Source organism: Shewanella sp. WXL01 (genome assembly GCF_012263345.1).
GTDB classification, from domain to species: Bacteria; Pseudomonadota; Gammaproteobacteria; order Enterobacterales; family Shewanellaceae; genus Shewanella; species Shewanella maritima.
Genome location: NZ_JAAIKQ010000002.1, coordinates 483,952 through 541,622 on the forward strand (window position 1 = coordinate 483,952; position 57,671 = coordinate 541,622).

Consider the following 57,671-nt stretch of genomic DNA (forward strand, 5'->3'; position numbering starts at 1 on the left):
ACTAGCAATGTTATAGCTAGGCTCGTCGATGGTGGCGATATCAGAGCTGAGGTTGCCAGGCACTAAGAATTGCGTTTGTTCATCATTTGCCGCCAGTAAACCAAAGGTATGCTCGCTTTGCTGAGTCGTTAGCTTCAAACCATAATCAGGAGAACCTATATTTCGAGTATGAAGCAAGTTCATTTGCGTATCGAAATAGTCTTTGTTATCAAGGAAGAAAGCACGCTTTTCATCAAAGAACAACGCAAAGTTATTGTTGACGTTTAGCTGACCACTGTCTGCCTCAACTTGAGAAAAGTCTGGATTAATCGTGGCATTTAACAAGGTCGTTGGGCTAATGCCCCAGCGGATATCTAAGCCCGCTTCAACATTGTTCTCATCATCCCATGGTGTTTGTGGAGTTAAGCCTCGGCTTGATTCTCGGTTAGCGACTAAAGACGGCGTTAATTGAATATCCTGGCTTGGCTCTAGCCCAACAAGACCTGTGGCTGTGCCGAGCTGACATAATTGGCAGCTGTTATCTCGACTAATTTTGTGGGTCGATAAGCGATGGGTTTCATTGCGCGGGTAGAAGCGAATAAGCTCAATGCCCCAGGTTTGCGCGTCGACTTTTGGGAAGTTAAATAGCCTAAGTGGCAGCTCGACTTCAACTTGGTAACCTTTGTCGGTTACTTTACCTAGGCTGTACCAAATACCGTCCCAGGCATCACTTTCGTTGCCAGTAAGCTCATTTTCAATTGAGTCGCCTTGAGCGCCAAGCGGGTTCACAAAAAACTGGTATGCCAGTTTCGCGTTATTAAAGGTATCCAGCTTGATGCCAATTTGATCATCACCCCAAGAGCTGTCTCTATCACGCAAGTTTGCGCGAATTTTCTCAGGCTCTGGGTCGTAAGCGGTAAAGGCAAAAAATAGGCTTTCGTTAGTGGCGTAAACTTTAACTTTGGTGGTTACAGGGGCCGCAATATTCTCACCCGGTGATGTTTCATATTTCAGTTCAACTTCGGTGGCATTTGCCCATTGTGGTTCGTCAAATTCACCATCAATTGTTGCACCACTATCTAAAGTGGGAATGTCTAAATGAAAGTTATCGCTATGCCCCGCATGGGCAGATAGAAACGGTAAGCAACTTAATGACGCTAGCGCGACAAGGCGTTTTAAACGCGAGATACAATTTATGTTAGGGTGAAAATTAACCACGACACTCACTACAACTTAATAAACGTGCGCTTATTGTGGCAAAAAATGCTGAAGCAGTCGTTAATTGAATGCTAAAAAACTTGAGTGAATTTGTTACAGTGTTTGTCGTATTGTTTCTGTTGCAGCTCTAGAGCTTTAATACTAAAAAGCCATAACCCTTAATAGGTTATGGCTTAGTGGGTGCATTTACTTAACTTTTTACAGCACTCTTTATTTCATTTTCAATGTTAATGCTGTTCGCCGTTGCAACTAACCTAGTTGCAGATTAATCGCGTGCAATTTCTGGGTGTTTATACACTTCGCGGTAGCGGTCAACCCACATTGCTGTTGCTCCGCAAATCGCGATAGGCATAACAAACAAGTTTAAGATGGGGATCATGGAAAACAGGGTAACCGATGCACCAAACGAGTAACTGGTACCTTTGGTATTGCTAAGCGCACGTTTCATATCGTCAAACGGCACCTTGTGGTTATCAAACGGGTAGTCGCAATATTGAATTGCCATCATCCATGAAGTGAATAAAAACCATAAGATTGGCGCGATTGTTTGCCCAACGCCAGGCAATAAGAACAAGACTAAAAAGCCGATTGCTCTGGGTAGGTAATACTTAAACTTAGTCCACTCGCGCTTCATTATGCGTGGTAAGTCTTTGATTAAATCTACCGTATTGCCCGAGTTAAGCGATTTACCGGTGAGATGGTTTTCGACCTTTTCAGCCAGCAAACCGTTAAATGGCGCGGCTATCCAGTTCATCACTGAGCTAAAAACAAATGACATCACCACCAGTAAGCTTGATACTGCAAGTGGCCACAAGAAAAAGTCGAGCCAGGCAAGGTATTCTGGTAACTGGGCATTCATCCATTCAAATAATTCACCGAGTTTGCCAAAGGCAAAATACATGGCGCTACCAAAGAGTACAAAGTTAACCAGCAGTGGGATCACAACAAATACACGAAGCCCAGGCTGCTTAATCAATTGCAAGCCTTCAAAAAAATAATTCACGCCACTTTTTTTCACAGGCATAGATTTTAAGGTCATGAAACAATTCCTTGATTGATACTGTATGCCAGTCTGACCAGTCAAGTATCAGAAAACAAGTATAAAACTGTGTCAGATAAACAAAAAATCGTTACAAAATGCAGCTCAGTTGCTAGACTGAGTCGTTCTAAATACAGTAGCCTGCTTTGAAGCTCCATCCCCAAATTACGCTTGCATGAGATTAAAACAAATAAAATTAGCTGGATTTAAGTCGTTCGTTGATGCGACTAAAATTCCGTTTGAACATGCACTTTCCGCTGTTGTGGGCCCTAATGGCTGCGGCAAATCTAATGTGATTGATGCCGTGCGCTGGGTGTTGGGTGAAAGCTCAGCTAAGCATTTGCGTGGTGATGCCATGACAGATGTGATTTTTAATGGGTCCGCATCACGTAGACCTATCTCTGTCGCCAGCGTAGAACTTACCTTTGATAACTCCGAAGGTCGCCTTGCGGGGCAGTATGCCAATTTCCAGGATGTTTCGGTAAAGCGCCAAGTTAACCGCGACAGCGAATCGACGTATTTTCTCAACGGGCAAAAGTGTCGCCGTAAAGATATTACCGACCTATTTATGGGTACAGGTCTTGGGCCTCGAAGTTATGCAATCATCGAGCAGGGCACCATTTCCCGTCTTATTGAATCTAAACCGCAAGAATTACGCGTCTTCATCGAAGAGGCGGCAGGGATCTCGCGTTATAAAGAGCGCCGCCGCGAAACCGAAAACCGAATTCGTCATACCCGTGAGAACCTAGAGCGTTTAAACGATATTCGCCTTGAGTTAGGTGAGCAGCTTGAAAAGCTGGCTGCGCAAGCCAAGGATGCTAAAACCTATCGAGAGCTTAAAGCTAATGAGCGCAGCTATCATTCGCAACTATTAGTGCTGAAATGGCAAGACTTACAACAGCAATTCGACAAGTTAACTAAACAAATCGATAAACTAACTCTTGAGCAAGCAAGCGTAGATGACGAGCTAAGGCAATTTGATACCAGCCAATCGCTAGTGACGCAGCAGCTCGCTGAGTTAACCGCCACAGAGCAAGCCAAAGTCGAGCTTTATTATCAAGCGGGCAATCAGGTGAGCCGGATTGAGCAACAAATTGCCCATCAAACTCAGCTTGATGATAGTCAGCGCAAACAGCTTGCCGATTTGCGTGAGCAACTGCAAACGCAAAAGCAGTTGGCTGAGCAGTTAAAGCAAAGTCACTTAACGCTTGAACAAAGCCATCAGCAACTGCAACCAGACATAGAGAGTTTGCAACAAGAGCATGAAATAGCTGATGAACAAGTGCATTTGCTCGAGGATGAATATGAGCAAATTCAAACAGACACTCAACAAAGTCAGCAAAAATTAGCCAGCGCGCAAACCCAACTCGCGGTTGTGAATGCGCAGATGACCCATGAGTTAACCCAGCTTGAGCAAGCAAAGCGCGATGTAAGCCAGTATCAGGCGCAAATTGATGAGATGGCTGGGTTATGCCTTGACGATCAACTCGCAGAGCTAACCGAGCAACAACAGCAAACGATTGAGCAAATCGATGAACTGGCAATAGCGCTTAATGACAGTGAGATACACACCAGTCAGTTGCAACAGCGTCTTAGTGAGGCACAAGCAAGTTTGAGTCAGGGCAAACAGCAACAAGCTTCAGTGAATGCTCGTCTCGAGTTAATTGATGAGCTTTTGCAAAACCAAAGTGAGCAAGCCACGCTTCCGCTATGGCAAGTGTTACAAGTCAAGCCAGGTTGGCAAGCGGCTGCCGAGAGTATTTTGCAGCATTTATTACAGTTAGATGTGCTTGATGTCGATGATTTTAATCAAAACACTCAAGCCAATTTGGGTTTTGCGCGTACCAGCACGGCGCAGCAGTATCCGCAGAAAGACGCGATTGTTAGCGCAGAGGTGAACCTTTCGCCTTGGTTAAATCACGTACGTTGGGTTGAAGATGCAAACGAGGCGCATCATGCGTTAGCTGCACGGAATAACCACGATACTCACGACGCGCCCAATACGCGCGAAACTATTTGCGTGACAAAAGCCGGGGAGCTAATTGGTAGTGGTTTTCAATTTAGCGCTGCAGCGGCAACGCCAGTTATTCAGCTAAGTCATGAAAAGCAGCAGCTTAGTGATAAGCTTGATGAGCTAGATGCTGAACTGGAAGTTATGCAGCAGGGCGTGTCGGGGCTTGCGTTATCGCAAAGTGAGTCAATGCTGCATACACAAGAGCTCAAGCAGTCGGCTAAGCAAAAACAAGCACTACTGACTGATTGTGAGCAGCAGCTGCGTGCGGTTCAGTTACAGCAATCTCAGTATCAGGCAAAGTTAGACAATGCTAAAAATCAGCTATTTAAAGCTGAGCAGGCGGCAGCGCAGTATCAAGAAAAAATCGCCCACAGCGAGAGTGAGCTTGATGGTTACGAGCAGCAACAAAAACTCGCCAGCGCCAGTCATGAGCAAGTGTTAGCGTCGCAAACTCAGGCGAGTGCACAACTAAAGCAGCTTAAACAATTAAAAGTGCAGCAATCGCAGCGTTTGCAAGCATTGAATACCCAGCGTCAACAGTTAGCCACTGAGCTTGCATTAAGCGAGCAAAAGCAGCTGCAAGTTGATAATAAAACCAGTGAAATAGCCCAAGCGATAGCAAGCATAAATAGTCAACTTGCGCAAAACCAACAGCAGCAAACTCAAGGCCAGCAACAGCAACTACAGCAAGAGCTGCAACAGTATTTGCAAAAACAACAGGATTTAGATAAATCTCTGCAGCAAATTCGCACGCAACAGGCTGAGTTACAACAAACGCTAGATAGCTCACTATTAAAGCAAAAACAACAGCTTGAGCAACAACAAGGCTTGACTCAACGTTTAAGCGGGTTAAAGTTACGACGAGAGGGTGTAAAAGGGCAAATTGATGCCCAGATGCAATTGTTGAGTGAACATCAAGTCGAACTTGAGTCAGTCGCGGCTCAGTTGCCAGCTGACGCTAAAATTGCCAAGTGGCAAAAGCTGCTAGACCAGACCAGGCAAGATATTAGCGAGCTTGGCGCAATTAACCTGGCGGCAATTGAAGAGTTTGACAGTCAGAGTGAGCGTAAAGCATACCTCGATGAGCAAGATAACGATTTAAATCAAGCTTTGGCTTCACTAGAAGGCGCAATTAAAAAGATTGATAGGGAAACTCGCGCTAGGTTTAAAACCACCTATGATGCGGTTAATGCAGATTTGCAAAGCCTGTTCCCTAAGGTTTTTGGTGGCGGTAGAGCTTACCTTGCGCTAACCGATGATGACTTGCTTGAAACTGGGGTGACGATTATGGCTCAGCCCCCAGGTAAAAAGAACAGCACCATCCATCTACTAAGTGGTGGAGAAAAAGCCTTAACCGCTTTATCATTGGTGTTTGCCATATTTAGATTAAATCCAGCCCCGTTTTGTATGCTGGATGAAGTAGATGCACCTTTGGATGACGCCAATGTGGGTCGCTTTTGTCGACTGCTCGAAGAGATGTCACAGAGTGTGCAGTTTATCTATATCAGCCACAATAAAATAACAATGGAAATGGCTGAACAATTGATAGGCGTAACAATGCACGAACCAGGTGTGTCGCGCATTGTAGCTGTGGATATAGACACTGCGGTGGCCATGGCCGACGCAGTATAAGAAATGGATACAGGGTTAATAATGAAAGACTTGCAATTAGTGTTGTTTATTCTCGGTGCACTGGCCATTGTTGGCGTTTTAGTTCACGGTTTTTGGTCAATTAGACGGCAGCAACCTAAGTCAATGAAAGAAAGCCCAATGGTGGATTTTTACAAGGAACAATCCAAGCGTGACGCTGACGGTTTTGATGCCGATGGCGTAGGTGAGGTGAGAGTTCGCAAGGCTGATGACAACGAACCTCAGGATGAACTTGATGACATACCTGAGCCAGAAACGCCGCCAAAGCAAACCGCAAGCTCTGCTTCGCAGCTGCAACATGAACCTAAGCAGCAAGCTTTATTTGCAGATACTGATGCTGAAGATGAGAAGTCGCAACAAAAAGAGCCAGAGTTTAAGCAAGAGCCAAGCTTCAGCGATAAAGACCATGACTTTGCGCCAATCAATATCGAGATTGGTGACGAGCAAACCCCTGATGTTAAACTTGAGCTAAGCGACTCTGAGTCAAGTAACCTTCAAGCTGGTGACGAAAGTGCAGTAGAGCAAGGCGCAGACGTGACAGCCAAGGATGCTCCACAGCCTACGAGTGGGATTAAAGATACAGAGCAACAAACAACAGCTACGGCCGAGTCGCAAGAGCCGGTTGATGTACTGGTATTACATGTTGTCGCTAAAGAAGGTGAGCAATTACAAGGTGCAGAATTACTGCCGTGCTTGTTATCACTTAACTTCAAATTTGGCGAAATGGATATTTTCCACCGTCATATTGATAATGCCGGTAAAGGTGAAAAGCTATTCTCGCTGGCCAACATGATGAAGCCTGGGGTATTTGATCCAGACAACATGGAGCAGTTTGTGACCCAAGGTGTAGTGCTGTTTATGACGTTACCAAGCTATAACGACGCGACGATGAACTTCACCATAATGCTGAACTCAGCATTGCAAATGGTGGATGATTTAGGCGCGGAATTACTTGATGACAGACGTCAGCCTTGGAATGATGAAACGCGCCAACAGTACATTCAACGTATCCGAGATGCTGCTTAACCTTTGAAGCTCAGTTGCTAAGGCGATTGTTCACAAAGCTTAAATTAACAAAGCTTACGAAAATAAGTAGCCCAGCGTTAAACCAACAGATAGACAAAGGCCGCAACAGCGGCCTTTATTATATAAACGATTATATTTGGATTTATTATGCAAGACATTCAATCACAGATGGCGCAACTAACTGAAACCATCAACCAACATAATATTCGCTATTACGTTGATGATGCACCATCGATTCCTGATGCTGAATATGACCGTTTAATGCAACAATTGATTGGATTAGAGGCCGAGCATCCAGAATTAAAACTCGCAGACTCGCCAACCCAACGTGTTGGCGGTGCGCCGCTGGATAAGTTTGAGCAGATCACTCACTTAAAACCTATGCTCAGTCTAGATAATGCCTTTGACCAGGACGACTTTGAAGCCTTTAACAAGCGCATTACCGATAAAGTGAGCGATGTCCATTATGTGTGCGAGCCAAAACTAGATGGCCTTGCAGTAAGCATTACCTATCGCAATGGTGTACTTGAGCGCGCTGCAACTCGTGGTGATGGCACTGTCGGTGAAGATATTACCGAGAACGTGCGCACCATTCGCTCTATTCCATTAAAGCTACGCGGTGATGATTACCCTGAGTTAGTTGAAGTGCGCGGTGAAGTGTTTATGCCAAAATCAGCCTTTGATGCGCTAAACGCGCGTCAGTTGGCTAAAAACGAAAAAGTGTTCGTGAATCCACGCAACGCTGCAGCTGGCAGTTTACGCCAGCTTGATAGCAAGGTTGCCGCTGAGCGTGCTCTGGACTTTTATGCTTACGCGCTCGGTGTTGTCGAAGGTGCTAGCGAGCCAATGAGTAATGAGCACTATGGTCAGCTAATGCAGCTTAAAAAGTGGGGCCATCCTGTATCAAGCGAAGTGAAAGTATGTGAATCGCTTACGCAGGTGTTTGACTACTATGGCGACATTTTAAATCGCCGCAGTGAGCTTGAATATGAAATTGATGGCGTGGTGATCAAGGTAAACGACATCACTAAGCAAGAAAGCTTAGGCTTTGTTGCTAAAGCGCCGCGTTGGGCTATCGCCTATAAATTCCCTGCGCAAGAAGAGCTAACTGTGCTTGAAGCGGTTGATTTTCAAGTGGGGCGCACAGGTGCTATTACTCCAGTAGCACGCTTAAAGCCTGTGTTTGTTGGCGGCGTGACTGTGTCAAATGCCACGCTACATAATGCAGATGAGATTGCTCGATTAGGTGTAAAAGTAAAAGATACTGTGATTATTCGCCGTGCTGGTGACGTTATTCCACAAATTGTCGCTATCGTGCCTGAAAAGCGCCCTAAAGATGCCGTTGATGTTAGCTTCCCAAGCCAATGCCCGGTATGTGGCAGCGATGCTGAACGTGAAGAGGGAGAGGCGGTGCTTCGCTGCACTGGCGGATTATTCTGTGAAGCTCAGCGCAAAGAAGCCATTAAGCATTTTGCTTCACGTAAAGCGTTAAACGTTGATGGTCTAGGCGATAAAGTCGTTGAGCAGATGATTGATAAAGAGTTGATCAAAAGCCCTGCTGATCTATTCGCGCTTACGTCGTCTATGTTAACCATGCTTGAACGTATGGGCATGAAGTCTGCCACCAAGCTAGTTGCGGCGATAGATAGCGCGAAGCAAACCACATTAGCGCGCTTTTTATACTCACTGGGTATTCGCGAAGTGGGCGAAGCGACAGCTGCAAACCTAGCCAGTCATTTCAAATCACTTGATGCAATAAAACAGGCGAGCTTAGATCAGCTGATTGAAGTTGAAGATGTTGGCGCGATTGTCGCTAAGCACATCAGTCATTTCTTTAAGCAAGAGCATAACGTTGAAGTCGTCGACGCGCTTATTGCTGCCGGCGTTAACTGGCCAGCAATTGAAGAGGTTAACGAAGCCGACTTAAGCCTTAAAGGGCAAACCTGGGTGTTAACTGGCACCTTGACGCAACTTAATCGCAACGAAGCCAAGGCACAACTACAAGCCTTAGGCGCAAAAGTTGCTGGCAGCGTGTCTAAGAATACAGATTGTTTGGTTGCAGGTGAAGCGGCGGGCTCAAAGCTCACCAAGGCACAAGACCTCGGCATTAAAGTGATTGATGAGCAAGCTTTGCTGGATCTGCTCAACAGCGCAGGTTAATTGGTTTTGACCAGTTTGCTTGGGATTATTGGTCTTGGGTTATTGGCTTTAGGCTATTTGCGTGGAGCATTGGGAAGAGTGCACAGAGTAGTAAGCGTTAATGAATTTTAGTCATATTAAGTGGCTAGACGACAAAGGTCATGTTAAGCCACCACTAACTTTGTACTTAATGCTGGTGTTTCTGGCGCGCGCCTGGTGCGTGCTCGTTGCATCGCTGACGCAATTTAACGACCAGTCTGGCTTAGTGAGGCTTTTCTACCCACAAAAATCAGACTTTTTGTTGGCATTGCTAACGGGTATCGGTGCAGTGTTTGTGTATTTTCTGATTATCGCTGAGCGTAAACGCAAACCTGATTGGTTGAGACCCATCTTCAAGCACGGGCGAACGCTACTGCTGATGTTGGTTGCACTCGATGCTGCTGTGTTAGTGCAACGACTCATACACGACTACTTTGTGTTTAAGGTTAGTTACGGCCTAGACTCGCTATTGGTGTTCTGGTCTTTGATCTATTTATTCAACTCAAAACGACTAAAATTGTATTTTAGCGACTGGCATGCGCAAGAAACAGAGCAAAGCGATAAGAAATAGCTTTACAACATGTGACCCTAAGTCGCAGTATTTACAAGTGAAAAGTGCGAATAGGTTATTTATCGCCTAAGCTTTTTGAACTAGGCTGAAATTATTGTAACTTTGCTTAACGGGAATTCATTTGGCTAAAACGGAATTAACTCAGTTGCCAGTGTCCAAGATCGTCGTGGGAATGACGATTAAGCTGCCCCTGTCTTGGACCGAGCACCCGTTTTTTCGAAGCAAAGTAAAAATTGAGCAAAAATCTCAAATTGCCCTCATTCGCGGGCTAAACACTTCTTTTGTTTATCTATTAGATGGTCATGATTTAATCCCTGAGCAGCCGGAAGTCGTTGACGAGCCCGTCACCATCTTGCCTGCTACCGAAATGCCTGATTATAAAGTTGAGGCAAAAAAGTCCATTCGTCGTGGTCAGCAGCGCTTTATCCGCTGCGTTAATGACAGTCGCGGCGTGTTTGGTAAGGTGGTCAGCGACCCAGAAGGTGCTTATCGTGATGCGGTGACTCTGGTTGAAAGCATGATGGAACACCTAAATGAAACTGATTCACCTCATTTAACCCTAGTCAGTAGTAATGAACTTGAAGTGAGCGTAACTCAACATGGAGTGTCAGTCGCCGTGCTATCGATGATGATAGCCCATATGGCAGGTTTGCCACCAAGTGATATTCGCGATATTGCTATTGGTAGTTTGTTCCATGACATTGGTAAATTAAAGGTACCTGAGAATATCCGCCGCAAGCATGGTGAGCTGACAGATCACGAAGTGAATTTTATGCGCATGCATCCAAATTTTGGCTACGAAATGCTGGTAAAGAACAACCTTTACCCTAAAGCCATGTTACACATAGTGCGTCACCACCATGAGTTTGTGGATGGCAGTGGTTACCCAGACAAGCTGACAGCTAAAAAAATTCCCATCACCACGCAAATTGTAAGCCTAGTGAATGACTATGAGTCGCTGCTAAGACGCTATCTATCGCCACAGCTGGCGCTTGGTGTCTTGTTTAAAAGCCGCAAACAGAAGCATGATGAGAAGCTAGTATCTCAGTTGGTCAAGGTACTGGGTATTTATCCGCCTGGAACCTTAGTCAACCTTACCGATGGCAGCTTTGCAAAAGTGATGATGACGACTTCAGAAGTGAAAAAGCCTCACGTTTGGGCATGTAGCCCTCGAGGTGAAGATGCGACATTGCGTTTTTTAATGGAAGAGGAAGTGTCGGTGAGTGAAGTGGTTAAGCTAGAAAACCTCCCTGAAAGCGTGTTAAAAACCCTACAAGCAGAAAATACGATTAGTTTTTACTTTAGTGACTTTGAACACTAACCCTCTATTGTGTCTCTTGAACTGTCGCTGCGCGATAATCGTATGATAATGTGACTTTTCTCATCTAGCAGTTAATCAAATTAAAGGAATAACCTATGGCAAGTATCGCCGTTATTGGCTGTGGTTGGTTTGGGCTGCCACTGGCTCAGTCTTTAGTGAAACAAGGCCATCAAGTATTCGGCTCAAAACGCAGCGAGCAAGATGCTGTAAGTCTAAATGAGTTGGGGATTAGGGGCTTTGCGCTGGATTTAGCCAAAGAGTTGGTACAATCGAGCTTATCTGCTCAGATGCAGCAAGCGCTGCAAAGCGATATCTTGGTTGTTAATATTCCGCCAGGATTGCGCAGAGGCGAGACAAACTATTTAGAGTATGTCGCTAAGCTTGAACATTTGCTGGCAGGTAAACCCTACAAACGCTTAGTGTTTATTAGCACCACAGGTGTTTATCCGACGAGTTCAGTTTCAACTAAAGCTGATGATGCCACTGTTAATGCTAATGCGCTGTTGGGACCATTATTGGATGAAACCATGGCACAAGCGAGCTCGCCTGCCAGTAATATTTTGCTAAAAGCCGAATCAGTCATGGCAAGCTTGAACATGGAAACGCTAAATCAAGGTAATGTATCTAAGACCACCATAGTGCGCTTTGCCGGTTTAATTGGGCTTAAGCGTCATCCTGGGCGATTCTTTGCGGGTAAAACCGATGTGCCAGGCGGTAATGTTGCTGTTAACCTAGTGCATCTTGATGATTGTGTTGCCGCTGTGTCACTGATTATTCATGCCGCGTTAAATCATCCCGATTTGTTGGGAGAGGTATATAATCTGTGTGCGCCAATTCACCTGCCTAAGTCTGAATTCTACAGCGCAGCCTGTGAGCATTTAGGTGTCGATAGCGCGACTTTTAGTGAGCAACCACAACCTAGCAAGCGCATTGATGGCAGTTTAATTTGTCGCGACTTAGGCTTTCGCTATTTATATCAAGATCCCCGGCAAATGCTTGATGCTTGCTAATCTGCCATAGGTTATACTTGCGCGATAATTGATAGATGAAAGAGTAAAGATAGATGCAAGAGTTTTCTCTACTTAGCGGCGATGACTATGTTGAGCTATACAAGGTATTAAAAGTACAAGGTTTAGTGAATGCTGGTGGTGACGCTAAGCGCGTTATCGCGGAAGGTATGGTTACCGTGAATGGTGAAGTTGATACCCGTAAGCGCAAGAAGTGTGTTGTTGGTGACGTGATTGAGTTCAATGGCGTTGCAGTTAAAATTATTCCAGCTGAATAAGGATTGAAATATGCAATTTCCTGAAGATGATAACGGCCAAATGCTAGCGGCAATGGCTGAGTCAGGTATTGATTTAACTAAAGCGCTAGATGTGGACTTTTTCTTGGTATTTGACGATCAGCGTGATGCTGAATCTGCCCTAGAAACTTTGGTTCAAGACCAAGCTGAAGGCGAGTTAGAAATCCACTTTGATGAAGACACTGAAAAGTGGGAAGTTATTGTGTGTATTAACATGGTGCCAGAGTATGATGCACTGGTAGCCAAAGAAGTCGCATTGAATGAATTTGCCCAAGAGTTTGACGGCATTTCTGATGGCTGGGGCGTAATGCAGCATCAAGAAGGCGATGGCGAGTTTGCCGACGAAGCTGAGTAGGATGCACGAGTATACAAAAAAGAGTCTCAATAGAGACTCTTTTTTTAGCTAACACAGCTTAGAAAGCGTCAATCAAATTAACACTATAGCTGTTAACCTTTGCCTCAATATCCTTGAGGTTGTCATTGCTGTCGCCAACTCTTAAAACAAAATTTGTATTTAATTTGCCCGACTCAGCCCAGTTACGCAAAGTTTGTTCGCCTTTTTCAGCCTGAAACTCTGTGAAAGAGTTATAACAGGTTTTCGTATCTAGTTCGTTTTGATCACATGTTCCTAGGTTACTTTGTTTGATGACTTTTCCATCATTGATACCACCAATGAATAAGTCATATGTGTCGCCGTTTTCCAGGTAAATGTTCACATATGGAACATCCGATGAAAGTTCGCTTTCAGGAGCTGTAACATCAAAATTAATTGCAACATCTTTAACTGATATAGCGCCTTTTGGGAATTTTAGAGTCGGTACCGCAGAAATCCTAGCGTTATGTTTTCCGATAATTGTTGTGTTGCCGGTCCATAGGTCAATCTCTTTGATATCTGCACCAATTAGCTGTTTTTCAGTAATGGCTGCATCGATTGGCTCAAGTGGTTGTAGATCAACTAATTCAATTGTGAACTCGTTGATTGTGAATTCAAATGCCTCTTTATTGTCATCAGCTACACGTAAAATGAAGTTGGTTTGGCGCTTCGTACTATCTGTTTGAGACGCTAATGTATACTCTCCATATTGAATCATGAAACTTTGTAGAGCACCGTCCCCCTCAAATTTATCAAAGGTCAAGTAATCTCCATTTGTATCTTTTTTGAGAATGGTTACGTTACCAGTAGGGTATACAACTGCATTGAGAGTTTTACTATCTACATCAATTAAGTATATGTTCATGAATGTAGAAGCTGAAATAGAAGTTTCGACGTCAAAATTAAAATCAAACTGATTCAAAATGTAGGTATCTGGCTCGAATTGGATTTCTGGATATACCGAAGGTTCCGCTTTACCAAGTTTCGGTTGTGCTTCGAATGTTGCGGCACCTGTTGTTGGCTCGTAATTAACTATTGTCGCGCCTAGGACTTGATCGGGATTAATAACCTTGTCTATAGGTGTTGGTGTAATGTCAATAGGGTTACCGAAACGAGGAGGTGTGATAATAATACTACCTTCATTTGGATCTATCTCTAATACTCCAAAATCAAAGTGTTTTTGAGGTTGAAACTCGATAGATGCATAAGCCATTTCATAGTTCCGTGCGGTAAACAGCACATCAGCGTCTTGCTTGATGTAGCGATAGGCAACAACTTCCTCTGAGTTGTTCGTTTGTTGCCCAGTTAAGCCAAAATGAAACTCTTTTTCTGTTGTAATTGTCGTCTCTTGGAAGATTACGTCATCGTTATGTGATTGGAAGGTGACGTAGCTAAATTGTTCATTATCTACTTCAATTTTTACGTTTGTTTCAGAACGGTCGATGGTTTGCCCTTTACTTGGCGTTTCTACCGTATAGTATGAGTATACGTCGGTGTACTTACCTTCCAGCTCTCCGATAAAATGAACTTCGGCTACCGCTTCGCCAACAACATCAAATTCAAATTGAAAATTCGTGATATCAGCAATACTTTCGGTAAATTTAGTGCCCTGAGAGTCAGTAATTGTAATTTGATAGTCGTTTGTTCTCACATAATGAACAAACCCTCTGTTATCTTTAATGGCACAAACTGGGTGTTCGAAACCTACAGGAATTTTAACATCATCGTTTGTAGTTAAACTATCTCCAACGGGTAAACAATTAGAGCTTAATGCATTCACGTTGGAAACATTTTTTAAGTTTGTGCTGACTTCGATAGTACGAATCTCTTCGGTTGGTGTTGATTGCTCATCAGAACTACACCCGGAAGTAAGTAACGCAGTAATGACTGAAATAGTTAGCAGTGACTTTTTCATAAATTTTGTCCAATTTTACGAGGTTGTGGATTTATAGGTACCTAGTACGTATTGGTGGTATATTATTCGTACTTGGTACGCATTACAAAACATTTTGCGTACCAAGCACCTAAAAATTATTTTTTATGTGATAATTATCTATATTTAACTAGCGATGTGATCTAAAGCGATAGGAAGGGTCTTAATGGCAAGGGTTTCTAAGGAAGAAAAGGAGGCGAATTTTGAAAAATTCAACCAGATTATTATGGAGATCTTTTTCGAATCAGGTTGGGAGAGTGTCACGTACGATAATATTGCTAAGATAGCTGGGGTTAGAAAGAGCACCTTACAAGGATACTATCCGACCAAAAAAGATTTTGGCCAAACTCTAAAAGGCAAGATGCTTCCGATTATTTTAAAACAATTAGATTTTTCTTCTAAAGCTGCATTGGTAGATAGTTGGAAAGCGGGGCTGTCCGATAAGAAATTTAGGTATATTGTTTCTTTGTTGTTGTATACAGTTACCTTGGCAACTCCACCTGCTCATATCACTAGTGCTTTGAATCAGTTAATTGATATCTGCGAGTCTCATTTTCCGAATGAAGGATACGGTATTTCAGAGCGATTACTAGGGCTGACAATTATGTGGTTAGCAACGGTTAACGTCGAAAGCACTTAGACTTATGCTCTGGCTCTTTTAACACGTGATTGAAATAGTCTTTTGAGATTGTGTCTCCAATAAGTGATGTCTTAAAAGACCGAAACCGAATAGTGTCCACGCTCAATAAATGAACACTTGTTGTGTAAACGCTAATAAAAACCACCTTTATGGTGGTTTTTTTGTAGCCGTATGATTAGCATGAGCCTCAATTATGTGATCTGCATTCAAGGATTAGTATGGCAAGGCATATCAGTTTCGGCACCCCAGTTAACGACGCAGAGCGTTGGGCATTCTCATTACTTTCAGATGAATTACCTAAAGACTATATGTTGCTTACCAATGTGGAAATTCCAACCCATACTGGTCAGGCAATGGAAGTTGACGCGCTGGTAGTTGGTGAGTGGGGCGTGTATGTGGTTGACGTCAAGGGCTATATTGGTCGATTAAACGCTGGGCTGCATGCATGGTCATTAGACGGTCGCGATGTTGATAACAGCCTGTCAAAAGCCAATTATGTTGCCAGAGTGCTTGCGGGTCGCTTAAAGCACAAAATTCCTGTAGGTGTTTATGCACCATGGTGTCAGGGCATGGTGTTTGTTACTGGCCGCAAAGGTGAAGAGATTCTGGTCGAGAAAGATCAGGGTAACTTAAGTATTTATACTCCAGCAAAAATTATCCAAGCGCTAACTAAAGAATGGGGCTTAACCGCACCGCGCAAGCACCAAGTGACTGAGCAACAAAAAGAGATGGTACTTGATACCATAGGTCAGGTCGCCATTGTTGAGCAGCGTAATCAAAAAATTCAAGACTTCATCAAGCTCAAATGTTTGTTCCTGCAACAAGGTTTAGAAGTTTGGCAGTCAGAATATAACCCAGGCGGTTGGACGGCACCCTGGCTACTTAAAATCCTAGTACAGAGCCAATTTGAAAGCGCATTAGATGCTGAACAACACGAAATTAGACTGCGTGAAGAGTTTAAGCGTATGCAGTCGCTATCTGGTTGTAGTGGTGTACCTTTTTGCGCGCCACTTATACAGGACGGCGAGCAGCTGGTATTGCCTATTCGTATGCCGCGGGGCATTCCGCTGAATATCTTTGAGGTTGAGCAACAATCTACTTATCAACTGCTTGAAATTTTACGCCGCAGTATTAGTGGAATGCAGCAAATTCATCGCCGGGGTTATACCATTGGCGGCTGGGCAAGTAACTGTGTGTTCTTGTCAGATCAAGGTGATGTTGAGTTTATCGACATTAAAGACAATCTTACCATTGCCGAAGATATTGCCGAATATGCTAAGGCGTTCTTAACCCTTGCTGAGCAAACTCAGCAGCCACGTATTTACCATTGGTATCGTGACGCTGCAAAAGGCACTACTGTCGATTTAGATGCCATTCGCTGTGATTTATCGGCGCTGATCGAGCTGGGCGTATGCGATACCGTGCCGCAGCGTATTGAAATCGAGCGCGGCGCGGTAATTGACCATCACTTTAAACTTGAATCATTTATCTCATCCACTGATCATAGCCAGCTTTGGCAAGCAAGGCATATTCAGGGCAATTACCCTTGTGCAATTAGCGTGTATAACGATGTTGATGAGCAGTGGCACAAGCTAAACAATATTTATCGTAGCTTATCTAAAATCTATCACCCTCATATCGAGAAAGTGCTCAGCTTTGGCCAGCTTCCAGAGTCCAATGATCTATTTATCGCCCGAGCCTGGGCGCAAGGTGTGGCATTAGATGAAGTGAAGGGCGTAGAGATTGGCCAGCCGATCACTTGGTTTATTCAAATTCTTACCGCGCTGCAATACCTGCACAATATTGATATTTTTCATGGCGCAATATGTCCTAAAAACATCATTTGTAATCACGACACTGCGACATTAGTGAACTTTGGGATCGGTAGCGATATCGCGCAAATCCACTACGCCGCTAAATATGCTGATCCAACACTTTGGGACGTGGAGGGTGAAGCCGAGAAAGATCTTTATGGTCTCGTCGCCAGCTTTATCGACTCGTTAGTACCGAAAAAGTTGCATCAAGATGATGGCGCTGCTGGGATTGTAGAAGCGCTGGAGCAATTTGACCGTGAATGGTTTGGCGAGGCGCTTTATGATGCTTGTTTAAAGATTTTGAAGTTTGAATTTAGAATCGAGCCAAATCTTGACTATGCCGAGCAATTAGGTTTAGAAGACGAGGAAGTCGTTCAAGCTGGTATGTAGTAAAAGTTGATTGTAAGTCACTCGTAGTTTCGGCTTATTTGAGCGTTGAGCGTTGAGCGTTGTGCGTTGTGCGCTCAGTGCTCAAATAACGTCGCACAATTTGTCGTTTTTGCTGTTATTTTCCTCACCACTGAAGTTAACCTCATTGGTTCCTACTCTTAACTTGCCGCAAAACAGTGACCAAGATCGCTAATGGTTTATACCAAATGTGATCCGTATCCAACTATCTGCATTAGAATTAAAATTCATTTCGGTTGAATAGCTAGCCCATAACGGCTGGTTTGATGTCATAAAACAACATTCGTTACAGATGACTTGTTGTCTGGATCAAATCACTTGCTCATCATGTGAGCTAAATCAAATTCTTGTTAGTGAATTCGCTAACTTTATTACTACTTAGTTGTACTTTATTTGTGTTTAACAATTGAATTACATTGAAGCGGCCAAAAATCAATAATAAAGGTTGTGAATATGAGTGAGGTACCACAGTTAGGTTCAGGGACGGTTTCCGATGCGCAGCGTAAAAAGTACATAATTCTAGGGGCGAATATCCTACTTTTTGCTTTGTTATATAACTTTTTGCCGTTTGAACCGGGCGTTAACACTGGATTGTCTATTTTAGTGTTTGCCGCTATTTTGTGGCTAACAGAAGCTATCCATATTAGTGTTACGGCTATTTTAATCCCCATTCTTGCGGTGATGTTCGATGTGTTTGATACATCTAAAGCGATGGGTAATTTTGCAAACCCGATTATCTACTTATTCTTTGGTGGCTTTGTACTGGCTGCGGCGTTGAATCATCAAGGGATTGATAAACGCATTGCTGAAAAAGTACTGCTATTGTCGAAAGGTAAGCTAAGTATCGCTTGCATCATGTTGTTTGTGGTGACGGCAAGTTTATCGATGTGGATCAGTAATACTGCAACTGCGGCGATGATGTTGCCGCTAGCATTGGGTATCTTGCAGCAGCTTGATTTGAAAACCCACCGCAATACTTATCTATTTGTACTGTTAGGCATCGCATATTCCGCCAATATTGGTGGTATTGGTACTTTGGTTGGTAGCCCGCCAAATGCGATTGCTGCGGCTCAAGCTGGGTTAACCTTTAGTGAGTGGTTAGAGTTTGGCTTAGTCACGGTGACGTTAATGATGCCTGTGATGCTAATTGCGCTGTACATGTTCTTTAAGCCAGATTTATCAGCAGTCTGCCATATTGAAGCTAGCGATAAAAAAATGACCTTTAGCGCTAAGCTAACCTTGGTAATATTTGCAGCCACTGTTCTAAGCTGGATTTTCAGTAAACCTTTGTCACAGGCATTGGGTGGCGTAGCTAAGTTCGATACCATCGTCGCATTAAGTTGTGTGGTGCTGCTTGCGGGTTTACGTCTGGTTGAGTGGAAGAAGATTGAATCAACGACTGATTGGGGCGTACTTATCTTGTTCGGTGGTGGATTAACGCTAAGCGCAATCCTTAAAGCCACAGGTACCAGTGTATTTTTAGCGCATGTGGTAACAGACTTCTTTGGTGACGCCCATACAGCGCTATTCATCTTAGCGGTGATCTTCTTCGTGGTAATGCTCACAGAGTTCGCCAGTAACACTGCATCTGCGGCGCTATTAGTGCCTGTGTTTGCAGCTATCGCTGAGCCTTTAGGCTTATCACCTGTGATGCTGTCTGTGGTTATTGGTATTGCTGCATCTTGTGCATTTATGCTGCCAGTGGCGACACCGCCCAATGCAATTGTGTTTGGCTCTGGTTTTATTAAACAGTCTGAAATGATGCGTGCTGGCGCTGTGATCAACCTTATTACTATGGTTATTTTGTACATAGTGACCAATATTTTCTGGGAAGTGTAACGCTCCATTATCAGTTTAGGTGCAGCAGGGCAGCCCACGGGTTGCCCTGTTTTGTTTTGCAGCGATTAAAGTGCTTATTAGCGCCTAGATATAGTAATTCAGCCCCAAAGCGGGTTTAATACGTTTCTACTCTCATTTTCATAATTAACTTCATGTTTGAACTGACTCTACAAATCACTGTGGTGCTGTTTTTCGTTGCCGTATTAGCCGGTTTTATTGACGCCATTGCTGGCGGCGGTGGTTTGCTGACTATCCCCACATTAATGTGGGCAGGTTTGCCACCTGCAGCTGCACTGGGAACCAACAAGTTACAAGCCTGTGGCGGCAGCTTTTTTGCCAGCTTGTATTTTGTGCGTAAAGGCATGGTTAAGCTCAGTGAGTTTAAGCTTTCGATACTGTGCGCTTTTGTCGGCTCGGCGGTTGGTACTATTTTAGTGCAGATGATTGACGCTGAGTTACTGGCATTTATTCTGCCGTTTTTAATCCTAGCAATTGGCTGTTATTTCTTGTTTTCAAAGCAAATTGCAGATGATGATAAGCAGCAAATGGTCACCCCAACCGTGTTCGCTTTTACTGGTGCATTGGGCGTAGGTTTTTACGATGGTTTTTTTGGTCCGGGCACAGGTAGTTTTTTCGCATTGGCGTTTGTTACCTTAGCCGGATTTGGGTTAGCTAAAGCCACAGCGCATGCCAAGGTGCTGAACTTTGTGACCAACATAGCTTCACTTATTTTCTTTTTAATTGGCGGCCAAGTCGCTGTGGCACTGGGGCTGGTTATGCTTGTGGGGCAAGCCATTGGTGCCACATTAGGCTCGCGATTAGTGGTCACTAAAGGCACAAAAATTATTAAACCCTTGGTTGTGACTATGTCGCTCGCCATGAGTATCAAGCTGCTTTGGAGTCAATACGCTTAGGGGGTTCAATTGCTCGTTTAAGCTAGCGAGTAAATAACGCGTTCAACGCGCAGCCAACAAAGACTAATTCAACATCGAATCATATATGCGAATTTTACACACCTCAGACTGGCATCTTGGTCAGTACTTTTACGGCAAAAGCCGCGCCGCAGAGCATCAAGCTTTTATGAACTGGCTACTTGAGCAAATAAAGCAGCATCAAGTGGACTTGTTGATTGTTGCCGGTGACATTTTCGACACCACTACGCCACCAAGTTATGCCCGCGCGCTTTACAATCAGTTTATTGTTGACTTGCAACAAACCGAGTGCCAGTTATTGATATTGGGTGGCAATCATGACTCTGTGGCAACCCTTGGTGAATCGCAAGGCTTACTAGCCTACCTAAATACCCATGTTATCCCTGGTGGCTTTGACAGCCCAGAGCAACATGTTCTGAGCTTTGACAAAGATGGCGAGCCGATGGCATTGGTTTGTGCATTGCCATTTTTACGCCCACGCGAATTAGTGACTAGCCAAGCAGGTGATTCTAGTGAGTCTAAACAGCAAAAGCTCTCTAGCGCTATTGCCGACTATTACCAACAAAGCTTTGAACATGCGCAAAAGCTTAATGCTGAGTTAGCCGCGCCAGTTCCGATTATTGCCACTGGCCACTTAACCACAGTGGGTGTCACTAGCTCAGAGTCGGTGCGTGACATTTATATCGGCACGCTCGACGCCTTTAACGCCAACTTATTCCCAGCAGCCGATTATATTGCCCTTGGGCATATTCACCGCCGTCAAAAGGTCGCCAAAACTGAGCATATTCGCTATAGCGGCTCTCCGATCCCGCTCAGCTTTGATGAACTATCAGCACAGAGCGAGTCTAGCTCGGGCAAATCGGTATTACTGGTGAGTTTTGAGCAAGATAAGCTTACCGAGGTTACTGCGCTTGATGTGCCATTGTTTCAACCTATGGCAGTGCTCAAGGGCAAGCTAGCTGATATTGAAGCTAGCATCGACAAGTTAGCCCACAGCGCAGCTGAGCATGATAAGGCGCAAAACATCTGGCTAAGTATTGAAGTCGAGCAGCAAGATTTACTCAGCGATTTACAAAATCGCATCGCGCAACTCATTGCCGATAAACCCCTAGAAGTATTGCAGCTTAAACGTGCTCGTAAACCACGTAGTCAAACTATGAGCGACACCCATAATGAAACCTTAAGTGAAATTAACGTTGAAGATGTATTTGAACGTCGCTTAGCGCTAGAGGTGTTTGAAACTGAAGATGAACTAACGAGCCGTGAGCGCCTGCGCGTTAAGTTCAAGGAGTTAGTTGAACAAGTGCAGCAAGAAACAGCTGCGCCCAAGCAAGATGCTCAAGAGCCGTTGCAACCAGAATCACAAGCGCAATCACAAGTGGAGGCAAAAGCATGAAGATTCTAAGCCTTCGCTTTAAGAATATTAATTCGCTAAAAGGTGAGTGGAAGATTGATTTCACTCAGTCGCCATTTATCGACAATGGTCTGTTTGCCATCACAGGTTCAACTGGTGCGGGTAAAACCACGATTTTAGATGCGATCTGCTTAGCGCTTTATCACCGCACGCCTCGCATCGCCACAATTTCTAAAACCACTAACGAGTTAATGACTCGCGGCTGCGCAGATTGTCTTGCAGAAGTAGAATTTGAAGTAAAAGGGCAGGGCTATCGTGCATTTTGGAGTCAGCGTCGCTCACGAGGTAAGGTTGATGGTAACTTGCAAGATGCTCAGGTTGAACTTGCTACTTTGCAAGAGGGTAAAGTACTCGCCAGCCAGATTAAGCATAAATCAGAACTACTTGAATCGATTACCGGTTTAGATTTTGCCCGTTTTACCAAGTCGATGATGCTGTCTCAAGGTCAGTTTGCCGCGTTTTTGAACGCCAATGCTAACGACAGAGCTGAGCTACTTGAAGAGCTAACGGGTACTGAAATCTATGGTTTGATTTCGCAAAAAGTGCATCAAGACTTTAGTGATTCAAAGCAGCAGCTCGCCTTACTTAAAGCTAAGTCAGACAATGTTGCCGTACTCAGTGATGAGCAACTTATCGAATTTCAGCAGCAAGTGACGACTGAAACTAAACAAGTCAGCAAGTTAAGCACTGAGCGCGAGCAAACCAATCAATATTTAAACTGGGCAAAAAGCTGGCAAGAAAACCAGCAAAGCCAGCAGCAAGCGCAAATTGAGCTTAAAGCCGCCGAGCAGGCGCTAATTGAAGCTAAACCCAGCTTTGACCGCCTTGCCTTGCATCAACCGGCACTTGCTTTGACTCCAGTTTACGACAAGTTTAATCAGCTTGAGTCGCAACAAAACCAGCTTACTAAAGATACCGAGCAGGCAAAAAGCACCTTAACTCAGTGCCAAAGTGAGCTAACTGCTGAGCAGGCCGTTGTGGAGCAAGCGCAGCAAGAGTTTGACCAAGCCAAGCAAGCCCATAAAGAACTGGTTGAGTTAATCGACACTCAGGTGTTGCCGCTTGATAATCAAATCGCTCAGCAACAACAGCAACAGGCGCAGCAAGGTGATGTACTGAATAATCTTAAGCAGCAACTTAGCGAGTGTGAAAAGCTTAAGCAACAGCAGAATCGGCAACAGCAACACTTGACGCAGCAGCTTGAGCAAACTCAGCTTGCACTAAACAGCTTGCCCCAAGCAGAGCTTATCGCAACAGAGTTAACCGCATGGCAAGCACAGTTTGCTCAATTAAATCAGCTTGAAAATGCCAAAGCGCAAAATCAGCAGCAACAACACAAGCTTGTGCAGACCAATCAACAGCTTGAGCAAGCTATTGACTCTGCGCAGCCGCAAATCGACGCATTTGAGCAAAATAAACAACAGCTTATTGTTCAAGCTGAGCAGCTGCAAAGGCAGCTTGAAAATATCACGCAAAATCAGCCCGTAACTGAACTGCAAACTCGCTATCAGCAGTTAATTGCGCAGCAAAGTGTGCGCCTAGCATTAGAGTCTAATGCCAAGGCTTATATTGAAAATGCAGCGCAGGTTGCGTCATTGACCCAAGGCATTGCCAAGCAGCAAGGTGAGTTAGCGGCGGTAAAAGGGCAATTGCATCAAAGTCGCAGTGTATGGAAGGACAAGAAGCAACAACTAGAAGACTTAAAGTTGATTGTGCAGCAAGAGCAGAAAATCGCCGACCTTGCTAGTGAGCGACAAAAGCTGCAGCTTGGTCAGCCATGTGCACTATGTGGCTCTACTGAGCACCCGTTGGTCGAGCAATATCAGGCTTTAGATGTGAGCGAGCATCAAACTCGGGCGAATACACTTGAGCAAGAGCTTGAGCACATTATGCAACAAGGTAAACGTGATGGTGAGCTGCAAGCTAAATTAGATGCCAGTATTCAGGGGTTAAACCAGCAGCTTGAGGCTTTACTATCCAAGCAAACACAAATTCAAGCGTTATGGGCCGAGCACACAGCTACGCTAGGTATTAGCATTGAACTAAGCCAAATTGCAGATGGCAGTGGTGAGTTAGCACAGCTGCTTGATGGCGCGGCAAACGAGCAAGCTTCACTAGCTGCTACCATTGAGCAAGCGCAAGGGCTACAAACTCAGCTTAACAGCGTTAAAGAGCAGCAACATCAGCTTGAGCAGCAAGCAAACAGCACGCTTAATCAATTGCAGCTTAACCAGCAACAGTTACAAAGTCAGCAGCAAACGTTACAGCAATTGCAGCAAGAATTTACTCAGCTAAGCAATCAATTTGAGCAAGCTATGACTGAGCTTAAAAACAAGCTGGCGACTTGTGAGCTGACTATGCCTGAACTTACAACAGCCAAGCATTGGTTAGATGAGTTGCAAAGCCGTCTTAATAGTTGGCAGCAAGCGCAGACAAATAAACTAAAGCTTGAGCAAGAGCAGCAGTTGCTCGCACAAACGCAGCAGCAACAAGCGCAGCAGCTCGTAACATTACAACGTGAACTAACTAGTCAAACTGAGGCTTTGAGCCAATTAGACTCAGCGATTAATCAGCTCAGCATGCAGCGTAAACAATTGTTAGTAGCGGATGATGCTCTGCTTGCTAAGCAGCATAGCCTTGATGGATTAACGGATAGGGAACAAAGCCTGCAAGCTATGCAAACTAAGTTGCGAGAGCTTAACGATAACGCCCAGCAGTTAAGCTCGAAACTTAACCTGTTAACTGAGCAGCTGACGCAAGTAAGCACGGAGCAAGAGCAAGCCGCGAGTGACTGGCAGCAAGCATTAGAACAAAGTCCGTTTGTAGATATAGCCGCATTTACCGCAGCTAGACTGAGTGACAGTGAATTTGCCCAGTTAACTGAGCAAATCAAAGCCCTTGAACAAACCAAACTCAAGGCGAGCGCACAAGTCGAGCAGCTTAATGGCAAGCAGCAACAGCTTGAAACGCTGCAGCAAGAGCATAATTATCAACTAACCGAGCTTGATACCTTAACTGAGCAAGCCGCCGAGCAAGAGCAGCAACTCACCGACAGTCGTCAGCGCTTATGGCAAGCTGAGCACGCGTTAGAGCAAGACAAACAGCAGCGGGCGCAACAAGCAGACTTAATTAAGCAGTTAAGTTATGCCCAGCAAGATTATGATGATATTACCTTGCTGCACTCGCTCATTGGCTCACAAAAAGGCGATAAGTTCCGCCGCTTTGCACAAGGGTTAACTCTGGCGCATTTGGTTGAGTTAGCGAACAGGCAGCTCAATCGTCTGCATGGACGCTATCAGTTAGCGACCGTTAGCGGCGCCACGTTAGAGCTGACAGTCATTGATACCTGGCAAGGTGATGTAAGCCGCGATACGCGCACTTTGTCAGGCGGTGAGAGCTTTTTGGTGAGTTTGGCATTGGCGTTAGCGTTGTCAGATCTCGTGAGCCATAAAACCCAAATTGAGTCGCTATTTCTTGATGAAGGTTTTGGTACGCTTGATGCCACAACGCTAGATATTGCACTGGATGCGTTAGATAGCTTAAATGCCAGCGGCAAGATGATTGGTGTGATAAGCCACGTCGAAGCCATGAAAGAGCGTATTGATGTACAGATAAAAGTGCATAAAATGAACGGCCTAGGTGTCAGTAAACTACAAAGCCAATATGCAGTAGCATCTTGATGATGCCGTTGTCGATTTAGTGGCTGCTAATGTGGCTGCAAGCCTTATCAACAGGGCGATGAAGTTCATAAAAGCGTAATAAACAGTTTGTGAAATGCCGATAGTTTGATATAACTATTCGGCATTTTTTTGAATAGAAAGTGCATAATATGCACATACGCGCTGCATAATCATTTGTTGTAGGTGTTTGAGTTTTATTTTTGCTAACTCGCGCCTTGATTACGCCGCAAATACAACAATAAATTTGCCACTCAATATGCCGACTAGCTGTGCGCTACATAGGTTTAATACCATTTGGTATAAGTGTTGGGTGGTTAAGCAGCATGCTTAGGGTAACTCATTTTGCAATCAACCAAGAAAGTGGCTTGGGCGCCACTGCCATTCAATTTTTCACAACGTCAAAAAGCAGCGTTAATGAGCTGCGTACTTCTCGTTGGTGCAGCTTTGCTTATGCCAACCACCCAAGAGTTTGAAGTAAAACGTATTCCTGTCGCGTTGGATTTAGAAAAACTACTGCCCAACCTGAGTCAGCTTGATTTTATCGAAGAAGTCGAAACCACTCGCGCCCCCATCTTTAGCCGTGAGATAGCACCTGGCGACACACTTGGCTCACTATTTTCAAAAGCTGGGATTGACCATCAAACCATGTATAAGGTGCTTGAGGCGGATCTCGAAGTCCTCGCGCTTGATACGCTAATGCCAGGTAACCGCATACAGTTTTGGGACAATGATGCTGGCGAGCTGCAAAAACTTGAGCTGTACTTTAATGCCGCAAGACAAGTGGTGTTTAGCCGCTTAGATGATGGCAGCTTTGAAGTAGAGGACATCATTACTGAAGGTGTTTGGCAAAACCGTATTATCGGCGGAGAGATTAATGGCTCGTTTTATCTCTCGGCTGAAAAAGCAGGACTGAACGCCAATGAAATTCAACGTATCAATAACCTATTAAAGACCAAGTTCAACTTTGCTCGTGAGCTAAGAGCGGGGGATACTTTCCAAGTTTTGATGAACGATCAGTTTATTGAAGGTGTACCTACTGGTAATACTGAGGTGCAAGGGGTAACGATTAACGCGTATTCTCGTAACGTCAGTGCGTTTCAACATTCAGACGGTAATTTTTACGATGAAAACGGCGAAAGTTTAGCACCTGCTTTTCAGCGTATTCCGCTAAAACGTAAGTACCGTTTATCGTCACACTTTAATCCAAAGCGTAAACATCCAATCACTGGTCGCGTGCGCCCGCATAACGGTACAGACTTTGCCACACCTATTGGCACACCTGTGGTTGCGCCAGGCGATGGTGTAGTGACCATGGTGAAAAATCATGCTTTTGCAGGTAAATACGTGGTCATTGAGCATGATAATAAGGTGCGTACTCGTTATTTGCATTTATCGCAATTTAGAGTGCGCAAAGGTCAGCGCGTTAAGCGCGGGCAGGTCATCGCATTAACCGGTAATACCGGCGCGTCAACCGGGCCGCATTTACACTATGAGTTTCATGTAAATGGTCGCCCCATAGATCCTATGAAAGCTAATATTGCTGAAGCCAAAGTGTTGCCAAAGAAACAGTTACAAGAGTTCCAGCAGATTGTAAGTAGCCGCAAGATGATGATGTCATTTGGCTAAGCTCCATGTTTTAAGCTTAAAGCTCTAAAATCTAAACTCTAAGCTTTAAACTAGACTAGGCTGAAGTACTGCAATGACTTGGACTAGCTCAGTTTTATATAACAAAGCCCAGCACATAAGTGTTGGGCTTTGTTATTTGTACTAACCCCGATGTACAAGCTCAGATGTATTAGCTCAGATGAGGGTTGACACTTTTTTCGCCTTAAGGCTCATGCTTCAAGATTTAGCTAACTCTTGTAGAACCTGAGCAAATGTCTCTTGCGGATGAGCGCCATTAAGTGCGCTAGTGCGATTAAATACCACGGTTGGCACACTGCTAATGCCAAGTTGTTGCCAATGAGACTCTTGCTGACGCACGGCTTGTTGCAGCTGCTCATCGTTGAGCGCGTTGCGTGCTTGCTCTGCATCAATTCCGACAGCTGCTGCTTGTTCAATTAACACTGAACGATCAGATACGTCTTTTGCTTCAGTGAAGAAAGCGGCGAACAAACGCATTTTCAAATCCGTTTGCTTACCCAATTGTTTGGCGTAATCAAGTAGCACGTGGGCATCGAAGGTATTGACCATTTTCATATCGTCAGAATAGTTAAACTCGAAACCATATTTAGCGCCCGCAGCGGCAATATTTGCTCGCGCGCGATCACTATCTTCTCTTGATGCACCGTACTTTCTAGCGACATGGGCGCGTAACTCTTCACCTTCTGGCGGCATATCTGGATTTAACTCAAATGGGTGCCATTCAATCTCAACTTTATCTTGCATGCCAAGTTGTTCAATCGCAGCGTTCAAGTGGTTATAGCCCACAATGCACCATGGACAAACTACATCTGAAATAATGTCTAACTTGATTTTCTGGGTCACTGCTAAGCCTCTTAACTGTATAGGAGCAGCTTGCTGACTTTACCAATATAAAGAGCAAGCTACGTATAGAAATATCCGAGTTATTTAGTCCAGGCAAACTGTTCAAACATTGGGTCAACAGGTGTTTTAGCCACATGATTGACATAGTTGCTGATCACTTTTTGTGACAAACCAAGAATGATTTCGATGACTTGTTTGTGGCCGTAACCGGCTGCAAAGAATGTCTCCATTTGCTCCTCTGACACATTGCCGCGCTCACGTACCATCGCCAGAGTAAAGTCGTGCAATGCTTGTAGTTTTGCATTTGGCATTGGTTGCTGGTTGCGTAGCGCTTCAGTTAACGCTGAGTCGACCTTCATCGAGTGGGCGATGCCTGTGTGGGCCGGCACGCAGTATGTACATTCATGCTCTACGTTGATGGTTTGCCAAACCACAGTTAACTCTTCAGCATCAAATGAGGTTGAAGTAAATGCTTGGTGCAGTTGTTGATACGCTTTCAGTGTCTCTGGCGATTCAGACATAACAGCATACAAACCTGGTACCGCGCCCATTTGTTTTAGCGCACCCTCTAGCATTGGCTTACTTTTCTCTGGTGCAGTTTCTACTGTGTGAAATGTAAAATTGCTCATGTTGTAATCTCCAATTATTGAAACGGTTAACTTAGGTCGAGTGAAGCGTCATTGCTGCTTTGCCTCGGTGATGTGATGTACTATAGACATAAATGAACGATCGTTCAATGATTATTTTGAACAATCGTTCAAGATAAAGGGGTAAGACTGACTATGTACATGAATTTTCGAGAATAAACACGTATAAAAATTTTTATTTGGTAGTGGGATTAACTTTTGGGTGTAGAGGTTGCAGCTGCATAGGGTTTACCTTGAGGTAACGACAACCTATAATTGAACGTTAGTTCAAAAAGCTTCAGTTAACATAGCTCTGATCAGCGTAGCGACAATTAGTGTAGAGAACAAATAATGGCAAAAACTGCAAAATTCGATCGTGATGAAGTGATTGATAAAGCAACCAACCTTTATTGGAAGAAAGGCTTTCATGCGACATCGATGCGTAATTTACAGGATGAAATTGATATGCGGCCTGGTAGCATCTACGCTGCCTTTGGTAGTAAAGATGGCTTGTTTAAACAGGCACTAAGAAACTACACCGATATGGGGCTGGCTGAGTTACAGCTGCTTGTCGATCAATACGACTCGCCACTGGCTGCGCTTAAAGCCTTTGTGAAGTCTCAAGTAGTTGATACCCAAAACTCCGCTCCTAATGGTATGTGCATGTTAGCGAAAACCTTGGGTGAGCTTACCGAAGATAACCAGGATTTGGTTGATACCACCAAAAGTCACCTTGGTGAAATCGCCGAGGCGTTTGCCTCATTAATCGCTAAGGCGCAGGCAGCAGGCGAAGTCAACCAAGGCAAAAGCCCAGATGAGCTTGCTCAGCATCTACAAATCCAAATTTCGGGTTTACGCACCTTTGGTAAAATAACTGCTGACAAAGCACTGCTCAAAGACAAAATTGAGGATATGTTCAAGCATTATCCTTTCTGAGCTTAGGTTAATTCAATTTGAGCAAGCGTTACTCTTATGTCGACTTAGATTGTTGCAATAGCGCGTTCAATTTAAAAGCCATAGGCTTTGCTCATTAGCCGTAGACTGAGATGTGAAATACCTACTAGTTTTCAGCGATGAAATGCATCCAAGCGAGTTGGGAAATATCGGCAATTATCTTTTGACTGTCGTCGCTGCTTTCACGAGAATCGCTGACTAAAACACTGATGTAGTAGTGGCTACCGTTTGGTAAGAACACGATTCCTATGTCGTTATGTGCAGCAATCACACCCGTTTGATTATGCTTGCCAGAATAACCGGTTTTATGGGCAACTACGGTCCCTTCAGGTACACCTGCGCGGATCTTGTTTTTACCCGTTTTTGAGCTTTTCATGACATCCCACAAAAAGCGGTGGCTCGTGGCGGATAGCAATTGCTCGTTGTTGTCATATAGCTTACTTAAAGCCTGATTTGCGCCATTGGCGGTGGTCCAGTTATCAAATTGTCGCTGCCAAACCTGTTGCATCATCTCTTCGTTGTACTTTATCGCTACGTCTTTAATGCCAGCTTGGTGCAGGTACTGCTCGAGGACTTTTGGGCCGCCTAACATGCCAATTAGTACATCACAGCCAACGTTGTCGCTGACTGCAACCGTATATTTAATGATTTGGGCTAAGGTTAGTTCTGCACCCGTCGGGTATTTCTTCCTAATAGGGCTCCACAACCCATTGTCTAGATCGTCTGGTGTAATGGTTATTTTGTCTGCAAGTGACCATTTACCTTGATCTACTTGATGCAACACCGCCACAGCTAAGTGAAACTTAAATACACTTTGCATAGGGAGCTGATTATCTGCGTTTATCTCGACAATAGGGTTTGCATTTTGGTCCCAAATCGATACACCAACCGTGGCTTGTTTTGAATCTAGAAGGGATTTGATATCAGTGTTAAGTGACACAAGAGATTGGCTATAAGCGCTAAAAGACAATAACCAGAGTAGGGTGATGGACAATGATTGACGGAGCATTGGGCTAAACTTCCTGTGTTTTTGGCTAATCAATATGAGGCTGACTAGGCGTAGCTGACTAGCATGTGGCTAACTGGTACATAGCTGAGAACTTAGAGGCTCCAACATACTACAAGGGCAAGTTTGTCAGCAATATACAGGCTTCAGCGTAAAGACTTATTTTAATGACAAGTCGGCATTTTTTCTGTAAGTGTTTCCCGAGTGAATTAGCTATAGCTATTCTTGGTGGTAAACCATTTCAATATTATGCCCGTCAGGGTCAATAACATAGGCTGCGTAATATTGGCCGCTATAGTTAGGGCGTATTCCGGGAGCGCCATTATCTTTAGCACCAATCTGCAGCGCGATTTGATGAAAGGTTTGTACTTGCTCGCGGCTTTGGGCTACAAAGGCGAGGTGAAGGTGAGCTGGGTTATCTTCAGGTGTGCGGCGGATACATAAAGACGACTTGCCATCCGCGCTAAGTTCAATTCCAAGCTTATCTTCGGCAATCGTTTTGATGCCAATGGGAGCTAAAACCTTTTGGTAAAAGGTTTTGCTTTTGTCAAAGTCACGTACACCAAACACGACATGGTCGAACATAACTACTCCTTTGAGTTAAGTTTTTTAAAGTCCGCTCTCAGTAACCCATAAATCTCACTATCGGTAACATTGCCATTCACTATCCAACGCTCCTTGAGCAAACCTTCAGCCTTAAAGCCATGCTTTATTAGCAGTGCTGCTGATGCAGTATTGTTTGGGTCTATGTCAGCTTCTAGTCTGTTCAATTGTAAATGTTCAAAGCAGTAATCGAGCAGTGCACTAAATGCCTCTGACATCAGCCCTTTATGCCAATACTTCCTTGATAGGATATAACCCACTTCAGCGCGTTGTGAGTTTTGATGAATATTGAAAACACTAAGGGTGCCAATTAACTCTTTGGACTCTTTATCGACAATCCCCAGAAACAGCGATTGCCCAGCGCGAAAGCTTGCTTCACCAGCTTGTGCTAGCTCTGTTGCTTGCGACTCACTTGTAAAAGGTGAGCAGCTCCAATATTTCATGACTTCTGGGTCAGAGTAAACCTTGTATAAATCGGCGCTATCAAGCTCGGTCACTAAGCGGAGCGACAATCGCTCAGTTTCTATATCTATTGGAGCATCGTTTATCGGGGTAAAGTTCATTTATATCATCGCTCGATTGCAGTAGGTTGCTTTTTCAAAGTCGCTAACATTCATTGCGATGTTTGGTGTGTCAGGGAACAAACTTGTAAGCATTGTCACCATTTGGCGAGATAAATCGGCTTTTTGCTCTATGGTGCGCCCCTGCATGATATGAGCAAAAATATGGATAAAGCTCTCTTGCTTGTTACCAACTAAATAGGTGTTATAAGCGTTTACCCTGACCTTGATATCGCCCTCATCGAATAACCCAGTTTGGCTTGCCACCAAATGAATTTGTTTGATGATGTGCTGTTCGTCATGGTTGTTTAGGACATCCGCAGAGCAGTCCATTATAAAATGCGGCATAGGGGTTCCTTATTTTTTATTGCCAAAGTCAGATCAGTGTGCACGCCTGAGAACTATATACTTTGAATTGATACTGTTTCACATTTAGATTGTTTAATCGTAGCCATAATTTCAACAATCTTTTTATGATCTGAGTTTTTATCCACGATCAAATGTACGTTTTCGCACTGTTCCAGCGAGTTCAGTGATGCAAGTAAATCATCTGTTTCTTTGCCTTTCACTTTTATAGACGTGGAATCAAATTCGACAATAATCGACTTAGAGTATTGTGCTCCGCATGCTGTAACAAACACCAGTAAACTCGATATAATTAGAGCTTTACTCATTTATGACGTCCTCAGTGCTTAGTTCGCTAGAAGCCCAATCCTCTAGTTTCTTTTCATGGAGTGTTAACAATGATGCTAATAGACTTCTCGAAAGTACAAAAACCTGAACTAATTCGGTTCTGCGTTCGGAACGGTGATTTTGATCTTCTTCAAATTTAATATTTAGGCCTAGCCTTTGAAGCGTTGAAGTGTCGTATGAGAATAAAGGAGCGTGTCGAGTTTCCTTTAGTTTTGGGGACATACCAAGAATCGTGATAGCTTGGTTAACACCTATCAATTGGAAAAAATCTATCTCCTCATTGATCAATATTCTCATCTGTTCATGGAAGTTTTTTTCTTCGTCTTCGCTAGCCTCAAGTAAAGATGACTCAACTTCCATAGGCATGTATAAGGGTTGCGTAGCTCCACCATGCCAACCTACCAGTGCCTCTTTTTTTACTTTGACATCATGGCTGGCTGTTATTACATAATTTGCACAAGAAGAAGCGCAGATATTCTCAACTACTACTTTTAATCTGTACTTGTGTACCAAGCGACCAATTTGCATCCCACCAACTATATCTCCCCCAGGACTTTCTATAACTAGCGTACTAACTTGGTGTGAGCTTTGAGCTAGTATCTTTTCTAAATCCTCGGCATTTTTCTTCGACGTTTCTCCAATAAATTGAATCAAATCTTGGTCAAGTAAATTAATTTTAGATTCGTTTTGTGTAACGCCTTCCAAGCTTGAACAAGCGATTAAGAACAATAGAGGAAAATAGAATAGATGCCGCATCCTTGCTCCATAAGCGTACTGGTGGTAAATCAGGTTAACCCATTGAAGTTTAGCTGAAATCCTAGTTGAATACGCAAACTTTAACTAATAATTCCAATAACTTACCAGACTTAGTGCTCGGCGGCAACTGCGACTAAAACCAGAGAAAGTAAGAATCAAGATAAGCGAGAACGAGTATGTCTTTAGGTTGAGGATGACAGCGATAATTACGCAAATGTTGCACACTATTAGTAAAGTCTTAACGACAAGAATACTGTGATGAAGTCACTGGGGGAAGCTTTCGTCAGCTTACCTAGCGCTAACCAGTAAAGCATTAACTAGTAAGGCGATTGCCCAATCGACTCACAGATAAGCAGTAAGCGCATATCGAGTTCGAGCTGGTGGTAATTGTTTTGCATATTACAGCACAGCTGATAGAAGGCTTTGTTGTGGTCTTTTTCTCTTAAGTGGGCGAGCTCGTGCACTATCACCATTTTTAGTAGTGGCTCTGGGATTCGTTTAAGGCGCGATGAAATGCGAATTTCGTTTTTAGCTTTAACCTTGTTGCCCTGGCGACGATTAACATAGCTATGTAGCCCAAGTGCTTGGTGGCTGAGACTAATTTTGTCGTCGAAGATCACTTTTGACAGTGGATCGGTTTGCTTTAAAAATGCCTGCTTAATTTCCAGCGTGTAATCGTACAGCGCCTTGTCGGTACGTATATTGTGAACACGCGGGTATTTCTTGAGTAAGTGTTCGCCTAGTTCATTATTATCAAGCAAGGTTTTTGCCTGTGAAATAACGGCTTGGGGGTAGTGGCGAATAAAGCGCAGTGGGTCGCTATTGGGTTTTAAGTCTTTGCTGTTAGGCAGGCTTAGTACGTCAACTTTAGGCTTGAGTAGTTTAGCATCCGCTTTGCGCGCCATCACTGGTGGTGGGGCAAGTTTACGTTTGCGGCTTGCGGCGTTAGATGCAGCTTCTGGAGCTTTAGCGTTTGATTTTGCATCCTTTGAATTTGAAGAGTGACTAGCCATAGACGATAGTGACGTTTAGCCCAGATGTGTTAAGCCCTAATATGTTTAGCTCTGGTATTTTTAGTTACGATATTTTCAGTCAGGCTTGCCAGTAAGCATGCTCTTTACTCAACTAAAGATTATTCAATTAAGTTAATAGGCTAGCACAGCTTACCGGCAAACTTTCACGCTTATTCTGCTGCTTGCGCTTTACCAAAGATGTGGTGGTTGTGCAGCACGTAAGCAACTTCAAAGGCATTCTTTTGTACGCGCTTAAGCTCAAGCGAGTCGAACTCCACTTGTGGAGGGTTACGCTTTAACTGCTCTTTGATCGCGACTGGCGACAAAATGGTGACAGGCAGGTCGGTAATTTCGATAGCGGCTTCCATTTTAAAGCTGGTTGCACTGCCTGCCTGCTTACCTTTTTGTGGGCGCTCAATAATTGCTATTTCATCCACATGGTAGTCTTGCATCAGCTTGTGAAATGCGAAGTGAAACTCATTAATAGTGGCAGTGTTTGACGCTGCCGACAAAGTGAATGAGATTTGGCGGCAAGCAGGGACGTTAAACGTTTCGCCTTCATAACTTAGTAGGCTAATAATCGCCTCGCCACCTTTAAGTTCTACACCACAAATTTTCATGTTTACCCTTATTTATCTAACTGAAGTGCACCTCAGTGCATCTAAATTCTGTATTACGTGATTCTGCGTTATTCCGCAGAATCGTCTTGTTCAATAATCTTGCTTGGTTTGGCTTTACGGCGCATTGGCGCATCACCAATATCAACAGCAGTCATAAAGCGTTTGTCACGCTTTGGTGCTGTTTTAGGTTTGTTGGTTTTAGCCTTAATGCCTGACTTAGCCGCCACTTTTTTACCTGTTGGCTTTTTAGCAGCTTTTTTCGGCTTAGGCTTGATGCCGTTGAATTTGCCTTTTAAGCCTTCAAACTCAGTGATGGCGAACGGTTTACGCAAGAATTGCTCAACCTTTTTAAAGTTGTCCCAATCTTTAGGGCCAACGAAAGATACCGCATCACCTTTAGCGCCAGCACGTCCTGTACGACCAATGCGGTGTACATATTCTTCAGCAAACTTTGGCATATCAAAGTTGATAACCAGTGACACATTAACAAGGTCTAATCCGCGAGAGGCTACGTCTGTGGTTACAAGAATTTGCGCAGCGCCGCGGCTGAACTGATCCATGATTTGATTACGCGCAGCTTGCTTAAGCTCACCGCTTAGTGACGCGGTATTAAACCCTTGTTCGGTTAACACACCAGCTAGGCGGTCGGTGTCAGCACGTGTTGCGGTAAACACAATGATTTGTTTGTGCTCTTCAGTCGTTAACACATGCTTTAGCAGCGACTCTTTGTGAGTCAAGTTATCTGCCAGCACAATACGCTGATGAATATCTTTATGCTCTGTATGTGACTCGCCAATGGCAACATGGGCAGGCGAGTTAAGTAGCGTTTGGGCAATATCATCAATGTTGTCATGATCTAAAGTCGCTGAAAACATTAATGTTTGTCTACGTTTGTGGTCAGCGGCTTCATTGATTTGTTTTAATTGGTCAGCAAAGCCTAAATCAAGCATGCGGTCGGCTTCATCAAGAATAAGTAGCTCTAAACCGTTTAAGTAAAGGTGCTTTTGCGATAGGTGATCAGCAATACGACCTGGCGTTGCCACAATAAAGTGAGGATCGCGCGCCAATGCTTTAGCTTGGTCGTTAAAGTTCTCGCCACCTAAAATACTAACCGCTTTATATTGGGTATTGGCAACCAGCAAACGTAACTGGTTATATACCTGCTGCGCTAACTCGCGGGTAGGCAACAAGATAAGCGCTCGAGGATCGCGTTTGGTCAGGGCTTTTTTAGAAATAATGCGCTGCATAGCTGGCAGCAAGAAAGCCAGGGTTTTGCCAGATCCTGTTTTTGACGACGCCATTAGGTCTTTACCGGCTAATGCCACAGGAAGCGCTTGCTCCTGAATTGGTGTTGGACTGGTAAAGCCCATGTGTTCGACGGTTTCGAGTAGGCGTTTGTCTAAAGAAAAATCAGAAAATTGCAAAGGTTGTTCCCCTAAAAAATGCGAGCCAAGTATTATAACTGCATCCAATTACTATAGCTATGAAATAGGCGCAGAAATGGTGCGTGAGATGACAATTAGGTGAAGCTGTTATTTTTGTGGGTTAAATGTCATGTAAATTGTTGATGGAGCGCTCATAAAAAATGTGTGGTATCAGAAAATGCAGCAACAATAACGCTGTAAAAGCGCATAATATCTGTGCTTGGGTGATAGATTGTTTGAATCGGATAAATTCTGCTTTGGTAAGCTAGATCAGATAGTCGTAAAGTGAGGAAGTGTGAATGGCGCAAGGTGAGCAAATTGGCTCTTCAATGAGAATAGGTATCGCATTAGGCAGCGGTGCAGCCAAAGGTTGGGCGCATATTGGTGTATTTAAGGCGTTGGCTGAGTTGGGTATTTACCCTGACAAAGTCGCTGGATGCTCTGCCGGTGCCTTAGTTGGCGCAGCCTATTCAGCAGGTTTATTAGAGGAGCTGCAAGGCTGGGTGACCGGTTTTTCTAGCTGGGATATTGTTGGCTTAATGGATTTAAGCTGGCGCAAGGGCGGCATTATCAGCGGTGAGAAAGTGTTTGATGTGCTAGGTAGCCGAGTCGGTGATAAAAAGATTGAAGATCTTGATAAGCCTTTTGCTGCAGTTGCCACCGACCTCTACAGCGGTCAAGAAATTTGGTTTAGAGAGGGCGATTTACGTAACGCTGTTAAAGCCTCTTGTTCAATGCCCGGTTTTTTGCCGCCAGTAAAGCAGGGCAATCGTTGGCTAGTTGACGGCGCGGTAGTGAACCCAGTACCTGTATCGCTTAGCCGTGCGATGGATGTGGATTTTGTGATTGCAGTTGATTTACACGGACATCATGCTGAAACAGTTCATAATTTGCCACAACAAATGGCCAGTGAAGCAAGCTCCGTTAAGCCCGATGATTTTGAACATGAAAATGTGCAAGATAATGAGCAAACCCAAGCACAAGAGGCAGAGCACGATTGGAGTTTTGTGGATTTGTTGGGGCGTGGCAAAGAATACGTAAGTAACTTGTCTGAGAAGTTTAGTTTGAATGCGGCTGATATAGCTGGTGGGCAAGCAAAACAAGGGCGTAAATCAAACCCTGGCATGCTTGCGGTTATGACTCAATCCATGGAGATTTTAGAAGAGCGCCACAAACGAGCGCGGTTAATGGGCGACCCACCCGAGATTTGTATTATTCCTAATGTGGCGGGTATTGGCACCATGGAGTTTCACCGAGCTCAAGAAGCCATTGATGCAGGCTACCAAGCGGTTAAAGATGTTGAGCACATCCTTCGAGCAAAGTTGGGTGTTTAGCGCAGGTTTTATGTTTGTATTGCTAGTTGTTTGGTTATGTATCTGACTATTTTTTAGCATGATCTAACAATGTTAATCGCCTGTCATCTGACGGGCGATTTTCGTTTCTACGTTTGTTGGCCAATATGCGTGAACTTATACTTCTGGCAACAAATCACCTCTTGGTATGAGCAAAATCTGTTCAAATTAGACCTCCCTTAGCGTTCAATTCTGCCTTGGTCAAGTGGCAAATCTGGGTTCATTGCGTGGGTCAGCACAAATAAATTTAATCGTAATTTTACCCTTAAAAATATGATCCAGATCATAGCGTAATTTTGCATATTATCGCTTAATACACCACATCTTGTGTTCGTGATAAAAAATAAACATATATATAGTGTTGTTTAACAGCGCAGTTGAGGAGTAATTAATCTATGCTTGTTGTCATTAAAAGGGATGGTTGTCGTACTGCTTTTAACGGTGAACGTATTCGTGACGCCGTAATCGCAGCAATGGAGTCAGCAGGTCAATCTGATAACGATTACGCTCAAACGCTGGCGAGTGTGGTCGAGCAACAATTTGCTGCCGATCACGAAGTCGACATACACGAACTACAAAGCGCAGTTGAAAATGCGCTAATGTCTGGTCCATACAAAGAAGTGGCGCGTCACTATATTGAGTACCGTCATGATCGAGATGTGCGCCGTGAAGCTAAGAGTAAGCTAAACCGTGAAATTCGTGGTTTGGTTGAGCAAAGCGATAGCAGCCTACTAAACGAAAATGCTAATAAAGACGCTAAAGTGATCCCAACGCAGCGTGATTTATTAGCTGGTATTGTGGCTAAGCATTACGCTAAAACCCATTTACTACCTAAAGATGTGGTTGCTGCCCACGAGCGTGGCGATATTCACTACCACGATTTAGACTACGCACCATTTTTCCCAATGTTTAACTGTATGCTTATCGATCTTGAAGGCATGCTGACTAACGGTTTTAAAATGGGTAACGCTGAGATTGATACGCCTAAGTCAATTTCTACTGCGACAGCGGTTACTGCGCAGATCATTGCCCAAGTAGCCAGCCACATCTATGGCGGCACCACCATTAACCGCATTGATGAAGTGTTAGCCAAGTTTGTGCAAATTAGCTACCAAAAGCACCTTGCAACAGGTGAGCAGTGGAATATTGCTGATGTTGAAGCTTATGCCATGGCGCAAACCGAAAAAGAATGTCACGACGCATTCCAATCGCTTGAATATGAAGTCAATACTTTGCATACCGCGAACGGTCAAACGCCGTTTGTTACCTTTGGTTTTGGCTTAGGTACTAGCTGGGAAGCGCGCTTAATTCAAAAGTCTATTATGACTGTACGTATGGCTGGTTTAGGTAAAAACCATAAAACCGCAGTATTCCCTAAGCTAGTATTTGCCATTCGTGATGGTGTGAACCATAAAGCGGCTGATGAAAACTACGACATTAAGCAAATGGCGCTAAAATGTGCAAGCATGCGCATGTATCCAGATATTCTTAACTATGAGCAAGTTGAACGTGTCACTGGCTCATTCAAAACGCCTATGGGTTGCCGTTCATTCCTATCTGCATTTGAGCAAGATGGTGAGCTAGTGCATGAAGGTCGTAATAACCTAGGTGTTGTTAGCCTTAACCTGCCGCGCATTGCAATCGAAGCCAATGGCGATGAAGCTAAGTTCTATGAGCTGCTTGATGAGCGTTTAGCTATTTCACGCAAAGCATTAGATACCCGTATTGCTCGCCTTGTTGGTGTTAAAGCGCGTGTCGCACCAATCTTGTATATGGAAGGCGCTTGCGGCGTGCGCTTAAATGCCGACGATGATATCTCAGAAATCTTCAAAAATGGCCGTGCGTCAATTTCGCTAGGTTACATTGGTATACATGAAACCATTAATGCACTTTATGGTAATGACAAGCATGTATTTGATGATGAAGCGCTGCGTGAAAAAGCCTTAGATATCATCAAACACATGAAAAAAGCGATTCTAGCTTGGAAAGAAGAAACCGGTTACGGCTTTAGCTTATACAGCACCCCAAGTGAGAACCTATGCAGCCGTTTCTGCTCAATCGATGCTAAAGAGTTTGGCGTAGTTGAAGGTGTAACTGACAAAGGTTACTACACCAACAGCTTCCACCTAGATGTTGAAAAGAAAGTTAACCCATTCGATAAAATTGACTTTGAGCAACCATACCCAGAGTTAGCTAATGGTGGCTTTATTTGCTACGGCGAATACCCGAACATGCAGCACAACATTGAAGCGCTTGAACAGGTGTGGGACTACAGTTACTCACGCGTGCCTTACTACGGCACGAACACCCCAATTGATGAGTGTTATGACTGTGGCTTTGTGGGCGAGTTCAACTGTACTAGTAAAGGTTTTGTCTGCCCTAAATGTGGTAACCATGAGCCAAGCCGTGTGTCAGTTACCCGCCGCGTATGCGGATACTTAGGTAGCCCAGATGCACGGCCATTTAACTACGGCAAGCAAGAAGAAGTGAAACGCCGAGTGAAGCATATCTAATGCATTATCACGTTTACCATAGCGTTGATGTTGTTAACGGCAAGGGCACACGTTGCACCTTGTTCGTTAGCGGCTGCGAACACGCTTGCAAAGGTTGTTATAACCAGTCGACCTGGCGCGTGGACTCTGGTCATGAGTATACCCAAGCGTTAGAAGATAGAATCATTGCTGATTTGCAAGATACGCGCATTGCACGCAAAGGTTTGTCGCTATCGGGAGGCGATCCACTGCATCCAGCTAACGTCGATGCTGTACTTAAGCTGGTTAAGCGGGTTAAAGCTGAGTGTGCAGGTAAAGACATTTGGTTATGGACCGGGTATTTAGTTAATGAGTTAAGCGCCGAGCAGCAAGCTATTGTGGATAAGGTAGATGTATTAGTTGATGGTAAGTTCGAGCAAGCATTGTACGACCCATCGCTAAAATGGCGTGGCAGTAGCAATCAACGCATTCACTGCTTGACCGAGGGTGTTGAAATTTAACCCTGACTGTCTAATTCCCCCTTTAGTAAACGCTAAATTGTGTAACAAGTTATATTGTCCTAAAACCAGCGCATCGCCGCTGGTTTTTTGTTTCTTATGTTTTATCTTGTCAACCTATAGCGTAACGTCCACAGGCTTTGGCGAACTGTTCGCATAATGATGTTAATTTCATACATCTTTATAGGTAACCAAATTTCATTTAATCGTCTCATCATAATCGGCTTAGATACGGTACAACACCTTAATTATGAAGCCGAAAATTCTTGCTCGGAACCCTAGTGTTAAGGTACTTTTGTAGCCGATATTGAGCCAAAAGGTGACACTAATGTTATTGACGCAATGGGCGACAAAAAAACAACCAATCTACTCCTGCATAGTTAGTTTGCTGTTAGTACTGTTTTGCATTTGCTTTCAAAATCAAACACTCGCTGATTACGAGCCGACAAGTCACCACCTTACCGAGACTGAAGTTAAGCATATCGTGGTCGAACTTAAGTACCTTGATGAAGTGCTAACCTCATCGGTGCTCAGTTATGGTTTTTCAGGCGATGAGAAATGGTTACTGCGATATAACGAGTACGAACCCAAGCTCAACGCCCTTATTGGTAAATTGCTGGCTAATCAAGATCCTAGCGACCATGAATTAGTCGCGGCGCTGAACAAAATTAATAGCGATCTGGTACAGCAAGAAGAGCAAGCCATTGCCAAGGTCAAAAGTGGCGATCGCAAAGCAGCAATGGCGATTATTAATAGTGATGCTTACCACGACAGTAAGAACCATTACATGGCGTCGTTGCTCACTTTGGCAAATCGAATTGAAAAGCGCTCGCAGGCACTGGGCGATCCTGATGGTATAAATCTGACAGAGCAAGAAAAACAGTGGATAGCTGATACGACCATTCGCATGGGGGTTGAAGAGTGGCCGCCTATGCTTTACCTCAATGACAAAGGTGAAATTGCTGGTTTAGCTGGTGTGATTGTTAAGCAAATCACCGAAAAAACAGGGCTGAAAATTGAGTTAGTACCGGGGCAATGGCAAGATCTGTTAGACATGTTCTTTAAAGGTGAAATTGACCTAATTCCCCATTCCTATTTAAGTGAAGATCGCAAGCAGTACGGTAGTTACACCACCCCTTACTTTTTAGTGCGTGAATTATTTTTTGTGCTTGGTTCAAATAGCCATATACAAACTAGTTCTGATTTAGCCAACAGTAAAATCGCTATATCAGAGGGCTATACCACGGTTAATAAAATCAAAGCCTTATACCCAAACATTCGAGTTATTGAGACAAAGGGGATTGATGAGGCGATAGAGATGGTGTTGTCGGGCGAGGTTGATGCTGTGCTTGATGCTGAAACCGTTATTCTTGATCGCATCGCTGAGCTTGGTATTAATCAATTGCGTTACATCAACGAAGATGTTGTTTCGCCATCAACCTTGCATCTACTGTCCCATAATCAACATCCGTTACTTCACGATATTCTTCAAAAGGGATTAGATTCACTGCAGCTAAGAGAACTTATTCTAACTCGTAACGATTGGTATAAATCTACAGACACTGTGCCAACTACCACAACTGTAAACAGCGATGTGTTCGACAAGCTGTGGATTGTGGTTGCAGTTGTTGTAGTACTGCTAGCAATGATTGTATTCATCACCTCACGTATTTTTAAAGCATCAGACAAGGAACTAGCAGACAAATTTGGTAGTGATAGTTTTAAGCGTACTCTGGTTGTTGTTCAGGCACTACTGTGTGTGTTTATTGTGTTGACTGCGCTTATTGTGACCAACCACGCTGAAAAAGAGAGTAATAAGTCACTTCAATACAGCTTAGATACCTTACTTAATTCGACCTACAAGCGCATGGCAGGGTGGGTCGATTTAGAGGTCAGTAGCTTGGAGCAGTTGGCTAAGAACCCTGAACTGATAGAAATGGTGGAGGAGTTATTACGCCTGCCACCATATCCTGATGAGCTTAAGCGCGCCCCTGTACAACGTAAAATTCGTGATTACATCGACAGCCGTAAAGGCATTTCGAGCTCGTTCGGTTTCTTTATTATTTCGCCAGATAAGCTAAGTTTGGCATCAAGCCGTGATTCAAATGTAGGCGAAATTAACCTTATCCAGCAACAACGTCCTGACCTAATGGCATCAGTGCTGGCTGGCAACAGTGTGTTTATTCCGCCTATTCGCTCAGATGTTCCGCTACAAACCAGTGAAGATATTAATTCACTTGATACCAGTATGCCTCCGACCATGTTTTTTGCGGTGCCAGTGTTTGATAGCAGAAATAACGTGATAGCCGTGCTGACTAAACGAGTCAATTTTGAAGGTGTATTCTCAACTGTGTTGTCTGCAGGGTTTATTGGTCGTAGTGGTGAAACTTATGCTGTCGACCGCTCAGGTATTTTGCTGTCTAAAGTGCGCTTTGAGCATCAACTTAAAGATATCGGCTTAGTCGCGGAAGATCAGCGAGCATCACTCAACGTTCGAATCGCTGACCCTGGGGTAAATCTTCTTGATACGCCATTAAAACCTGACCGCAATTGGCCATTGACTTTAATGGCAAAGAGCATTGCTGATCGCCGTTCAGGTTCGAATCTTCAAGGTTATAACGATTATCGCGGTATACCTGTGGTAGGTAGTTGGGTTTGGGATCAAAATCTTGGCCTTGGTATTGCCGCTGAAATGGATGTTGCTGAAGCCTTTGCTTTGCTACGTACCTTTAAAGTGACTGTGTGGTCGATGCTTGGTTTATCGCTGTTTTTGATGATGGGTACCAGCTTGTTCACTTTACGTATTGGAACCCGTGCTACCAGAGCGTTAGCTAGAACGCAAGCCGAGCTGGAAGAGCAAGTCAAAGAGCGCACAGTTGAGTTGCAAATGAACTCAGAGCGTACACAAAACATTATTGATAACGCATCAGACGGCATAATTGTTGTCGATGGTTCTGGCATCATTCAAGACTTTAGCCCAGCCGCTGTCGATATTTTTGGTTATCAACCGGACGAGGTCTTAGCGCAATCGGTCAGCACCTTGATGGATAAAGGCTTTCACAAAGAGTATGTATTGCACAAAGCCAGTGGCGGTAGCGCCCATTCGATTTTAGAGCTTAAAGGCCTGTGTAAAGATGGCCGTGAAATTGATATCGAAGTAGCCGTGGGTGAAGCCGCGTTAAACGGTGAGTCGCTATTTACTGCAATTGTGCGCGATGCCACTGAGCGTAAAGAGGCTGAGCGCGAGTTAATGCTAGCTAAGCAAAAAGCGGAAGAGGCGACGCAGGCTAAATCAGACTTCCTTGCCAATATGAGCCATGAAATTCGCACGCCTATGAACGCGATTATTGGTATGAGTTATTTGGCACTGCAGACCGACCTTAATCGTAAGCAGTCAGATTACATCAATAAAATTCAAACTTCCGCCGAATCCTTATTGGGCATTATTAACGATATTCTGGATTTCTCTAAGATTGAAGCGGGCAAGTTAGATCTTGAGAGTATCGACTTTAACCTCAATGATGCAGTCGATAATTTGGTTCAGGTGATCAGCCAAAAAACACAGCAAAAAGGTTTGGAGCTACTGATCGATATCGACCCACATTTACCGATTGACTTGGTGGGCGATCCGCTGCGTTTAGGGCAAATTTTACTTAACTTGACTAACAATGCTGTGAAGTTCACTGATCACGGTGAGATTATTGTCAAAGCCCAAGAAGTCTCTCGCGATAGCGATGCCGTCTTAGTTAAATTTGGCGTGTCTGACACAGGTATCGGCATGAGCGACGAGCAAATGGCACGTTTGTTTAAGTCCTTTAGCCAGGCTGATGCATCAACTACGCGCAAGTATGGTGGTACAGGGCTTGGCTTAACTATTAGTAAAACCTTGTCGGAAATGATGGGCGGCGAGATTTGGGTTGAAAGTGCTGAAGGTGCGGGGTCGACTTTCTTCTTTACTGCTAAGTTTGGTATCTCAAAGCAAAGCAGTAAATCGGCGTCGCTAAGCACCAACCTTGAGCAGTTAAAAGTGTTGATTGTTGATGACAGCATGGCAGCTAGGGAAATTTTGCATACTCAATGTGACAGCCTGGGATTTATTTCAGATGTGGCACCATCAGGTGAAGAGGGGCTTGAAAAGCTGATCCTAGCTGAGCAACAGGGCAGCCCTTATCAGTTGGTGTTAGCTGATTGGAAAATGCCAACCATGGATGGTATTGAGCTTGGGGCGCAGATAACCCAAAGCCAGCAGCTAGCGATTAAACCACATTACGTGATTGTCACCGCCTATGATCGCGACGAAATGCTCAAATTGGCTGAGAGTATCAAGCTTGACGCCTCTATGGTGAAGCCTATTAGTACTTCGACCTTGTATGACACTGTCATGCGATTGATGGGCAAGCAAAGCGTTGTTGCTGAGACAAGTAAGAGTAATAAATTAGATGTATCCGCTGCTAAAGACATTGTAGGTGCGCAAATTCTACTGGTAGAAGATTATGAAATTAACCAAGAGATAGCCACAGAGTTACTAAATTTAGCAGGCTTGGAAGTGACACTAGCCAATAATGGCCAGGAAGCTGTCGAAATTGTGCAGTCGCAGCAGTTTGACCTAGTGCTTATGGATATTCAAATGCCAGTGATGGACGGCTTCCAGGCAACGCGTGAGATCCGCAAACTTGGTAAGTTTGATGACCTACCGATTATTGCTATGACCGCCAATGCTATGTCAGGTGATAAAGAGCGTTGTTTAGAGGCGGGGATGAATGACCACCTTGCCAAACCAATTAACCCGCAAGAGGTTTATCGTACGCTCGCTCGCTATATCGCGCCTACTGGTAAGACGTTAGAGATTGACGAAAAGGTTAACCAAGAGGCCAAAGACGACAGTATAGAGGTTGAAAACTTTGATACGCAGACCGCGCTAATGCGCATGGCCGGTAACGTTAAAGCGTACAAGAAAACCCTTGCGCGGGTTGCTGCATCAGAATCCGATGTGATTGCACGCACTGAGCAAGCACTAAAAGATGAAGATGTGCAGACGGCAATTATTGCAGTGCATACTTTAAAAGGTATTGCGGCCAATATTGGCGCTGATTTTATTATTGAGCCAAGTGAAGTATTAGAGCACAAGCTTACTCAGATAAAAGATGAGCCGATAGAAGATATTCGCCTCGCTACATCTGCAATGCTCGATGAGCTTGCGCCACTCGTTGAGCAGATGGTTGATGCCATTGAGAAGGCGCTTAATGCAAGCGCATCGCCGAGCGCCAATACTGTAGTTGATATGGTTAAGTTTACTCAGCTGAAACAAACGTTGTTTAAACAAATTGAAGATTATGACAGTACCGCAGCAGACACTTTTGAAGAGTTAGTTCTAAGTGTTGATACTGATGACTTTGCCAAGCAAGTTGATGAAATTTATCAAGCGCTGAGTATGTTCGACTTTGATGAAGCTAAGCCTTTGTTAGACCAATTGGTGCTAGCAGTTGAGGCAAGGCAAGAGGACTTGTCTGTCGGTACACTGCAAACTGCAAGCCCTAGCATGGATGCCGATACTCTGGGGCAACCGTCTGAGCAAGCTTTACCTGACTATATTGATTTGTCGCAGCATATTGAAATCATCGAGTCAGGTATTGAGATGTATGACTCAATGCTGGTGGATAAACTTGATGAGTTGGTTGAGCAGCCCATGTTGCCAGCGCAAAAAATTAAGCTGACTGAGCTTAGAGATATTCTAACTGAATATGACTTTGATAACGCTAGCGTGAAGCTACAAGAGTTGAAGCAGTTATTGTAGCGAGCTTCGTGTAAATGATGCCTCAGCAATAGATATCAGAAAACAATAATAATAGTTATAACATTATATATAACAATAGGTTGATGGCTTGCGTGATAAGGAATACTAGCGAGTCACTGACAGATAAATATGACATAGCACCTAAAGGCTGTGAGTACAGTAGGATACAAGATGATGGACAATAAGAAAGCCACAGTACTAACCGTTGACGATACTGTGACTAACATTGAAGTGGTGAAAGGGGTGTTGGCTGACGACTATTTAGTCCAGGCAGCACTCAATGGCCCTGTCGCGTTAAAAATTATTGCGAAACACAAACCGGATTTGATTTTACTTGATGTCATGATGCCTGACATGGATGGTTATGAGGTTTGTCGCCAGCTTAAAGCCAACGATGAAACCAAAGACATTCCGGTGATATTTTTAACCGCTAAATCCCAGGAAGAAGATGAAACTAAAGGTTTAGCGCTTGGTGCTGTCGACTATATTACCAAGCCAATTAGTCCGCCGATTTTAAAAGAGCGCGTCAAAAATCACTTATTGCTCAAAGCTTCTCGCGACATGCTTGCAAGGCAAAATGAAGTGTTAGAGGAGCGTGTACAAGAGCGAACGCAACAACTAGTGGATTTGCAAGATGTGGCTATGGTGGCGATGGGCGCGTTGGCTGAATCGAGAGACCCAGAAACTGGCAATCATATTCGCCGTACTCAACATTATGTAAAAGCCTTAGCGATTGAGCTGGCTAAAACTGACGAGCACAAAGATTACCTGCAACCAGATGTAATTACCGCTTTGTTTAAGTCTGCGCCGCTTCATGACATTGGCAAAGTCGGGGTGGAAGATAGCATTTTATTAAAGCCTGGCAAACTCACAGATGAAGAGTTTGAAGAAATGAAGAAGCACACTACCTATGGCCGCGATGCAATTGAAGCTGCAGAAGGCTCATTGGGAATTGCGGATAACTTCTTACTGTTTGCTAAAGAAATCGCCTATTCACACCAAGAGAAATGGGATGGCTCAGGCTACCCAGAAGGGCTTGCAGGGGAAGATATCCCGGTATCAGCTCGGATTATGGCTGTTGCTGATGTGTATGATGCGCTTATTAGCGCCAGGGTTTACAAGCCAGCATTTAGCCACGAGAAAGCAGTCAGTATTATTTTGGAAGGTAAGGGAAGCCACTTTGACCCGTTAATGGTTGATTGTTTTGAAAAAATCACCGACAAATTCCAGCAGATCGCCAAGCAATATTCCGATGGCGATGAAGTGCAGTAGCACGAGTATTATGAGAAACCACTGCTTTTAGCAATAGCGTCGCAGTCCCTAGCGTAAAAAGCTATCTGAAAGGTAGCAGCAAATAACAATAAGCATAGTAAGGCCGGCATATGCAGCAAACGTACAAATTGGTTCGTAAAGAGTCACCCTACAAAGAGTTGTCAGTACTGATTGTTGATGATTTTGATGCAGTTACCCGAACCCTTTATAAAGCCTTTGAAACCTTGGGGTTTAAAACCATTATTAAGGCAAAAAATGGTAAAGATGCTTTAATGCGATTGGAACATAATATTGTCGACATTATCGTTTCTGACTGGAAGATGCCGAAAATGGATGGCTTGGAGCTGCTGCGAAAAGTGCGCAGTCATGAGGCATACAAGAATGTGCCGTTTATTATGCTAACCGGTAACCTGGTGCAAAGTGATGTTGTTGAAGCGATTGAAGCTGGCGTATCTGAGTACCTTATCAAACCTTTTTCTATGGCCTCGTTAAGTGAGCGGGTACATAAAGCCTTTGTTTCGCCAATACCGACCTCAGCAGTTGCGCAGCTAGCGGCTGAGAAGCAACAAGCGGAGCAAAAACCAACCAAGCGCACTGTGTTAATTGTTGACGATGAGCCCAGTAACCTGCAAGTGCTCGGTGGTTTGCTAAAAGACGATTATAAAACAATTGTGTGCCGCAGCGGTTCGCGGGCGATAGAAGTATGTGCTAAACCTGAAAAGCCAGATTTGATTTTGCTGGATATTATGATGCCAGAAATGGATGGTTTGGCTGTGTGCAAGGCATTAAAAGATAATCCAGAGACGGAGTTTATCCCCATTATATTTGTCACGGCATTGTCGCAAAATGATGACGTAGTAAAAGGGCTAAGTTTAGGTGCGGTTGACTATATTACTAAGCCGATTTTCCCCGAAGTTGTTAAAGCCAGAGTCGCGACCCATATTCAAAGTGTTATCCAACGTGAGAAACTCGTCAGTCAAATAGACACTTTAGTTAATAGCGCCCGCTCCCGTGACGAGCTGCAACAAACTTTTCATCATGATATCCGTAACCCGCTGATGGCTATTTTGTCGGTGCTACCAACCATTAAAGTCAAAGAGCTTGATGATGTTGAAAACATTGGCGTCGTGTCTGATAGCGCTCAGATTATGGTGGAAATGTTAGATAAATATGGGTTGCTACAAGAGGTTGAACAAGGAAGGTTTAATAAGCCGCTTATTCCGGTCAGCGTTAAGCATGTTGTGCATCGGGTGATCGGCGGCATTAAACAAAAACTGCAGCAAAAACGTATTAAGTTAGAGTTAAACCTGAGTGAAGACCACATGTACCTAGGTGATGAGTTGCTTAGTTTTATTATGCTCTCGAATCTGCTTAATAATGCGATTGAGGCTGCACCACCAAGTAGCCCAATTCAAGTGACTTCAAAACAGCTGGAATCGGAGATTCGCCTAGTCGTTACTAATCAAGGTGAGGTGCCAATTAATATTCAGGGGCAGTTCTTCAATAAGTTTGTTACTGCAGGTAAGCCTGATGGCTTAGGTATCGGAGCTTACTCAGCTAAGCTGTGTGTAGAGGCACAAAAAGGTGACGTTCAACTAAAAAGCCATGATGGTATTCAAACCAGCTTGATATTAACTTTACGTCGAGCCGCTCAGTAATCCTTGCTGTAAATGCAAATTTATCTATTTTGCCATGCTCAAAGCTTAGCTTACACATGGCAACATCTGTGAAGTGAGTCAATCACTGAGGATAAGTTCGCGGTCAAACTCGCACATCACTATAATTTGGGTATATAATCTGCCTCCAAATTAGTGCAGCCTCGTTAGAGACTTGTTTCAAAAATCACGCTTGCTGCACATGAGTGAAAAGGTTACACCATGAATTTAAAACAAGAGCTGCATGCATTAAATGACAAGCTTGATAAGTTTCGCCGTAAGTTAGCAGCTGCTGAACAACGTGGCGATCAAGCGATTGTGATGCAGTTTAAACGTGAAATTGCTGCTGTTACTAAGAAGATTGCCAGCTTAAAAGGTCAACAGAGTCGCCAGTTAAATAAGCAAGGCGGTGAAATCAAAAACCTACCTTTCAATCGCGCACTCACTAAAGCTGAACAGGCTGATATGGGCAAGTTAAAGAAGTCTGTTAAAGGTTTAGTTGTAGTCCACCCAATGACGGCTTTAGGCCGCGAGATGGGCATAACACAAGTTACAGGGTTCGCGAAAGCTAAGTTCTAATTTCTTTATTTGTATTCAGGACGAAATGACTCACGGAATGAGTGTTGTCGTAAAGGTTATTCAATGTCGATAAATTATATCGCCACATCTAAACTTCCAACGCCTTGGGGCGTGTTTGAAATGCATGGCTTTGAAGATACTGAGTCTGGCAAGGAGCATGTGGCCTTAACACTAGGACAATTTGCGCCTGACCAAGCCATTTTGGGGCGTATTCACTCCGAGTGTTTAACGGGCGATGCGTTGTTTAGTTTACGTTGTGATTGTGGTTTTCAGTTGCAAACCGCTATGCAAACTATTGCAGAGCAAGGCCAAGGTTTTATTTTGTATCTTCGCCAAGAAGGCCGTGGTATTGGCTTGCTGAATAAAATTCGTGCTTATGAATTGCAAGATGGCGGGGCGAATACGGTAGAGGCAAATGAGCGTTTAGGCTTTGAAGCGGATATGCGTAAGTACGATATGATTGTACCAATGCTTGAAAAAATTGGCGTAAATCAGGTGCGATTAATGACTAACAACCCGCGTAAAGTTGCGGCAATGCAGCAGGCGGGAATTAAAGTTGAAGAGCGCGTGCCATTGCAAGTCGGTAAGAATCGCTACAACGAGCAGTATTTAAAAACCAAATCAACTCAGCTTGGACACATGATGTCTGAGCATCATTTTGTTGATGATGCCGCTGAGTAAATCGCTCAACCGATAATAAGCGATAAATATGTATTGAAAGCTGCCTAAGGGCAGCTTTTTTGTTTTCAGCCCTAAACCACCTACTTCAGTAGGTGGTTATCATTTGTTTAGGCTTTGCCTGTAAATTCTAGTGTTTTCCAGAACTGGCAGCTTTGATTGTTGGCTTACGTCGCAATGACATTTAAAGCACGCAGCAAGCACATCCCTGTGGGCTAGACGAAAACATCCTTGTTTTCAACGGCTTTAGATGTCATTACAACTCTAGTTTATAGTTTCAACCGGTGAAGCAAGGCTTCCTTCCAGGGAGCTCATACAAAGCCACCTTCTTCAGAAGGTGGTAATTTACATTTGAATTAAAGGTGATCAGATTTCAAGCGGTTGTCTAACCAAGGTGTTTTAACATTTGAGTATGAATTTTAATGTGTTGCATTTATGTAACTATCACCGTAAGTTATGCGAATGAACGTTCACATCCATACGTGTCGTAAAAAGGATGGACTCACAGTACAGCTAACTTATTTAGCGGCATAATATAATACAGGCGCATTGTTAATCTCCATGTCAATCTCTACTTCAAATAGCTTGTCCCGCATATTCGCTCTACTAGGCCCTGGTATTGTGTGGGCTGCAACAAGTATCGGTGTATCACACATAGTACAAGCAACGCGTGCAGGGACTGACTTTGGCTTCGCCCTTGTTGGCTTTATTGTGCTTGCTCATGTTATCAAATATCCATTTTTCTTATTCGGCCCAAGGTATGCGGCAGCTACAGGCAACAGTTTACTTGAAGGTTATAAAGGCATAGGCAATTGGGCACTACTGCTATTTCTAGCGCTAACTGCCATAACCATGTTCTTTGTGCAATCTGGGGTAACGATTGTTACCTCTGCTTTGGCAATGAACTTGTTTGGCGATGTATTGAGTTTGTCACAGTGGACCGCCGTTATCTTGGCAATAGTGGCGGCAGTACTGCTTATTGGGCATTACAAACTACTCAACACTATGCTCAAGTGGATGATGTTAGTTCTGGTTGTGTGCACTTTGATCGCACTGCTTGCCAGTATCGGTAAATTAGGTTTTGGCCCAGCAGAGAGCGCACCGCAAATATTATTGACCAGCCCAGTAACTATTGCCTTTATCGTAGCGTTAATAGGTTGGATGCCAACAGCAATTGAGGTGTCGGTTTGGCATTCGTTATGGGTGTTAGCCAAAGGTGAGCCTAAAGGAGAAGCTGCAGTTAGTAATGCGAGTTTAGATTTTAATGTGGGTTACGCAACCAGTTTTGTTTTAGCATTGGTGTTTATGTGGATGGGGGCATTATTACTCTTTGGCAGCGGTGAGAGCTTTGCTGATTCTGCAGCGGCATTTGCTGGGCAGTTGGTAGGCTTATATAGCCAGGCGCTAGGGCAGTGGAGCTGGTTATTGATGGCCATTGTGACCTTTGTTGCCTTGTTCTCGACAACCTTTGCTGTAGCTGATGGGTTCTCACAAGTATGGCAGCGAGCGGTGTCTGTGTTGGCGGTAAAACGAAGCGTGACGACTGCTGCTGGTAACATTCAGTCCAAAGCAAAGTATGCCTATCCAGTTACGTTATTGGTGTTGTCACTCGGTAGCTGGTGGATTATCTCAGCACATACCGCCAATATAAAAGGTTTGTTGGACTTCGTTACCACAGTATCGTTTGTTAGTGCTCCACTATACGCCTGGCTAAACTATAAGGTCATGCTAAGTGATGAAGTGCAAGACAAGTACCGCCCGCAAGGTGCATTTAAGGTGTATACCTTGGGCTGTTTACTTATACTTACGCTACTCAGTTTGTTCTATTTGTATTGGAAGTTTGGTTTCTAACATGAGCAAGTTCGCCATTAGCACAAGTTTGAGAGAAACGATTGCTCGCAGCAGATTGTTTCATTTATTATGTGGCAAATTAACCGCGGTCATCTGTAGTTTATGACATCAACCGATCTTCGCCCTAAGCAAAAACGTAGCCAGCAGACTCACGATAAGTTTTTGAAAGCGCTGCGCAGCGCGCTTGAAAGTAAGTACTTTGAGCATATTAGTATTAAGGAGCTTGCTGAAGGAGCAGGGGTGTCGGTTGGCACCTTTTATCGTCGTTTTGAAAACAAAGAAGCCTTGTTGCCGCTGCTTTATGACGATTTTGGTGCTGAGCTTGAAGCTTGGGTTTGCGAAATGGAGCAACAAGCTCAAGCCTCGCAAAGTCAACAAACTTTAGCGCAATTTGTTTTATGGTTAACCGATCAGACTGCGACATTTCTACTTGAGCGCAAAAGCGTATTTCGAACCATACATTTAAACGCGCGTCTACATGGGAATAACCTGTTTACCGACCCTAATCTAGATAGGGCGACTACCTACCGCAGAATATCGTTGTTATTTGCAGGCAAGCTATCTCAAGCATTGGTCGTTCCGACAAGTGAAGATGCAAGAATAGAGTTGCTTAAAGCCTGTGATATGGCAGTTTATATGTTGGTGAATGGACTGCTCGATCAAATTCTCTATCCGACCTTAACACCTGCGATTGCCAGCGACTTGCCACTAGAGCAATTTGTGCAACAATTATCGACTATGCTTACACGCTATCTTGCTCAGCCCTAAGCCTTGCCATCATGCTGGTTAAGTCTTTAGGTTTTGAGTGGTGATATATAACTCAATGTGGATCACACTCACTATTTTGTCGCTGTGATGTGATTAACGCTTTGCACAATTAGCTAATTTACGTATAATCCGCGCGAAAATTAAATTACTTGCTTATATAAGGAAGCTAGTCATGGCGATCGAACGCACTTTTTCTATCATCAAACCTGATGCAGTTGCTAAAAACCACATCGGTGCTATCTACAACCGTTTTGAATCAGCTGGTCTTAAGATCATTGCTTCAAAAATGGTACACCTAACTAAAGAGCAAGCTGAAGGTTTCTACGCTGAGCACAGCGAGCGTCCTTTCTTTGGCGCGCTAGTTTCTTTCATGACTTCTGGTCCTATCATGGTTCAATGTCTTGAAGGTGAAAACGCAGTTCTAGCTAACCGCGAAATCATGGGTGCTACTAACCCAGCTGAAGCAGCTCGCGGTACTCTACGTGCTGACTACGCTGAAAGCATCGACGAGAACGCAGTACACGGTTCAGACGCATTAGCATCAGCTGAGCGTGAAATCGCATACTTCTTCAGTGCTGAAGAGCTTTGCCCACGTACTCGTTAATACGTTAGTGCGTTAACTGAAAGGGAGCCTATTGGCTCCTTTTTTGTTTTCAACGGTTTTAAATTGCATCGCAACTATGTGCTTGAACTATAGCTGTTTAGGCTACGCTTCCTTCTAGGGAGTTAACATACAGCCGACTCATTCAAAAGGCCTCCATATTTATAACGGGCTTATCTTCGTCGTTATCTCGTTAACTATTTGCAGCTTTACCTAGCAACTCGTCTGCAAACTCCCAAGAAATAGTAAGTACGGAACTAAATGCGACATAGTGAATTTTCGCTAAATTAAGCAGACAAAACGTGCTTACTTAGAATCAACTGATTCGCAACTGATGAATAGCACTTACATCTGTTATCAAATTTTGATGGTGATTTAGTATTAACAATGCACTTTAAGTAAGGAAACTTAAAGTTAGGTAAATAGGCTTTGGGTTACCCAGCGTTATATGATCTACTGAATAGTTAACATTACCAATTGCAACTTACCTGTAACCGTATGTGACAGCTTTATTTCAGTTGTATCGATATGTATCGCAAAATGTATCACTTCACATTCTCAAAAAACTCTATAAACCATTAAAAACTAAGCCGGTTTTATTTTGAGCGGCTATTTAATACACCAACCTGTATCAACTTGTATCCCTCTTGTTTTTTATTTGTTATCGGCAATTGATGATCTTGCGTCTCTTTAACAGTATCCCTGTGCTTTGGTTAACCGCTAGTTAACTATTGGCACAATAAAAATACATAGCGTTACGTTTGATAACGCATAGGGAGATAAAATGAGTTCTGAATCTTTAACAGCGAAAGCGATCCGTCGTGGATTATTCGCCGTTGCTACAACATCTGTAGCTGCTGCGGGTATGTATTCTCAGGTGTCAATTGCGGCAGAAGCAGAAGCACAAGTTGAAAGAATTGAAGTAACAGGTTCTCGTATTAAACGCACTGATATGGAAACTGCTACACCAGTGACGGTGATGAGTGCAGATGATATGGCTAAGCAAGGCTTTACCACTATTCAAGATGCGTTACAAAGCTTAACTTCAACTACAAGTGCAATGACGACTCAGTCTGTACATGGTTTTACACCTGCTGCGTCTTCTATTAGTTTGCGTGGTGCTGGTGCTAACCGTACTTTGACTTTGGTCGATGGCAAGCGCCTAAACCAATATCCAAAACCTGCAGGCGGTACTGATAACTTTGTTGATACTGCAAACCTTCCTATGGAAGCTGTAGAGCGTATTGAAGTATTACAATCAGGCGGTTCAGCTGTCTACGGTGCTGATGCTGTTGGTGGTGTAATCAACATTATTCTTAAGAAAGACTTTGATGGTGCTGCATTAAAATATCGCCATGGCGATACCACTGGTGGTGGCGGTGCAAGTGACCGAATTGCGCTATCTCTGGGTAGCTCTTCAGAGAAAGGTAACGTATCTACCTTTATTGAATTTACCAATAATGAAGGCCTAACTGCTGCACAGCGTGAAAAATTCGGTGTTCATACTGATAAAGTACCTCATAGCGAATACTCTCAATACAGTTCTTACGGTGCGCGTATTGCTGGTACCGGTACTGGTGCTCGTCAATTATCTGCACAAGAATGTACAGATGGCGGTTGGTTCTGGGATGAGGCTCGCAGCATTTGTGGTTTTGACCGTTCACAGTGGCGAGACCTTGAGCCAGAGAGCTATCGTTTCATCAGTACAACTAACTTCAACTATGAATTAAACGATGACGTGGCTTTTGTTGGTCGCTTAGACTTTGCTCAAGCTAAATCAACGACTAACATTGAGCCAATGGCAATCAATGATTACGACATCAAAGTTAATGGCAATGAATTAACCGTAAGTTATGGTAATCAGCTAAGCAAAACTTTTGCCGACAAAACAACTGCCTTAGGTGGTGATTTTGCCAATGCTACCGATGGCGATTATTACTATGTGCGTCGTTTACATGAGTTTGATAACCGTCGTGGTGAAACCAACACTCGTAACTACTTCTTTACCGTTGGCTTAGAAGGTGTGCTTGCAGATGAGTACAACTGGGACGTTTCGGCAAACTATGGCCGCACCAATGTAGATGTATTCAGAAGCGGTTATGCGACTGTAGGCAGCATGTTTGATTACATCACGGCAGGTGAAAACGGCAATTCACTGCTTAAGCCTATGTCTTCAGATGACGTAGAAGCAGCGTCTTACAGCCCATTTGAGCAAGCGCAATCTACTCAAAAGAATATTCAAGCAAACCTAACTGGTATGGCTTTTGAAATGGCTGAAGGCGATGCTTACTTTGCGGTAGGTGCTGAATACACAATTCAAGATTACTCAACCGACACTGACTCAGAGTCTAAGAAAGGTAACATCCTAACTACTGGTGGTTCATCAGGTGCAGGTGAGCGTTCTTACTGGGCAACTTATGCTGAATTGAGCGTACCTGTACTTGAAGAGCTAACTGTGAACGCAGCGGTTCGTTATGACCGTTACGACGATATGGGTGGCAACTTTACTCCTCAGGTAACTGTTGAATACCGTCCAATTGATGAGTTGTTGGTTCGTGGTTCATACAGCCGTGTATTCCGTGCTCCAGACATGCACCGCGTGTATGGCGATCCGACTACTGGTTTCTCTCAAGTCATTGACTTTAAACAGTGTGCGGCATTGGGTGGCGAGCCAGGCGTGACTCACCCAGATCCAACTATTAACGAGATTTGTAACGAGCTACACATTGACATTACCACTGGTGCTAACAAAGACCTAGAAGCTGAAACTGGTTACACAGCCAACATTGGTGCGGTATACGGCGGAGACGCATTCAACGCAACATTTGATATTTGGGAATGGCAGCTTGATGACATGGTTAGTGACATCAGTGCTTCAAAAGCAGCGCGTGAATACGAGCTGTATGAGCATATGATCACTCGTGATGACAATGGCACAATTACTCATATCAATTCAGTAGCGCAAAACTTGGCATATAAGAAAGTTAGTGGTATCGACTTAACTGCCGGTTACAACTGGGATTTGGATAGTTTTGGTGACCTAAAACTGAACTTCAATGGTACTTACTTGATAAATTCTGAGAGTCAGCTTGACCCGACTTCAGAAGTGGTTGATAACATCGATGAAGGTGGTTTACCACAATATCGCTTTAACTTAGTGCTTGGTTACTTTGTTCAAGATTTCGAGGCAACTTTAGGTGCTTACCACACTGCTAGAATGCATGGCGTTAACTACACTTCATTCAAAACAGATGATGTAAGCGAAAGTGAGTTAGAGGTTGCATCTCAAACTAAGTGGAACCTAACTGCCGCTTACAATATCTCTGATGAATTTAAGCTAACTTCAGGTATTGTTAACTTGTTTGATGCAGGTCCTAACTTTGACCCAACTGACACTTCATGGCCACACTACCCACGCAGCGTATACAACGCACGCGGTCGTGAGTGGTTTGTTGAAGCTGAAGTCAAGTTTTAATCTGTAACGCAAAATAAATTAAGCCACCTATTTGGGTGGCTTTTTTTGTTTTCAACCCTAAACCACCCGCTTAAACAAGTGGTTATCTCTTGATTGAACTTTTCCTATAAATTCTAGTGTTTTTTAGACCTGTTGGTTTTAATAATTAGCTCATTACTCTTGGTTATCGCTGCAGCTAGTGAAGTTAGGCTCTATTTTAGGGGGGCACACAAAGGCACTTTGTTTAGAAAGAGGTATTTTACATCGCGCAGAAAACTCCTATTACTAGATCATAGATAACAAACTGCGTTGATCTCTATAAATAGTTATTCACCCCGTAGCTGTCTTTATTTTCAACACATTGCGTCAAAATAAGCCTTTATTCACATTTTTTACTCTGCTTTGTAACTTCATTGTTAACTTTCGAATGTTTTATATGCAGGTAAGAAAAAAGTTTTGAATGATTATGTGTTTATTTTGGGTTAATTCTCATCGGGAACATGTTTGTTACATAATCCATACCAGCGAGTAACTAGTGTTACATTATGTTTCCCTGTGGTTTATTAGGGTAGATTTGCACTCTGCATTCATTAAGCTACTGATT

The 57,671-nt window shown here is 43.8% G+C and carries 42 protein-coding genes (1 of these 42 running past the window's edge); 28 read left to right on the plus strand and 14 right to left on the minus strand.

What is annotated here, in order from left to right:
* Positions 1–1,167, minus strand: the 5' portion of a protein-coding gene (locus tag G3R49_RS07265; RefSeq protein ID WP_167869408.1) for a carbohydrate binding family 9 domain-containing protein. The gene continues 1,173 nt to the left of window position 1, outside the view; only the first 1,167 of its 2,340 coding nucleotides appear in the window; the start codon lies at positions 1,165–1,167; the stop codon falls past the left edge of the window.
* Between the two features lie 295 nt (positions 1,168–1,462).
* Positions 1,463–2,236, minus strand: a complete 774-nt coding sequence (cysZ, locus tag G3R49_RS07270; protein ID WP_130597589.1) for a sulfate transporter CysZ — start codon at positions 2,234–2,236, stop codon at positions 1,463–1,465.
* Between the two features lie 175 nt (positions 2,237–2,411).
* On the opposite strand from cysZ, the gene smc reads away from it, so the two are divergent.
* The 8 genes from smc to G3R49_RS07310 all read left to right on the plus strand — a co-directional run bounded on the left by smc (position 2,412) and on the right by G3R49_RS07310 (position 12,654).
* Positions 2,412–5,882: a chromosome segregation protein SMC gene (smc, locus tag G3R49_RS07275; protein ID WP_167869174.1), complete on the plus strand. Its 3,471-nt coding sequence runs from the start codon at positions 2,412–2,414 to the stop codon at positions 5,880–5,882.
* A gap of 21 nt (positions 5,883–5,903) precedes the next feature.
* The gene (zipA, locus tag G3R49_RS07280; protein ID WP_167869175.1) at positions 5,904–6,926 is read left to right on the plus strand and encodes a cell division protein ZipA; all 1,023 of its coding nucleotides are present in this window, start codon (positions 5,904–5,906) and stop codon (positions 6,924–6,926) included.
* Between the two features lie 147 nt (positions 6,927–7,073).
* A complete protein-coding gene (gene ligA, locus G3R49_RS07285) occupies positions 7,074–9,086 on the plus strand; it encodes an NAD-dependent DNA ligase LigA (RefSeq protein WP_167869176.1) in 2,013 nt (670 codons plus the stop codon).
* Positions 9,087–9,186: 100 nt separating this feature from the next.
* The gene (locus G3R49_RS07290) at positions 9,187–9,675 is read left to right on the plus strand and encodes a DUF2919 domain-containing protein (protein WP_130597585.1); all 489 of its coding nucleotides are present in this window, start codon (positions 9,187–9,189) and stop codon (positions 9,673–9,675) included.
* Positions 9,676–9,796: 121 nt separating this feature from the next.
* Positions 9,797–10,996 carry an HD-GYP domain-containing protein gene (locus G3R49_RS07295; RefSeq protein WP_130597584.1) on the plus strand — a complete coding sequence of 400 codons (1,200 nt, stop codon included), beginning with the start codon at positions 9,797–9,799 and terminating at the stop codon, positions 10,994–10,996.
* A 95-nt stretch (positions 10,997–11,091) separates the two neighbouring features.
* Positions 11,092–12,006, plus strand: a complete 915-nt coding sequence (locus tag G3R49_RS07300) for an NAD(P)-binding domain-containing protein (RefSeq protein ID WP_167869177.1) — start codon at positions 11,092–11,094, stop codon at positions 12,004–12,006.
* Positions 12,007–12,059: 53 nt separating this feature from the next.
* Positions 12,060–12,281 (plus strand): RNA-binding S4 domain-containing protein, encoded by a 222-nt coding sequence (locus G3R49_RS07305; RefSeq protein ID WP_167869178.1) that lies wholly within the window; start codon positions 12,060–12,062, stop codon positions 12,279–12,281.
* Between the two features lie 10 nt (positions 12,282–12,291).
* Positions 12,292–12,654, plus strand: coding sequence for a ribonuclease E inhibitor RraB (locus tag G3R49_RS07310; RefSeq protein WP_167869179.1), 363 nt, complete (start codon positions 12,292–12,294; stop codon positions 12,652–12,654).
* 58 nt (positions 12,655–12,712) lie between these two features.
* Here the strand turns inward: G3R49_RS07310 and G3R49_RS07315 are convergent, their stop codons facing one another.
* Complete coding sequence (locus tag G3R49_RS07315; RefSeq protein WP_167869180.1) at positions 12,713–14,587, minus strand: hypothetical protein; 1,875 nt, start codon at positions 14,585–14,587, stop codon at positions 12,713–12,715.
* Positions 14,588–14,771: 184 nt separating this feature from the next.
* Here G3R49_RS07315 and G3R49_RS07320 point away from each other — a divergent pair, with 184 nt between their 5' ends.
* The 7 genes from G3R49_RS07320 (at position 14,772) to G3R49_RS07350 (ending at position 26,958) form a co-directional block, all read left to right on the plus strand.
* Positions 14,772–15,245: a TetR family transcriptional regulator gene (locus G3R49_RS07320; protein ID WP_167869181.1), complete on the plus strand. Its 474-nt coding sequence runs from the start codon at positions 14,772–14,774 to the stop codon at positions 15,243–15,245.
* 218 nt (positions 15,246–15,463) lie between these two features.
* Positions 15,464–17,449: an NERD domain-containing protein kinase family protein gene (locus G3R49_RS07325; RefSeq protein ID WP_167869182.1), complete on the plus strand. Its 1,986-nt coding sequence runs from the start codon at positions 15,464–15,466 to the stop codon at positions 17,447–17,449.
* Positions 17,450–17,920: 471 nt separating this feature from the next.
* Positions 17,921–19,306: a DASS family sodium-coupled anion symporter gene (locus tag G3R49_RS07330; RefSeq protein WP_167869183.1), complete on the plus strand. Its 1,386-nt coding sequence runs from the start codon at positions 17,921–17,923 to the stop codon at positions 19,304–19,306.
* A gap of 152 nt (positions 19,307–19,458) precedes the next feature.
* Entirely contained in the window at positions 19,459–20,220 is a 762-nt protein-coding gene (locus tag G3R49_RS07335; protein ID WP_167869184.1) for a TSUP family transporter, read from the plus strand.
* A gap of 85 nt (positions 20,221–20,305) precedes the next feature.
* On the plus strand, positions 20,306–21,634 hold the full coding sequence (gene sbcD, locus G3R49_RS07340) for an exonuclease subunit SbcD (protein ID WP_167869185.1): 1,329 nt from the start codon (positions 20,306–20,308) through the stop codon (positions 21,632–21,634).
* Complete coding sequence (locus tag G3R49_RS07345) at positions 21,631–25,332, plus strand: SbcC/MukB-like Walker B domain-containing protein (RefSeq protein ID WP_167869186.1); 3,702 nt, start codon at positions 21,631–21,633, stop codon at positions 25,330–25,332. The genes sbcD and G3R49_RS07345 overlap by 4 nt, the downstream gene beginning before the upstream one ends.
* A 414-nt stretch (positions 25,333–25,746) precedes the next feature.
* Positions 25,747–26,958, plus strand: coding sequence for a peptidoglycan DD-metalloendopeptidase family protein (locus tag G3R49_RS07350; RefSeq protein ID WP_167869409.1), 1,212 nt, complete (start codon positions 25,747–25,749; stop codon positions 26,956–26,958).
* Positions 26,959–27,174: 216 nt separating this feature from the next.
* On the opposite strand, the gene G3R49_RS07355 is transcribed toward G3R49_RS07350, so the two are convergent.
* Both G3R49_RS07355 and G3R49_RS07360 read right to left on the minus strand, forming a co-directional pair.
* Positions 27,175–27,819, minus strand: coding sequence for a DsbA family oxidoreductase (locus G3R49_RS07355; protein ID WP_167869187.1), 645 nt, complete (start codon positions 27,817–27,819; stop codon positions 27,175–27,177).
* A gap of 80 nt (positions 27,820–27,899) precedes the next feature.
* Complete coding sequence (locus G3R49_RS07360; protein WP_130597574.1) at positions 27,900–28,448, minus strand: carboxymuconolactone decarboxylase family protein; 549 nt, start codon at positions 28,446–28,448, stop codon at positions 27,900–27,902.
* A gap of 348 nt (positions 28,449–28,796) precedes the next feature.
* Here G3R49_RS07360 and G3R49_RS07365 point away from each other — a divergent pair, with 348 nt between their 5' ends.
* On the plus strand, positions 28,797–29,381 hold the full coding sequence (locus G3R49_RS07365) for a TetR/AcrR family transcriptional regulator (protein WP_167869188.1): 585 nt from the start codon (positions 28,797–28,799) through the stop codon (positions 29,379–29,381).
* 124 nt (positions 29,382–29,505) lie between these two features.
* On the opposite strand, the gene bla is transcribed toward G3R49_RS07365, so the two are convergent.
* The 9 genes from bla to G3R49_RS07410 all read right to left on the minus strand — a co-directional run bounded on the left by bla (position 29,506) and on the right by G3R49_RS07410 (position 36,074).
* On the minus strand, positions 29,506–30,408 hold the full coding sequence (gene bla / locus G3R49_RS07370) for a class A beta-lactamase, subclass A2 (protein WP_167869189.1): 903 nt from the start codon (positions 30,406–30,408) through the stop codon (positions 29,506–29,508).
* Between the two features lie 216 nt (positions 30,409–30,624).
* On the minus strand, positions 30,625–30,990 hold the full coding sequence (locus tag G3R49_RS07375) for a VOC family protein (RefSeq protein WP_167869190.1): 366 nt from the start codon (positions 30,988–30,990) through the stop codon (positions 30,625–30,627).
* 2 nt (positions 30,991–30,992) lie between these two features.
* The gene (locus G3R49_RS07380; RefSeq protein WP_167869191.1) at positions 30,993–31,571 is read right to left on the minus strand and encodes a GNAT family N-acetyltransferase; all 579 of its coding nucleotides are present in this window, start codon (positions 31,569–31,571) and stop codon (positions 30,993–30,995) included.
* The gene (locus G3R49_RS07385) at positions 31,572–31,916 is read right to left on the minus strand and encodes a 5-carboxymethyl-2-hydroxymuconate Delta-isomerase (RefSeq protein ID WP_167869192.1); all 345 of its coding nucleotides are present in this window, start codon (positions 31,914–31,916) and stop codon (positions 31,572–31,574) included. It abuts the gene before it with no gap.
* Between the two features lie 53 nt (positions 31,917–31,969).
* The gene (locus G3R49_RS07390; RefSeq protein WP_167869193.1) at positions 31,970–32,242 is read right to left on the minus strand and encodes a hypothetical protein; all 273 of its coding nucleotides are present in this window, start codon (positions 32,240–32,242) and stop codon (positions 31,970–31,972) included.
* Positions 32,235–33,017 carry a hypothetical protein gene (locus tag G3R49_RS07395; protein WP_167869194.1) on the minus strand — a complete coding sequence of 261 codons (783 nt, stop codon included), beginning with the start codon at positions 33,015–33,017 and terminating at the stop codon, positions 32,235–32,237. Before G3R49_RS07395 ends, G3R49_RS07390 begins: the two co-directional genes overlap by 8 nt.
* A 317-nt stretch (positions 33,018–33,334) precedes the next feature.
* Positions 33,335–33,922, minus strand: coding sequence for a M48 family metallopeptidase (locus tag G3R49_RS07400; RefSeq protein ID WP_167869410.1), 588 nt, complete (start codon positions 33,920–33,922; stop codon positions 33,335–33,337).
* Between the two features lie 278 nt (positions 33,923–34,200).
* A complete protein-coding gene (locus G3R49_RS07405; RefSeq protein ID WP_130597566.1) occupies positions 34,201–34,650 on the minus strand; it encodes a DUF3010 family protein in 450 nt (149 codons plus the stop codon).
* Between the two features lie 68 nt (positions 34,651–34,718).
* Positions 34,719–36,074 carry a DEAD/DEAH box helicase gene (locus tag G3R49_RS07410; RefSeq protein WP_167869195.1) on the minus strand — a complete coding sequence of 452 codons (1,356 nt, stop codon included), beginning with the start codon at positions 36,072–36,074 and terminating at the stop codon, positions 34,719–34,721.
* A 299-nt stretch (positions 36,075–36,373) separates the two neighbouring features.
* Between G3R49_RS07410 and rssA the strand changes: the two genes are divergently transcribed.
* The 12 genes from rssA to G3R49_RS07470 all read left to right on the plus strand — a co-directional run bounded on the left by rssA (position 36,374) and on the right by G3R49_RS07470 (position 57,088).
* On the plus strand, positions 36,374–37,408 hold the full coding sequence (gene rssA, locus G3R49_RS07415) for a patatin-like phospholipase RssA (protein ID WP_167869196.1): 1,035 nt from the start codon (positions 36,374–36,376) through the stop codon (positions 37,406–37,408).
* Between the two features lie 413 nt (positions 37,409–37,821).
* Positions 37,822–39,939, plus strand: a complete 2,118-nt coding sequence (gene nrdD / locus G3R49_RS07420) for an anaerobic ribonucleoside-triphosphate reductase (RefSeq protein WP_167869197.1) — start codon at positions 37,822–37,824, stop codon at positions 39,937–39,939.
* Positions 39,939–40,418, plus strand: a complete 480-nt coding sequence (nrdG, locus tag G3R49_RS07425) for an anaerobic ribonucleoside-triphosphate reductase-activating protein (protein WP_167869198.1) — start codon at positions 39,939–39,941, stop codon at positions 40,416–40,418. The genes nrdD and nrdG overlap by 1 nt, the downstream gene beginning before the upstream one ends.
* 325 nt (positions 40,419–40,743) lie before the next feature.
* Positions 40,744–46,209, plus strand: coding sequence for a response regulator (locus G3R49_RS07430; RefSeq protein ID WP_167869199.1), 5,466 nt, complete (start codon positions 40,744–40,746; stop codon positions 46,207–46,209).
* A gap of 174 nt (positions 46,210–46,383) precedes the next feature.
* Complete coding sequence (locus tag G3R49_RS07435) at positions 46,384–47,481, plus strand: two-component system response regulator (protein WP_207234111.1); 1,098 nt, start codon at positions 46,384–46,386, stop codon at positions 47,479–47,481.
* Positions 47,482–47,591: 110 nt separating this feature from the next.
* Complete coding sequence (locus G3R49_RS07440; RefSeq protein ID WP_167869200.1) at positions 47,592–49,139, plus strand: response regulator; 1,548 nt, start codon at positions 47,592–47,594, stop codon at positions 49,137–49,139.
* A gap of 219 nt (positions 49,140–49,358) precedes the next feature.
* Complete coding sequence (locus G3R49_RS07445) at positions 49,359–49,715, plus strand: YibL family ribosome-associated protein (RefSeq protein WP_167869201.1); 357 nt, start codon at positions 49,359–49,361, stop codon at positions 49,713–49,715.
* A 63-nt stretch (positions 49,716–49,778) separates the two neighbouring features.
* On the plus strand, positions 49,779–50,396 hold the full coding sequence (ribA, locus tag G3R49_RS07450; RefSeq protein ID WP_167869202.1) for a GTP cyclohydrolase II: 618 nt from the start codon (positions 49,779–49,781) through the stop codon (positions 50,394–50,396).
* A gap of 558 nt (positions 50,397–50,954) precedes the next feature.
* On the plus strand, positions 50,955–52,244 hold the full coding sequence (locus G3R49_RS07455; protein ID WP_167869203.1) for an NRAMP family divalent metal transporter: 1,290 nt from the start codon (positions 50,955–50,957) through the stop codon (positions 52,242–52,244).
* 102 nt (positions 52,245–52,346) lie between these two features.
* Positions 52,347–53,012: a TetR/AcrR family transcriptional regulator gene (locus G3R49_RS07460; protein ID WP_167869204.1), complete on the plus strand. Its 666-nt coding sequence runs from the start codon at positions 52,347–52,349 to the stop codon at positions 53,010–53,012.
* A 172-nt stretch (positions 53,013–53,184) separates the two neighbouring features.
* Positions 53,185–53,616: a nucleoside-diphosphate kinase gene (gene ndk / locus G3R49_RS07465; RefSeq protein WP_130597558.1), complete on the plus strand. Its 432-nt coding sequence runs from the start codon at positions 53,185–53,187 to the stop codon at positions 53,614–53,616.
* Between the two features lie 781 nt (positions 53,617–54,397).
* Positions 54,398–57,088 (plus strand): TonB-dependent receptor, encoded by a 2,691-nt coding sequence (locus G3R49_RS07470; RefSeq protein ID WP_130597557.1) that lies wholly within the window; start codon positions 54,398–54,400, stop codon positions 57,086–57,088.
* Positions 57,089–57,671: the final 583 nt, after the last annotated feature.

Excerpts from the sequence above, each read along its gene's own strand:
- G3R49_RS07325 (WP_167869182.1), top strand. The coding sequence starts at position 15,464 with ATGGCAAGGCATATCAGTTTCGGCACCCCAGTTAACGACGCAGAGCGT.
- zipA (WP_167869175.1), top strand. The coding sequence starts at position 5,904 with ATGAAAGACTTGCAATTAGTGTTGTTTATTCTCGGTGCACTGGCCATT.
- G3R49_RS07375 (WP_167869190.1), bottom strand. The coding sequence starts at position 30,990 with ATGTTCGACCATGTCGTGTTTGGTGTACGTGACTTTGACAAAAGCAAA.
- G3R49_RS07350 (WP_167869409.1), top strand. The coding sequence starts at position 25,747 with ATGAGCTGCGTACTTCTCGTTGGTGCAGCTTTGCTTATGCCAACCACC.
- smc (WP_167869174.1), top strand. The coding sequence starts at position 2,412 with ATGAGATTAAAACAAATAAAATTAGCTGGATTTAAGTCGTTCGTTGAT.
- G3R49_RS07435 (WP_207234111.1), top strand. The coding sequence starts at position 46,384 with ATGGACAATAAGAAAGCCACAGTACTAACCGTTGACGATACTGTGACT.
- G3R49_RS07440 (WP_167869200.1), top strand. The coding sequence starts at position 47,592 with ATGCAGCAAACGTACAAATTGGTTCGTAAAGAGTCACCCTACAAAGAG.
- G3R49_RS07365 (WP_167869188.1), top strand. The coding sequence starts at position 28,797 with ATGGCAAAAACTGCAAAATTCGATCGTGATGAAGTGATTGATAAAGCA.
- G3R49_RS07395 (WP_167869194.1), bottom strand. The coding sequence starts at position 33,017 with ATGCGGCATCTATTCTATTTTCCTCTATTGTTCTTAATCGCTTGTTCA.
- G3R49_RS07345 (WP_167869186.1), top strand. The coding sequence starts at position 21,631 with ATGAAGATTCTAAGCCTTCGCTTTAAGAATATTAATTCGCTAAAAGGT.
- cysZ (WP_130597589.1), bottom strand. The coding sequence starts at position 2,236 with ATGACCTTAAAATCTATGCCTGTGAAAAAAAGTGGCGTGAATTATTTT.
- ndk (WP_130597558.1), top strand. The coding sequence starts at position 53,185 with ATGGCGATCGAACGCACTTTTTCTATCATCAAACCTGATGCAGTTGCT.
- G3R49_RS07300 (WP_167869177.1), top strand. The coding sequence starts at position 11,092 with ATGGCAAGTATCGCCGTTATTGGCTGTGGTTGGTTTGGGCTGCCACTG.
- G3R49_RS07320 (WP_167869181.1), top strand. The coding sequence starts at position 14,772 with ATGGCAAGGGTTTCTAAGGAAGAAAAGGAGGCGAATTTTGAAAAATTC.
- ligA (WP_167869176.1), top strand. The coding sequence starts at position 7,074 with ATGCAAGACATTCAATCACAGATGGCGCAACTAACTGAAACCATCAAC.
- G3R49_RS07385 (WP_167869192.1), bottom strand. The coding sequence starts at position 31,916 with ATGCCGCATTTTATAATGGACTGCTCTGCGGATGTCCTAAACAACCAT.
- G3R49_RS07315 (WP_167869180.1), bottom strand. The coding sequence starts at position 14,587 with ATGAAAAAGTCACTGCTAACTATTTCAGTCATTACTGCGTTACTTACT.
- G3R49_RS07380 (WP_167869191.1), bottom strand. The coding sequence starts at position 31,571 with ATGAACTTTACCCCGATAAACGATGCTCCAATAGATATAGAAACTGAG.
- G3R49_RS07430 (WP_167869199.1), top strand. The coding sequence starts at position 40,744 with ATGTTATTGACGCAATGGGCGACAAAAAAACAACCAATCTACTCCTGC.
- G3R49_RS07335 (WP_167869184.1), top strand. The coding sequence starts at position 19,459 with ATGTTTGAACTGACTCTACAAATCACTGTGGTGCTGTTTTTCGTTGCC.
- rssA (WP_167869196.1), top strand. The coding sequence starts at position 36,374 with ATGGCGCAAGGTGAGCAAATTGGCTCTTCAATGAGAATAGGTATCGCA.
- G3R49_RS07460 (WP_167869204.1), top strand. The coding sequence starts at position 52,347 with ATGACATCAACCGATCTTCGCCCTAAGCAAAAACGTAGCCAGCAGACT.
- G3R49_RS07360 (WP_130597574.1), bottom strand. The coding sequence starts at position 28,448 with ATGAGCAATTTTACATTTCACACAGTAGAAACTGCACCAGAGAAAAGT.
- G3R49_RS07390 (WP_167869193.1), bottom strand. The coding sequence starts at position 32,242 with ATGAGTAAAGCTCTAATTATATCGAGTTTACTGGTGTTTGTTACAGCA.
- G3R49_RS07310 (WP_167869179.1), top strand. The coding sequence starts at position 12,292 with ATGCAATTTCCTGAAGATGATAACGGCCAAATGCTAGCGGCAATGGCT.
- sbcD (WP_167869185.1), top strand. The coding sequence starts at position 20,306 with ATGCGAATTTTACACACCTCAGACTGGCATCTTGGTCAGTACTTTTAC.
- G3R49_RS07445 (WP_167869201.1), top strand. The coding sequence starts at position 49,359 with ATGAATTTAAAACAAGAGCTGCATGCATTAAATGACAAGCTTGATAAG.
- nrdD (WP_167869197.1), top strand. The coding sequence starts at position 37,822 with ATGCTTGTTGTCATTAAAAGGGATGGTTGTCGTACTGCTTTTAACGGT.
- G3R49_RS07405 (WP_130597566.1), bottom strand. The coding sequence starts at position 34,650 with ATGAAAATTTGTGGTGTAGAACTTAAAGGTGGCGAGGCGATTATTAGC.
- G3R49_RS07470 (WP_130597557.1), top strand. The coding sequence starts at position 54,398 with ATGAGTTCTGAATCTTTAACAGCGAAAGCGATCCGTCGTGGATTATTC.
- G3R49_RS07305 (WP_167869178.1), top strand. The coding sequence starts at position 12,060 with ATGCAAGAGTTTTCTCTACTTAGCGGCGATGACTATGTTGAGCTATAC.
- G3R49_RS07455 (WP_167869203.1), top strand. The coding sequence starts at position 50,955 with ATGTCAATCTCTACTTCAAATAGCTTGTCCCGCATATTCGCTCTACTA.
- nrdG (WP_167869198.1), top strand. The coding sequence starts at position 39,939 with ATGCATTATCACGTTTACCATAGCGTTGATGTTGTTAACGGCAAGGGC.
- ribA (WP_167869202.1), top strand. The coding sequence starts at position 49,779 with ATGTCGATAAATTATATCGCCACATCTAAACTTCCAACGCCTTGGGGC.
- G3R49_RS07330 (WP_167869183.1), top strand. The coding sequence starts at position 17,921 with ATGAGTGAGGTACCACAGTTAGGTTCAGGGACGGTTTCCGATGCGCAG.
- G3R49_RS07400 (WP_167869410.1), bottom strand. The coding sequence starts at position 33,922 with ATGGCGCGCAAAGCGGATGCTAAACTACTCAAGCCTAAAGTTGACGTA.
- bla (WP_167869189.1), bottom strand. The coding sequence starts at position 30,408 with ATGCTCCGTCAATCATTGTCCATCACCCTACTCTGGTTATTGTCTTTT.
- G3R49_RS07290 (WP_130597585.1), top strand. The coding sequence starts at position 9,187 with ATGAATTTTAGTCATATTAAGTGGCTAGACGACAAAGGTCATGTTAAG.